The 55,883-nt window shown below is 73.2% G+C and carries 55 protein-coding genes and 1 pseudogene (1 of these 56 cut by a window edge); 28 read left to right on the top strand and 28 right to left on the bottom strand.

Features of this window, described 5'->3' with window-relative positions; all coding sequences use genetic code 11:
* From aceB to C593_RS0113095, 3 genes are all read left to right on the top strand, one after another.
* Window positions 1–746: the end of a malate synthase A gene (aceB, locus tag C593_RS0113085; RefSeq protein ID WP_018847740.1), read on the top strand. 877 nt of this gene lie to the left of the window's left edge; only the last 746 of its 1,623 coding nucleotides appear in the window; the start codon falls outside the window, past its left edge; it ends in the stop codon at window positions 744–746.
* Window positions 747–1,142: 396 nt separating this feature from the next.
* Complete coding sequence (locus C593_RS0113090; RefSeq protein ID WP_486591125.1) at window positions 1,143–1,691, top strand: zinc metalloprotease; 549 nt, start codon at window positions 1,143–1,145, stop codon at window positions 1,689–1,691.
* Window positions 1,688–2,347: a hypothetical protein gene (locus C593_RS0113095; protein ID WP_018847742.1), complete on the top strand. Its 660-nt coding sequence runs from the start codon at window positions 1,688–1,690 to the stop codon at window positions 2,345–2,347. Before C593_RS0113090 ends, C593_RS0113095 begins: the two co-directional genes overlap by 4 nt.
* Window positions 2,348–2,432: 85 nt before the next feature.
* On the opposite strand, the gene C593_RS33015 is transcribed toward C593_RS0113095, so the two are convergent.
* From C593_RS33015 to C593_RS0113110, 3 genes are all read right to left on the bottom strand, one after another.
* Complete coding sequence (locus C593_RS33015; protein WP_018847743.1) at window positions 2,433–3,140, bottom strand: hypothetical protein; 708 nt, start codon at window positions 3,138–3,140, stop codon at window positions 2,433–2,435.
* Between the two features lie 26 nt (window positions 3,141–3,166).
* Window positions 3,167–3,676 carry a sigma-70 family RNA polymerase sigma factor gene (locus tag C593_RS0113105; protein ID WP_018847744.1) on the bottom strand — a complete coding sequence of 170 codons (510 nt, stop codon included), beginning with the start codon at window positions 3,674–3,676 and terminating at the stop codon, window positions 3,167–3,169.
* A 371-nt stretch (window positions 3,677–4,047) separates the two neighbouring features.
* Window positions 4,048–4,641 (bottom strand): TetR/AcrR family transcriptional regulator, encoded by a 594-nt coding sequence (locus tag C593_RS0113110; RefSeq protein ID WP_018847745.1) that lies wholly within the window; start codon window positions 4,639–4,641, stop codon window positions 4,048–4,050.
* A 126-nt stretch (window positions 4,642–4,767) separates the two neighbouring features.
* Between C593_RS0113110 and C593_RS0113115 the strand changes: the two genes are divergently transcribed.
* Entirely contained in the window at window positions 4,768–5,178 is a 411-nt protein-coding gene (locus C593_RS0113115; RefSeq protein WP_018847746.1) for a VOC family protein, read from the top strand.
* A 130-nt stretch (window positions 5,179–5,308) separates the two neighbouring features.
* On the opposite strand, the gene metG is transcribed toward C593_RS0113115, so the two are convergent.
* Together metG and C593_RS29555 are read right to left on the bottom strand one after the other, a co-directional pair.
* Complete coding sequence (gene metG, locus C593_RS0113120) at window positions 5,309–6,853, bottom strand: methionine--tRNA ligase (protein WP_018847747.1); 1,545 nt, start codon at window positions 6,851–6,853, stop codon at window positions 5,309–5,311.
* A 310-nt stretch (window positions 6,854–7,163) separates the two neighbouring features.
* Entirely contained in the window at window positions 7,164–7,802 is a 639-nt protein-coding gene (locus C593_RS29555) for a hypothetical protein (RefSeq protein WP_018847748.1), read from the bottom strand.
* Window positions 7,803–8,228: 426 nt separating this feature from the next.
* Here C593_RS29555 and C593_RS0113130 point away from each other — a divergent pair, with 426 nt between their 5' ends.
* From C593_RS0113130 to C593_RS33020, 3 genes and pseudogenes are all read left to right on the top strand, one after another.
* Window positions 8,229–8,966: a dienelactone hydrolase family protein gene (locus C593_RS0113130; RefSeq protein ID WP_026277646.1), complete on the top strand. Its 738-nt coding sequence runs from the start codon at window positions 8,229–8,231 to the stop codon at window positions 8,964–8,966.
* A 70-nt stretch (window positions 8,967–9,036) separates the two neighbouring features.
* Window positions 9,037–9,239, top strand: a pseudogene (locus tag C593_RS33735) (IS5/IS1182 family transposase); the annotation flags it as partial.
* Between the two features lie 108 nt (window positions 9,240–9,347).
* Window positions 9,348–9,890, top strand: a complete 543-nt coding sequence (locus tag C593_RS33020) for a hypothetical protein (protein WP_018847750.1) — start codon at window positions 9,348–9,350, stop codon at window positions 9,888–9,890.
* A gap of 215 nt (window positions 9,891–10,105) precedes the next feature.
* Here C593_RS33020 and C593_RS0113140 read toward each other — a convergent pair whose 3' ends face one another.
* Both C593_RS0113140 and C593_RS0113145 read right to left on the bottom strand, forming a co-directional pair.
* On the bottom strand, window positions 10,106–10,633 hold the full coding sequence (locus C593_RS0113140; RefSeq protein ID WP_018847751.1) for a hypothetical protein: 528 nt from the start codon (window positions 10,631–10,633) through the stop codon (window positions 10,106–10,108).
* A gap of 170 nt (window positions 10,634–10,803) precedes the next feature.
* Entirely contained in the window at window positions 10,804–11,760 is a 957-nt protein-coding gene (locus C593_RS0113145) for a fibronectin type III domain-containing protein (RefSeq protein WP_026277647.1), read from the bottom strand.
* Between the two features lie 358 nt (window positions 11,761–12,118).
* Between C593_RS0113145 and C593_RS31000 the strand changes: the two genes are divergently transcribed.
* Together C593_RS31000 and C593_RS0113155 are read left to right on the top strand one after the other, a co-directional pair.
* Window positions 12,119–12,565, top strand: a complete 447-nt coding sequence (locus tag C593_RS31000) for a hypothetical protein (RefSeq protein ID WP_018847753.1) — start codon at window positions 12,119–12,121, stop codon at window positions 12,563–12,565.
* A 486-nt stretch (window positions 12,566–13,051) separates the two neighbouring features.
* A complete protein-coding gene (locus C593_RS0113155) occupies window positions 13,052–13,885 on the top strand; it encodes a CAP domain-containing protein (protein ID WP_018847754.1) in 834 nt (277 codons plus the stop codon).
* Window positions 13,886–14,431: 546 nt separating this feature from the next.
* Here C593_RS0113155 and C593_RS0113160 read toward each other — a convergent pair.
* The gene (locus tag C593_RS0113160; protein WP_018847755.1) at window positions 14,432–15,766 is read right to left on the bottom strand and encodes a sensor histidine kinase; all 1,335 of its coding nucleotides are present in this window, start codon (window positions 15,764–15,766) and stop codon (window positions 14,432–14,434) included.
* Window positions 15,763–16,452, bottom strand: coding sequence for a response regulator transcription factor (locus tag C593_RS0113165; RefSeq protein ID WP_018847756.1), 690 nt, complete (start codon window positions 16,450–16,452; stop codon window positions 15,763–15,765). Before C593_RS0113165 ends, C593_RS0113160 begins: the two co-directional genes overlap by 4 nt.
* A 36-nt stretch (window positions 16,453–16,488) precedes the next feature.
* Between C593_RS0113165 and C593_RS33740 the strand changes: the two genes are divergently transcribed.
* Window positions 16,489–17,073 carry a hypothetical protein gene (locus C593_RS33740; RefSeq protein ID WP_486591126.1) on the top strand — a complete coding sequence of 195 codons (585 nt, stop codon included), beginning with the start codon at window positions 16,489–16,491 and terminating at the stop codon, window positions 17,071–17,073.
* Between the two features lie 86 nt (window positions 17,074–17,159).
* Here C593_RS33740 and C593_RS0113175 read toward each other — a convergent pair whose 3' ends face one another.
* The 3 genes from C593_RS0113175 to C593_RS29570 all read right to left on the bottom strand — a co-directional run bounded on the left by C593_RS0113175 (window position 17,160) and on the right by C593_RS29570 (window position 21,722).
* Window positions 17,160–18,419: a cardiolipin synthase B gene (locus C593_RS0113175; RefSeq protein ID WP_018847758.1), complete on the bottom strand. Its 1,260-nt coding sequence runs from the start codon at window positions 18,417–18,419 to the stop codon at window positions 17,160–17,162.
* Window positions 18,420–18,504: 85 nt separating this feature from the next.
* Entirely contained in the window at window positions 18,505–19,044 is a 540-nt protein-coding gene (locus C593_RS0113180; RefSeq protein WP_018847759.1) for a hypothetical protein, read from the bottom strand.
* A gap of 197 nt (window positions 19,045–19,241) precedes the next feature.
* On the bottom strand, window positions 19,242–21,722 hold the full coding sequence (locus C593_RS29570) for a hypothetical protein (RefSeq protein ID WP_051093682.1): 2,481 nt from the start codon (window positions 21,720–21,722) through the stop codon (window positions 19,242–19,244).
* A 214-nt stretch (window positions 21,723–21,936) separates the two neighbouring features.
* On the opposite strand from C593_RS29570, the gene C593_RS0113190 reads away from it, so the two are divergent.
* The 4 genes from C593_RS0113190 (at window position 21,937) to C593_RS0113205 (ending at window position 24,767) form a co-directional block, all read left to right on the top strand.
* The gene (locus C593_RS0113190) at window positions 21,937–22,611 is read left to right on the top strand and encodes a TIGR03086 family metal-binding protein (RefSeq protein WP_018847760.1); all 675 of its coding nucleotides are present in this window, start codon (window positions 21,937–21,939) and stop codon (window positions 22,609–22,611) included.
* A 61-nt stretch (window positions 22,612–22,672) separates the two neighbouring features.
* Entirely contained in the window at window positions 22,673–23,296 is a 624-nt protein-coding gene (locus C593_RS29575) for a helix-turn-helix domain-containing protein (protein ID WP_018847761.1), read from the top strand.
* Between the two features lie 110 nt (window positions 23,297–23,406).
* Window positions 23,407–24,348 carry a class I SAM-dependent methyltransferase gene (locus C593_RS0113200; protein ID WP_018847762.1) on the top strand — a complete coding sequence of 314 codons (942 nt, stop codon included), beginning with the start codon at window positions 23,407–23,409 and terminating at the stop codon, window positions 24,346–24,348.
* A gap of 128 nt (window positions 24,349–24,476) precedes the next feature.
* On the top strand, window positions 24,477–24,767 hold the full coding sequence (locus C593_RS0113205) for a hypothetical protein (RefSeq protein WP_018847763.1): 291 nt from the start codon (window positions 24,477–24,479) through the stop codon (window positions 24,765–24,767).
* Here the strand turns inward: C593_RS0113205 and C593_RS0113210 are convergent.
* Window positions 24,728–25,213, bottom strand: a complete 486-nt coding sequence (locus C593_RS0113210) for a YunG family protein (protein ID WP_018847764.1) — start codon at window positions 25,211–25,213, stop codon at window positions 24,728–24,730. The genes C593_RS0113205 and C593_RS0113210 overlap by 40 nt on opposite strands.
* Window positions 25,214–25,312: 99 nt before the next feature.
* On the opposite strand from C593_RS0113210, the gene C593_RS0113215 reads away from it, so the two are divergent.
* The 7 genes from C593_RS0113215 (at window position 25,313) to C593_RS0113250 (ending at window position 30,851) form a co-directional block, all read left to right on the top strand.
* A complete protein-coding gene (locus C593_RS0113215; protein ID WP_026277651.1) occupies window positions 25,313–25,774 on the top strand; it encodes a nuclear transport factor 2 family protein in 462 nt (153 codons plus the stop codon).
* A 381-nt stretch (window positions 25,775–26,155) separates the two neighbouring features.
* Window positions 26,156–27,340 carry a helix-turn-helix domain-containing protein gene (locus C593_RS0113225; RefSeq protein WP_018847767.1) on the top strand — a complete coding sequence of 395 codons (1,185 nt, stop codon included), beginning with the start codon at window positions 26,156–26,158 and terminating at the stop codon, window positions 27,338–27,340.
* Between the two features lie 165 nt (window positions 27,341–27,505).
* Window positions 27,506–27,913 carry a DUF6415 family natural product biosynthesis protein gene (locus C593_RS29580; RefSeq protein ID WP_018847768.1) on the top strand — a complete coding sequence of 136 codons (408 nt, stop codon included), beginning with the start codon at window positions 27,506–27,508 and terminating at the stop codon, window positions 27,911–27,913.
* A complete protein-coding gene (locus tag C593_RS0113235) occupies window positions 27,910–28,158 on the top strand; it encodes a hypothetical protein (protein ID WP_018847769.1) in 249 nt (82 codons plus the stop codon). The genes C593_RS29580 and C593_RS0113235 overlap by 4 nt, the downstream gene beginning before the upstream one ends.
* Before the next feature lie 123 nt (window positions 28,159–28,281).
* On the top strand, window positions 28,282–28,422 hold the full coding sequence (locus C593_RS33025; RefSeq protein WP_018847770.1) for a hypothetical protein: 141 nt from the start codon (window positions 28,282–28,284) through the stop codon (window positions 28,420–28,422).
* A 16-nt stretch (window positions 28,423–28,438) separates the two neighbouring features.
* On the top strand, window positions 28,439–29,614 hold the full coding sequence (locus C593_RS0113245; protein ID WP_018847771.1) for a methyltransferase domain-containing protein: 1,176 nt from the start codon (window positions 28,439–28,441) through the stop codon (window positions 29,612–29,614).
* Between the two features lie 541 nt (window positions 29,615–30,155).
* Window positions 30,156–30,851: a class I SAM-dependent methyltransferase gene (locus C593_RS0113250; RefSeq protein WP_018847772.1), complete on the top strand. Its 696-nt coding sequence runs from the start codon at window positions 30,156–30,158 to the stop codon at window positions 30,849–30,851.
* A 31-nt stretch (window positions 30,852–30,882) separates the two neighbouring features.
* On the opposite strand, the gene C593_RS29585 is transcribed toward C593_RS0113250, so the two are convergent.
* From C593_RS29585 to C593_RS0113290, 8 genes are all read right to left on the bottom strand, one after another.
* Entirely contained in the window at window positions 30,883–31,539 is a 657-nt protein-coding gene (locus tag C593_RS29585; RefSeq protein WP_037745702.1) for a GNAT family N-acetyltransferase, read from the bottom strand.
* Window positions 31,540–31,835: 296 nt separating this feature from the next.
* Window positions 31,836–33,272, bottom strand: a complete 1,437-nt coding sequence (locus C593_RS0113260; protein WP_078521526.1) for a nucleobase:cation symporter-2 family protein — start codon at window positions 33,270–33,272, stop codon at window positions 31,836–31,838.
* A 553-nt stretch (window positions 33,273–33,825) separates the two neighbouring features.
* Window positions 33,826–35,247, bottom strand: coding sequence for an 8-oxoguanine deaminase (locus C593_RS0113265; protein WP_018847775.1), 1,422 nt, complete (start codon window positions 35,245–35,247; stop codon window positions 33,826–33,828).
* Between the two features lie 245 nt (window positions 35,248–35,492).
* Window positions 35,493–36,440 carry a factor-independent urate hydroxylase gene (pucL, locus tag C593_RS0113270; protein WP_026277653.1) on the bottom strand — a complete coding sequence of 316 codons (948 nt, stop codon included), beginning with the start codon at window positions 36,438–36,440 and terminating at the stop codon, window positions 35,493–35,495.
* Window positions 36,441–36,446: 6 nt separating this feature from the next.
* Entirely contained in the window at window positions 36,447–36,860 is a 414-nt protein-coding gene (gene uraH, locus C593_RS33745) for a hydroxyisourate hydrolase (protein WP_018847777.1), read from the bottom strand.
* A 117-nt stretch (window positions 36,861–36,977) separates the two neighbouring features.
* Window positions 36,978–37,484, bottom strand: coding sequence for a 2-oxo-4-hydroxy-4-carboxy-5-ureidoimidazoline decarboxylase (gene uraD, locus C593_RS33750; protein WP_018847778.1), 507 nt, complete (start codon window positions 37,482–37,484; stop codon window positions 36,978–36,980).
* Between the two features lie 141 nt (window positions 37,485–37,625).
* Complete coding sequence (locus tag C593_RS0113285; protein WP_051093694.1) at window positions 37,626–37,949, bottom strand: helix-turn-helix domain-containing protein; 324 nt, start codon at window positions 37,947–37,949, stop codon at window positions 37,626–37,628.
* Window positions 37,950–38,050: 101 nt separating this feature from the next.
* On the bottom strand, window positions 38,051–38,323 hold the full coding sequence (locus C593_RS0113290) for a YkoF family thiamine-binding protein (protein ID WP_037745796.1): 273 nt from the start codon (window positions 38,321–38,323) through the stop codon (window positions 38,051–38,053).
* Window positions 38,324–38,476: 153 nt separating this feature from the next.
* Between C593_RS0113290 and C593_RS0113295 the strand changes: the two genes are divergently transcribed.
* The 3 genes from C593_RS0113295 (at window position 38,477) to C593_RS0113305 (ending at window position 42,058) form a co-directional block, all read left to right on the top strand.
* Window positions 38,477–39,316: a TIM barrel protein gene (locus tag C593_RS0113295; RefSeq protein WP_018847781.1), complete on the top strand. Its 840-nt coding sequence runs from the start codon at window positions 38,477–38,479 to the stop codon at window positions 39,314–39,316.
* Window positions 39,317–39,350: 34 nt separating this feature from the next.
* Window positions 39,351–40,250: a 2-hydroxy-3-oxopropionate reductase gene (locus tag C593_RS0113300; RefSeq protein ID WP_018847782.1), complete on the top strand. Its 900-nt coding sequence runs from the start codon at window positions 39,351–39,353 to the stop codon at window positions 40,248–40,250.
* Between the two features lie 344 nt (window positions 40,251–40,594).
* Window positions 40,595–42,058 (top strand): catalase, encoded by a 1,464-nt coding sequence (locus C593_RS0113305; RefSeq protein WP_018847783.1) that lies wholly within the window; start codon window positions 40,595–40,597, stop codon window positions 42,056–42,058.
* Window positions 42,059–42,685: 627 nt separating this feature from the next.
* Here C593_RS0113305 and C593_RS0113310 read toward each other — a convergent pair.
* Both C593_RS0113310 and gcl read right to left on the bottom strand, forming a co-directional pair.
* The gene (locus tag C593_RS0113310; RefSeq protein ID WP_018847784.1) at window positions 42,686–43,237 is read right to left on the bottom strand and encodes a DinB family protein; all 552 of its coding nucleotides are present in this window, start codon (window positions 43,235–43,237) and stop codon (window positions 42,686–42,688) included.
* Between the two features lie 168 nt (window positions 43,238–43,405).
* A complete protein-coding gene (gene gcl / locus C593_RS0113315) occupies window positions 43,406–45,184 on the bottom strand; it encodes a glyoxylate carboligase (protein WP_018847785.1) in 1,779 nt (592 codons plus the stop codon).
* A 423-nt stretch (window positions 45,185–45,607) separates the two neighbouring features.
* On the opposite strand from gcl, the gene C593_RS0113325 reads away from it, so the two are divergent.
* Window positions 45,608–46,390 (top strand): hypothetical protein, encoded by a 783-nt coding sequence (locus C593_RS0113325; protein ID WP_026277655.1) that lies wholly within the window; start codon window positions 45,608–45,610, stop codon window positions 46,388–46,390.
* A gap of 134 nt (window positions 46,391–46,524) precedes the next feature.
* On the opposite strand, the gene C593_RS0113330 is transcribed toward C593_RS0113325, so the two are convergent.
* Together C593_RS0113330 and C593_RS0113335 are read right to left on the bottom strand one after the other, a co-directional pair.
* Window positions 46,525–48,159 (bottom strand): AMP-binding protein, encoded by a 1,635-nt coding sequence (locus tag C593_RS0113330; RefSeq protein WP_018847788.1) that lies wholly within the window; start codon window positions 48,157–48,159, stop codon window positions 46,525–46,527.
* On the bottom strand, window positions 48,156–49,832 hold the full coding sequence (locus C593_RS0113335) for an AMP-binding protein (RefSeq protein ID WP_018847789.1): 1,677 nt from the start codon (window positions 49,830–49,832) through the stop codon (window positions 48,156–48,158). The genes C593_RS0113330 and C593_RS0113335 overlap by 4 nt, the downstream gene beginning before the upstream one ends.
* Before the next feature lie 168 nt (window positions 49,833–50,000).
* Here C593_RS0113335 and C593_RS0113340 point away from each other — a divergent pair, with 168 nt between their 5' ends.
* The 3 genes from C593_RS0113340 (at window position 50,001) to C593_RS0113350 (ending at window position 52,137) form a co-directional block, all read left to right on the top strand.
* The gene (locus C593_RS0113340) at window positions 50,001–50,897 is read left to right on the top strand and encodes a helix-turn-helix domain-containing protein (RefSeq protein ID WP_018847790.1); all 897 of its coding nucleotides are present in this window, start codon (window positions 50,001–50,003) and stop codon (window positions 50,895–50,897) included.
* 11 nt (window positions 50,898–50,908) lie between these two features.
* Window positions 50,909–51,457 (top strand): GNAT family N-acetyltransferase, encoded by a 549-nt coding sequence (locus C593_RS0113345; RefSeq protein WP_018847791.1) that lies wholly within the window; start codon window positions 50,909–50,911, stop codon window positions 51,455–51,457.
* Window positions 51,458–51,582: 125 nt separating this feature from the next.
* Window positions 51,583–52,137 (top strand): Uma2 family endonuclease, encoded by a 555-nt coding sequence (locus tag C593_RS0113350; RefSeq protein ID WP_018847792.1) that lies wholly within the window; start codon window positions 51,583–51,585, stop codon window positions 52,135–52,137.
* A 20-nt stretch (window positions 52,138–52,157) separates the two neighbouring features.
* On the opposite strand, the gene C593_RS0113355 is transcribed toward C593_RS0113350, so the two are convergent.
* The 3 genes from C593_RS0113355 to C593_RS0113365 form a co-directional block, all read right to left on the bottom strand.
* Complete coding sequence (locus tag C593_RS0113355) at window positions 52,158–53,276, bottom strand: winged helix DNA-binding domain-containing protein (protein ID WP_018847793.1); 1,119 nt, start codon at window positions 53,274–53,276, stop codon at window positions 52,158–52,160.
* A 99-nt stretch (window positions 53,277–53,375) separates the two neighbouring features.
* A complete protein-coding gene (locus C593_RS0113360) occupies window positions 53,376–54,893 on the bottom strand; it encodes a pyridoxal phosphate-dependent aminotransferase (protein ID WP_018847794.1) in 1,518 nt (505 codons plus the stop codon).
* Window positions 54,894–55,081: 188 nt separating this feature from the next.
* On the bottom strand, window positions 55,082–55,768 hold the full coding sequence (locus C593_RS0113365) for a TOPRIM nucleotidyl transferase/hydrolase domain-containing protein (protein ID WP_018847795.1): 687 nt from the start codon (window positions 55,766–55,768) through the stop codon (window positions 55,082–55,084).
* Between the last annotated feature and the right edge of the window lie 115 nt (window positions 55,769–55,883).

Below are 55,883 nucleotides of genomic sequence, written 5' to 3' on the forward strand. Positions count from 1 at the left end.
GCGGCGAGAAGTTCGTCCTCCCGGACCGCAACGCGGTGACGATGACCGCGCCGTTCATGCGCGCGTACACCGAACTCCTCGTCCGCACCTGCCACAAGCGGGGCGCGCACGCGATCGGCGGGATGGCGGCGTTCATCCCGTCCCGCAAGGACGCCGAGGTCAACAAGGTCGCCTTCGAGAAGGTCAAGGCGGACAAGGACCGCGAGGCGGGCGACGGCTTCGACGGCTCCTGGGTCGCCCACCCGGACCTCGTCCCGATCGCGATGGCCTCCTTCGACGCGGTCCTCGGCGAGAAGCCCAACCAGAAGGACCGCCTGCGCGAGGACGTCTCGGTGGCCGCCGGGGACCTCATCGCCATCGACTCCCTGGACGCCAGGCCGACCTACGACGGCCTGCGCAACGCGGTCCAGGTCGGCATCCGCTACATCGAGGCGTGGCTGCGCGGCCTCGGAGCGGTCGCCATCTTCAACCTCATGGAGGACGCGGCGACGGCGGAGATCTCCCGCTCGCAGATCTGGCAGTGGATCAACGCGGGGGTCGTGTTCGAGAACGGCGAGCGCGCCACCCCGGAACTGGCCCGCACGGTCGCGGCGGAGGAACTGGCCGCGATCCGCGCCGAGACCGGTGAGGAGGCGTTCGCGGCGGGTCACTGGCAGCAGGCGCACGACCTGCTGCTGAAGGTGGCGCTGGACGAGACCTACGAGGACTTCCTCACCCTGCCCGCGTACGAGCAACTGGTCGGCTGACCAGCGCCCTTCCGCCCGCCGCCCCCGGTACCGCACAGCACCGGGGGCGGCGGCCCGCGTTCCGGGCCGACCGACCTCCGCCGTCAGCGGCTGCCGCGGCGACGAGGCCGTCCCGACATGCCGTCAACTCTGTTGTCCGGCAGCGCTGTTGGATTCGAATACGCGTTGCCCCTGTGCACCCGCACAGTTAGGCTCTGCTTGACCGAGGCCGATCCACGGGGGACACCAGGCCAACCGGTCCACTGCTGCGACACGGGGGAGTCGAGCACGCTCTGATTCGCCCTGCTGTTCTGGTGTTTCCGCAGTTCGGGTACCCCTGTCTCCCCCTCGGGATCCAGCCGACCGCAGCCTGTCGCAGGTCGACCGACCAGCGCGGGTACCACACGGGGAGCTTCATTGAGACGTTCTCGTCTGCGCACCACAACACAGGTCGCGACCGCCGTCATCGCGGCGATGGCAGTCGGACTGGGCGGGGCGACCACCGCTCGGGCCGACTACTACGACGGCGGCATGCCCAGCCGCTCCTTCAACGTGAAGGCAGTGGGCATCAACGACACCTGGGTCGGGTTCCTGGACACCGGCCGCAAGAACTGGAACAACGCCAAGGCCGGTGTCAGCATCGGCCGCAAGTCCAACGCCAAGGCCACCTTCACCGCCGCGCGCTACAAGGAGAGCTGGTACGGCCTCTACTCGCCGTCCGGCTGGCGGCCCATCAACCGCGTCTTCAAGATCAAGGTGAACGCGCGCACTCTCGACCGGGACTCGGGCTCCAGGATGACGGAATGGTCCCGGAGCACCGTCACGCACGAACTGGGGCACGCGCTGAGCCTCGACGACAACCCGGGGACCAAGAAGGCGTCGCTGATGAAGCACAGCCGCAACCGGGCCAAAGTGCAGAAGCCGCTGGCGTACGACGTCTCCGAGGTGAAGAGGATCTACCGATGACCAGACTGCGCCATCTCACTGCGGGCGGTGCCGCGGTTCTCGTCGCACTCGCCGCCGCCGGCTGCTCCGGCGACTCCGGCAACTCCGGCAGTGGTTCCACCGAGGCCGGGAGCACGTCCCAGAAGCCCGGCGTCATCGCCTATGAAGCGGACTACCCGGCCTTCGACTCGCTGGACGCGATCGTGAGGGAGGCGGACGCCATCGTGAAGGGCACCGTCATCGGCTCCACGGTGAAGGAGCTGATGCCGGAGGTGTCCACCGAGGGCGACCCGCTGACCAACCCTCAGGCAGGTCTCTCCGCGGAGGAGGCCGGCGAGGTCGAGCCGGTGGTGATCACCGTCTCCACGGTGAAGGTCTCCGAGGTGCTCGCCGGCGACGTGAAGGCGGGCGACACCGTCGAGGTGAGCCAGCTCGGAGGCACGCTCGGCGCGACGACCTACCGGGAGGAGCACACCACCACCCTGGCGAAGGACGGCACCCAGTACGTGCTGATGCTCGCCGACCACGGGGACGCATCGCCGTACGACCTGCTCAACCCCGAGCAGGCCCTGTACACCGTCGGCACGGGCGGCACGGTACAGCCCGCGGCGGAGGCCGGCTTCGAGGACGCGGGGACGGTCGCGGGTCTCAAGGACCGCGTGGCACGCGTCAAGTGAGCGACACCGCGAACGCGCCCGGTGTGGCGCGAGGCGTGGAGTGACACGAGGGGGTGCCGTCCACGGACGGCACCCCCTCCGCCGCTCACTCCCCCAGGCCGAGGGCCTTCAGCACGGCCGGGCTCAGCTCCACCTCGTTGCCCCCGGTGGGCACGGCTCCGGCGCCGGCGATGCCGTAGGCGCCCTGGACGGTGTTCACCAGGGTGAAGCGGCCGTCGTCCTGACGCTCCAGCAGCAGCACGTACTCATTCCCCGCCGCGAGATCGGCCGTCTCCGGCCCTCCGTCTCCGGGAGGTGCGTACCGGACGGTGACGGTCCGGCCCGGCGCGGTCCCCTTCGCCGTCGCAAGCACCTCGGCCGGGGCCTCGGTCGACGTCACGTCGTCGAGGGTCCGCTCCTCACCGCTGCCGAGCCTCGCCCGCACGATGAGGTCGGCGGCGTTCTCGAGTTCCGCGGCGGACGCGTAGTGCGGCTCGTCGGCCACAAGGCCGCCGCTCGATTCCCCGTGGCCGGAGAGGACGGCCACCGCCACCGCGACCACCGCGGCCACCCCCGCGAGGGCCCCGGCCAGCAGGCCGAGCCGCCGCCGCGGGCGCGGAGGCGCGGAGCGGACCGAGGGCGAGGGCGAGCGCGGGGGCAAGGGCGACGGCGAGACGACCGTCGGGGCGGAGGGGGACTCGTCCGTCAGCGCACTCAACTCCCGCAGCGCGCGCGGCGACAGGCCCGGCTCCGCCGGTGTGGCCGCGAGCGGATCGGCCTGCCTGATCATCTCGGCGGTGCGCTTCGCGGACATCCGCGGCCTCCTTGACTGCTTACGCTTCATACCGACTCCCGGGACGAGGTGTACATCTCGCGGAACGCCTTGCGCGCCCGGTGCAGACGGACCCACACGGCCGACGTGCCGCAGTCGAGCAGACCGCCGATCTCCGCCGCCGCGAGACCGTCCCAGTAACTGAGCAACAGGACTTCGCGGTGCCGATCGGGCAGCCGGTCGAGTGCTTCCAGGACCGCCGAGGTCTCGGCCGACGCGGGCGCACGGTCCAGTTCCGCACCGATCCGCCCGTGCAACTCCGTCAGCCGGGCATGGGACCGGTAGTGGTTGCCGAGGACGTTCCGCGCGGTGACGAACAGCCACCCGGGTGTCGCCTCTCCGCCACGGACCACGTGTTCCCAGGCGATCCGGAACACTTCCGCGGTGATGTCCTCGGCCGCGCCCGGGTCCCCCGTTCTGCGCCGCGCGAAAGCGTGTACACGCGGGTACTCGCGCACGTACACCTTCGTGAATCGCGCGCTGCGGCCCGGCTCGCTCACGGTCTGCTTGTTCTCCACACCCCGTATATGTCATGCGCGGGTCGCATCCTTACCGGCGTCCGGAAAATCTCTCCGGCGCGGGAGGGATCCGGCCGCCCACGGTCTCCGGCCGGTCCGGTGCCCGCAACGCGCTTGCCCCGCCCCCGCGCCCGCTGACAGGGTTCGGGGCCGTCGGCGACCCGGCCCCGCCGACGCGGACGGTCGTGACCCGCCGAGGCGCGCGGTGCCCGGTCCGGTCGCGGTCCGGCTCCGGGCCCGGTCACGGCTCCGGTCTGGGTCCGGTCACGGCTCCGGGTCCGGTCTGGGTCCGGGCCCGGCGGTCTGACCGGGCCAGGTCCCCCGGGCGACACCCGGGCCGGCCCCTTACGTGGGCCCGGCCCGGCCGCCCGTCACCCCGTGCGGAGCCCGGCCAGGAGGCGGGCCAGCGCGGCCCGGGTGTCCGCGAGGTCACCGGGACGGGCCGGGCCCGCAAGCCACAGGGCCGCCTCGTTCATCGCGCCGGACAGCAGGTGCGCCAGCGGGGCGACCGGCTGCCGCGCGATCACCCCGGCCTCGACCAGCGCCGTGAGCGCCTCGGCCAGGTGGCGGGCCGAGGACGCCTCGTCCATCGCCCGCCACTCGCTCCATCCGAGCACCGCGGGCCCGTCCACGAGCATCACCCGCTGCACCTCGGGGTCGGTGCTCGCGGCAAGGAACTCCTCACATCCGACGGTGAGTTGCTCCCAGGGATCGGCACGGGTCTCCGCCGCCGCGGCGACGCGTGCGCCCACCTCCCGCTGCACCTCCTCCAGCACGGCCCGGAACAGCTCCGCCTTGCCCGCGAAGTGGTGGTAGAGCGCGCCCTTGGTGACCCCGGCCTCGCGGACGATCTCGGCGAGGCCGACCTCCCCGTAGCCACGGGCCGAGAAGAGGCGCCGCCCCTCCCTCAGCAGCGCCTGCCGGGTCTGCTCCCGCTGCTGGGCCCGGACACCGTCCTGCCGCATCACGCTCTCCCCTTCCGTTCTTTCGTCCCGCCCCGCTCCCGGGGCGCGACTGACCACCGTTTGACATACCGACGGTACGCGAATAGCGTGTTTCGCATACCGATGGTACGCGAAAGGGGTCCCGTCATGAAGACCAACAGCTTCTACCCGGTGATCGGCACGGCCGCCCTGGCCGAGTCGCGCGACTTCTACACCCGGCTGTTCGGCTTCGAGGTCACCTTCGAGGCGGACTGGTACATCAGCCTGCGCCTCCCGGGCGACCCGGGCTACGAACTCGCCCTGCTCGACCACACCCACCCCACGATCCCCGAGGGCCACCGCCACCCGGTGCGGGGCCTCGTGCTCAACTTCGAGGTCGACGACGTGGACGCGGAGTACGAACGCCTCGTCGGGCGCGAGGGGCTGCGCCCGGCGCTGGAGCTGCGCAGCGAGGACTTCGGCCAGCGCCACTTCATCGTGGCCGACCCGAGCGGTGTGCTGATCGACGTGATCACCGTGATCGAGCCGGTGGGCGAGTACGCGGAGCAGTACGCCTGAGGGGGCCGGGCGGGCGGGGGCCGCCCGGTCGGGGACGGCGGGCCCCAAACCCGGGGCGCGTCCGGTCGGGACGGGCGGGCCGGAACCCGGGCCGGGGCCCGGGTTCCGGGCCCCGGGGCGCGCGTGGCTCCTACGCCGCCCCCGCCCCCAGCCGGGGGAACAGCGGCCCCGGCGGCGGCAGGACGCCGTCCACCGGTGAGCACTGCGCCGCGATCCGCGCCGCCGCCCCCGGCAGGAACGGCGACAGCCGGTCCGCGAGGACCCGGCACGCTGCGAGGAGCGCGGCGAGCGCGGCGTCCAGCCGTTCCCCCGCCGCCGGGTCCCCGGCCCGCTCCGCCCGGGCCGACTCCCAGGGCCGGGTGGCGTCCACGCAGCGGTTCGCCTCCTCCACGATCGTCCACACCGCGGCGGCCGCCCGCCGGAAGTCGTACGCCTCCAGGGCCGCCGCGATCCGGGCCGGGCTCTCGGCGCAGGCCCGTGCCAGCTCCGGCGAGACAGGGCCGATGCCGTGGCCGGCGGGCGGGCGTCCGTCCCGGTAGCGGTGGGCCATCGTCACCACCCGGTGGACCAGGTTCCCGATCCCGCCCGCGAGGTCGGCGTCCGCGCGGGCGACCAGGCGCTCGCGGGTGAAGTCGGCGTCCCCGGTGCGCGGCACGTCCCGCAGCAGCCACCAGCGGACCGCGTCCGCCCCGGTGTCGGCGGCCAGTTCCGCCGGGTCCACGCCGGTGCCCGCCGACTTGCTGATCTTCCGGCCACCGACGGTCAGATAGTCGTGGACCAGGATGTCCGTGGGCAGCGGCAGCCCCGCCGAGAGCAGCATGGCGGGCCAGTACACGGCGTGGAAGCGGATGACGCCCTTGCCTGCCAGGTGGATGCGCCGACCGGCGCCCGCCCACCACTCCTCGAAGGCGGGGTCGCCGGTCCCGTAGCCGAGGCTGGTGATGTAGTTGCCGAGCGCGTCCCACCACACGTAGACGACCTGGTCCGGGTCGCCGGGGACGGGGATGCCCCAGCCGCGGGCGCGGCGCTGGGAGCGGGAGACGGAGAAGTCGTGCAGTCCGCCGTCGATCAGGGCCAGGACCTCGTTGCGGCGCGAGGCGGGTTCGATGCGCAGGGTGCCGTCCGTGATCAGGGCGCGCAGGGGCTCGGCGTAGCGGGAGAGCCGGAAGAACCAGTTCTCCTCGGCGACCGCCTGCGGTTCGGTGCCGTGCTCGGGACAGCGTCCGCCGTCGAGGTCGCTCCCGGCCCAGAACTGTTCGCAGCCGACGCAGTACAGGCCCTCGTAGTGCTTGCGGTAGAGGTCGCCCGCGTCGGCGCAGCGCTGCCAGAGGCGTTCCACGCCGGCGCGGTGGCGGGGGTCGCTGCTGGTGCGGATGAAGTCGAACGACAGGTCCAGCGGGCCGCGCAGCCCGGCGAAGGCGGCCGCGTTGCGGTCGACGAACTCCTGCACGGGCACGCCTTCGGCCTCGGCGGCCAGCACGTTCTTCAGCGAGTTGTCGTCCGTGCCGGTCAGCAGCCGGACCTCGTCGCCCGCCTGCCGCCGGTGCCGGGCCAGCACGTCCGCCTGCACCAGTTCCAGGGCGAAGCCCAGATGGGGGCGGGCGTTGACGTACGGGACGGTGGTGGTGACGTAGGTGCGCGCGGCCGGCCGCGCGCCCGTGTTGATCGTGGTCATGGAAGCCCTCTCCTCTGCTCTCCCGGGGAGCGGGCTCCGGCTGCGCACACGCGGACGAGGCCCCTTCCCGGGGCCTCGGCACGTCACACGTCCGACTCAGCAGCCCCTGCGGCGGGGCATCATCGAGAACGGCGCGTGCGTGATCATGCGGGGAGGCTAGCAGCGGGCGGCCGGTCCGCCCCACCGGGTTTCCGCCCTCCCACACCAATGCGTCACCGGCACGGACGCGGCGCGTAGCCGGGCCGCCGCTCGGCCAGACGGCGGTCAGGACGGATTCGCGCCCGGGCGTCCACGACGCCTGGCGCCCGGGTCAGTCCCACCGCAGCACCCGCGGCGGCAACTCCACCCACAGGTCGGGCGGCCCGGTGACGGCACGCGCGTCCGTCGGCCGCAGCCCCGCGTAGGCACAGGCATGGGCCACCGCGTGCCGGTGGTACACGCAGGCGAAGAAGACCTCCTCGGCGGTGTCCCAGGCGGTCGGACCTCCGCCGGGGTGGAGGTCGGAATCCTCGACGACTCCGTCACGGACGATGCTGCCCTGGTTGCCGCTCTTGGGGTTGGCGTACAGCCCGTAGCAGACGGTACCGGCGGAGAGCCGCCTCATCACTCCGGTCATCTGCGGTACGTAGCCCCACGGTTGTGCGACGACGCAGCCTCCCGGGACGGTGGTCACACCGACTGTGCGCATCTCCGGGTCCACGTCCAGCCACCACCCCTCCCGCAGGGCCTCTGTCAGACCTTCAGGCTCGGTGGTCGTGCCCTCCAGACGACGGACCGCCTCCGCCGCGTCGATCCCCGCCACACAGGCCAGGCCCGTGCCGTCGAAGCAGAACTCGCCGAGAGCCGCGACGAGGCGTCGGCCCTCCCTGGCCGCCGCCTGCTGTGCCTCCGTCAGGCCGGGTGTCGCCGCGCCGGATATCCCTTCGCCGGTATCTCCCTCCGGCAGCACGAACAGGTCCGGCGTCGGCCCGGCGAGGGCGAGCCGGCTCCGCGCGTACGGGCCCCCGGGTCCAGGTGGCGGTTGGTTCCCGAATCAACCGAGCCCTCTCGTCCTGGCACGGCGACGTGGTCGTGGTGACCCGAGCACGTGGCCAAGGCTCGAACGATCGCCCCGGTTGTCTGCGTGCGGAAACCCTACGGCCTGGACTGGCGCCGCGCTGACGAGAGCGGGCTGGTGAACCTGTGCGGGGAGCAGGGCATCGCCTTCGTCCCGTTCCTCGCGGTCTCTGGCCTGCGGCGTGAGGTAGCCGCAGGCCAGGAGCAGGACGCGCAGCCCTGGGCCCGGCCCCGCCGTACTTCAGGGGCGCACGCGCGCTTTTCGCCAGTGGCAGAACACCGGCCGGACCGGGCTCGATGATCACTACAGTCCCGCCTCATGGCGACGACTACGACGCGCAAGGTCGAGTACCCTGCGGACGGTTTGACGATGACCGGGCACCTCGCTCTGCCGGCCGGTGTCGACCGCCGGCCCGCGGTGCTGATCGGACCAGAAGGCATGGGGCTCAGCGACGTCGAGCGCCGCAGGGCCGACGCTCTCGCCGAGCTGGGATACATAGCGCTGGCCTTCGACCTTCACGGCGGGCGCTACTTCGGCGAACCCGAGGAGATGCTGGCCCGTTGCATACCGCTGCTCGCTGATCCCGACCGGCTGCGGGGCATCGGTCACGCTGCGCTCGACGTACTGCGCGCCGAACCGCGAACCGACGCCGAGCGGATCGCCGCCGTCGGATACGGCACCGGAGGCGCCGTCGGGCTGGAACTCGGGCGCGGCGGCGCAAACCTGCGCGGGATCGGGACAGTCAACGCACTGACCACGGGCCGTCCGGGCGAGGCGGCGCGCATTCGCTGCCCGGTGTGGGCCGGGGTCGGGTCGGAAGACCCGATCATGCCGCCCGAGCAATGGAACGCGTTCACCGCCGAGATGCAGGCCGCGGGCGTCGACTGGCGCCTCACGGTCTACGGCGGCGCCCTGCACGCCTTCCACCACCCGCCGGTCGACCACCCCACGGTCCCCGGCGTCGGCTACCACCCACAGCACGCACAGCGAGCCTGGCGCGACGTCGTCGACCTGCTCGCCGAGTGCGTGCCAGTCACGGAAGCTCTGGTGGCATGACCCAGGCAGACAAGCTGGCGCCATGCCTGGTCCGCTGACCGGCCGGCACGGCACGGGCTGAGCCCCGGCCATCGTGGCCGACCTCACGCACCAGGACGCCGGTCCGTGGCTGACCACGGGCGTCAAACGCAAGCAGCTCCAGGAACTGGCCCCCACCGAGAAAGCCCGCGCCCGTGCCCTGGCCGCCACACGCGCACCCGTCGAACGCGGCGTCGCCCGCCCGAACTCCTGGGGATCTTCCGCAGGTCCCGCTGCAGCACCAACCGCATCACGTGGCAGCGCCGAAGCGTGGGAGGTTCCCGCTCTTCTCCGGGCACGGTGGGGCGCCGACCGCGAATACCCGGTGGCCGCACAGCTCGCGGACGTGGGAATCTGTCCCTCATGAGTGAGTCCACCCCCTATGACCAGGACCGAGCCGCATACTCCCTCGAAGGGCTGGCTCGACTCGTACTCGCCGACAACGCCACGGAGGTGGCTGACGCTGCTGCGGGCCTGGTGGGCACCCGCAACGATGCCGACACCGGATTCGGCGGTCGAGTCAGCCAAGCCCGACAGCTCGTTGACCTGGCCGAACGGACTCTGGAATCGGCCGTCATCTACGAAGTCGAACGCGGCAGCTCCTGGGCACAGATCGCGGCCTACCTGGAGATCAGCGCTGAGAAGGCCGAACAGCGGTATGCCACCGCTGTCCAGGCGTGGAAGAACGCGTTCGAGGAGCCATACCGACTGGATGAAACCGGTCGCAAACGCATCCCGCAGCTGCCTACCGCAGCGTATGACCCCAACTGGGCATGCACTCAGCTGGATCGCTGGGCCTACCTCCGGCACGTCGGAATCGACGACAAACAGGCCGTCAGTGCCAGCCTCGTCATGGCCGAGGCTGCGAGCGAGCAGGTCCCGCCCGAGGATGGAACGACGTGCTGATCGTCGCGCTCGATGCCGCCACCCACGCCTCGTGGCTCGGTTGGTGCTGGTCGGCACCGGTCCGGCCTCATCAAGAGCCACCAACCGCGGGTTGCCCGGGAGCTCGCTGAACGCCGGAACCGTGACGCACACGGGCCCGCCCGCTCCGCGGCCCGACTCCGGCGGTGGAGCCGATGCAGGCTCCACCGCCCGGCAGCGGCCGGTGCGGCCGGTGCTCAGATGCCCATGGAGGCCATCTCGATCGGCGAGCGGTAGTTCGCGGCTGTCGCGACGACACAGGCGCGGTACGTGCGGTTGTCCTTCACGACCAGGAAGTAGTCGCGGATCTGCTTCCAGTACTGGCGCAGATAGCTCGGCCCGGGGAAGAACGCCGGCGGGCGCGGGACCAGGGCGAACGCCTCCGAGCAGCGGAGGATCTCGCCGGTCGCGGTCGAGAGGATCGCCTCGACCTCGCTGTTCATGTTCCATCCGGCCGCGAGCTGGGGCGTCCAGATGGAGCCCGCGATCTCGCGCAGGCGCTGCTCGTCGGGCGTGGTGTCGTCGTCGGCGGCGGTGGCGGTGGCAGGCGCCGTGACGGCGGCGAGGGTGGCCGGGGCCCGGTCCGGTGCGGGCTGCGCGACCGCGACCCCGGCACCGAGGACCCCGGCCAGCAGCCCCGTGGCCGCGGTGGCCGCGACCGCGCCGAGTCCGGCCCGTACGGCGCCTCGGCGTGCGGGTCCGGTGCGGGTGAGCGTGGTGGTCATGGTGGGTCCCTCCCCTGGTCAGCCCGCCCCTGGCCGGAGGCGGAAGCGGCACGCTCGCACGCGTGCCGGGGACCGTCAACGGCGCCTCGGCGCAAGCGGCCGGAAACCGCCGCCCCGACCCGCCGATACCTCTGCCCCGACCCGGCGATGCCCCGTCCGCCGGCCCCGGGTCACCCGCCCGCCACCACCACCGTCCGCTGCGCGGAGAAGTCGCCCCACTTGCCGTCCGGGAGGCGGGCGCGGAGTTTGAGGCTGTAGCGGGTGCCGGGCGGGTCGGTGACCGTCATGGTGTAGGTGGCCCGCGGTCCGGTCGGCGGGGTGCCCCAGACGATGGTGGTGGCAAGTTTTCCGTTGAGGTGGAGCTGGTGCTCCGTGACCGGTTCCCCCGTGTCCGGCGGGGTCCAGGCCAGGTCGACGGCGCCCTTGCGGGCGGTCGCCGTCAGCCCGGTCGGTGCGGTGCTCGGCTCCTCGTCGCCGGGGGCGCGGTCGGTCGTGAGGTCCACGGGCGGGCTGTCGGGAGAGGAGTTCTCGGCGGCGTCCCGGGCCCGGACGGTGAAGGTGTAGACCGTCCCGGGGCGCAGGCCGGTGACGCGGGTCCGCGTCCGGTCGCCGGCCACGCTGTGGATACGGGCGTCCTCCTGGTAGATGTCGTACGCCGTGACGCCGGTCGCGTCCTCGGCCGGTGACCAGGTCAGGGTGACGGCCCGGGGCCCGTCGACCGTGCCGCGCAGTCCGGTCGGGCGGGTCGGCGGGGTGCGGTCGTCGGGGGTCTGCTCGGGGGTGGTGACGGACGCCGGGGTGCTGGGCCCGGAGAGGTTGCCCGCCGCGTCGCGGGCGCGGACGGTGAAGCGGTAGGCGGTCTCCGGGGCGAGGCCGTCCACGTCGACCATGTGCTTGGTGGCGGGAAGGGACGTGACCCTGCGGCCGTTCTCGTACACCTCGTACGCGGTGACGCCGGTGTCGTCCTCGGCGTGGTCCCACATCACATGGACGGATGTGGCGCTGCCGGCCTGGGCGGTGATTCCCGCGGGTACGGACGGCGGCTCGGTGTCCTTCTCCTTCCCGCACGCGGTGAGGAGCAGGGCTGCTGCACAGGCCAACACGGCTGGAGTGGGGGGACGTTGCACGATCGGGCCTCCGCGGGCGGCGAGCGGGCTGACGGGGAGCCATGCTGACAGCCGGGCGGGGCATTGGTCCAGACCTGTACGGCGAAAGGTGCGGTCCCGCGGCGGGCCACCCCGGGACCGCGCGGGAGGTGCGCCGCGCCCGTCCACGGCCGCCCCCACTTCCTCGCCTCAACTCGCCACATCCGTCGAAGCTTTGATCCACCGGTGAACACCTCCTAGCGTGCTGACCGTTGCTGGGGAACGGGGGAACCGGCGTACCGGCGCCTGCTCTGGTGCGGTCGCCGGTGTACCCCCGCGGCCTCGGTGAATGCACGTCCTGAACCGATCCGGACGAACGATTCACCAGGAGGAACGCACCATGAAGCTCCGCATCGCAGCACTCGCGGCCACCGCCGCGACGACGGCCGTCCTCGCCGTGGCGGCGGGACCGGCCCACGCCGTGGACCGGGACGTCACCGTCGCGAGCGCCGGCACCGAAGTCCGCCCGCTCGCCGGGGACGACGCCTGCATCGGCCTCTACGTCGGCGGCATCCTGACCGGGACCGGGTGTTTCGTGTCGTACGGGGACAAGATCTGGGCCGAGGACAACCGCAGCGACGGCCTGCGCGTCGTCGTGGAAACGAAGTTCGACTACAACCGCCCCAACGGCGAGTGCCACCAGGCCGGCGGCGCGGGCGTGGGCGGCTACTGCAACTACAACATGCGGGAGGACGGGAAGGTCAGCTTCCGTGTCCTGACGCGGAACGGGGCCGACGGCCCGAACAGGAGCGTCGGTGCCTGGTCGCCGTGGCTCCGGATCGGCTGACGCGCAGACGGGCGGGCGGACAGACCAGCGGACGGTCGGGCGGGCGGTCGGGCGCAGGTCTGCCGGGTGGTCTGCCCTCGGGGCGCCGAGGCGGCCCGTCCGGCGGGCCGGGGCACGCCGACCACGCCCGCCGGGCGCACACCCGCCCCGGCCCGGCCTGTGCGAACGCCCGGATCGGGCCCCGGACCGCAGGCCGGGGCCGGCCGCCGCGAGATCGGGCCAAGATCGTTTCACGGGATCTTGGCGTGACTCTTATGGCTTCTTGAAGAAACCGGCGGGCAGCCCCTGACCCGCCGCACCCCGTCATACGATCTCCGCCAACCCCCCACGAATCCCGGTGGGCGCGGTCAGCGCCTGCCGGGATTGTGCTTGACGTCGATCATCGAGGTGCTTTCGCATATGGGTTCCCACCGGGCCGACAGCCGAGCCGACAGACGACAGCCCCGCGCCCACGCGCGCCCCAAGACCGGGGGGCGGGCACGCGGGGTGGCCCTCGCACTCGGAGCGTTCACGGTGGCCGCCGGCGTCGGTGTCACCCTCACCGGCGGCGGCAAGGGCGGCGAGGCCGCCAGCGTCGCGGCCCACCTGCCCGATCCGAACGCCGGTGCGATATCCGGCACGGACGCGGCGGGCGGGGCCACTCCCCTGGTGACGCCCTCCGCCTCCACCAGCCCCAGCGCCTCGCCGCTCCCTGGCATGTCCGCGGCCGAGGCGAAGGAGAAGGCCCAGGCCCAGGCGAAGGCCGAGGCAGAGGCCAAGGAGCGGGCCGAGAAGTCGGCCGCGGAGGCCAAGGAGCGGGCGGAAGCCAAGGACCGGGCCGAGCGGAAGGCGACGCGTACGCCGGTCGCCGCCCCCTCGACGCAGCAGGCCCCCGCCGTCCCCGGTACGGGCCTCGGCACCAGTGGCGGCACGGACCAGGGCTCGGGCGACAGCCCGAACGGGCCCGAGGCCCAGGTCCTGGCCCTGGTCAACAAGGAGCGGGCCGCGGCGGGCTGCGGCCCGGTCACGGCGAACCCGCAGCTCACGCAGGCGGCCGACGACTACAGCGACGTGATGGCCGCGTCCGGAGTCATGTCGCACACCGGCCCGGACGGCTCCACGATGACGAGCCGCGTCGAGGCGGCGGGCTACGCGTGGTCCAACCTCGGCGAGAACATCGCCCGTGGCCAGGCCGACGCCGAGTCGGTCATGGAGTCCTGGATGAACAGCCCGGGCCACCGCGCGAACATCCTGAACTGCTCCTTCGACGAGCTGGGCGTAGGTGTCCACGAGGGCGACGGCGGCCCATGGTGGACTCAGAACTTCGGCTCGCGCCGCTGACCGGCCACCGCCAACGCCCCCACCACCGCCCCTGCTCCTGACGGCGGCCCCGAGCGGGTCCGCCGACGGCAGACGCCCGTCCGGCCGGTCGGATCCCTGCCCCGGCCGGGCGGAGCAGCGCCGCCGCCGGTCCCGTGCACCCGGTGGCGGCGCGCCGTCGTTTCCGTGCCGCTCGTCGTTTCCGTGCCGCTCGTCGTTTCCGTGCCGCTCGTCGTTTCCGTGCCGCTCGTCGTTTCCGGGTCGGGGCCGCTTCGATTCCAGGTCCGGCCCACTCGTCGATTCCAGCGCCGACGCCGCTCGTCGCACGCATGGCCCGGCCCACCACCCCGCCCCAACCACCGTGCCCCGGACCAGCCCAGTCCAGCCCCGACTGTCGTGCCCCGGCCCCCCGCTCGCCCCGGACCGCCGCTCGCCTCGGACCAGGAGACGGCCACGGGTCACGGGGAGACCGGTCACAGCGCTTCGCCGCGCCCGGTCCGCGGCCCTCCTGCTCATGCCCGCCCGGTGGCAGCCCGCCGGAACGCAGCCGCACCGGGCGGGCAGCGCCTACCCCTGCGCCCTCTCCCCCGCCCCCGGCTCCCCTTCCGCCAGGGAGAACGAGACCGTCACCCGCGCCCCGCCCAGGGGGCCCCGGGTGATCGTCAGTTCGCCGTCGGCCTCGCGGGCCGCGCGGGCCACGATGTCGAGGCCGAGGCCCGTGCCGCCCCCGCCACCCGCGCTGACGCCCCGGGTCAGCGCGGCCTCCGGATCCGCGACGCCGGGTCCCGCGTCGTCCACGATCAGGACCGCGTGCCGGTCCGTGCGTTCCACCCGGACGGCGAAGGCGGTGCCCTGCGGGGTGTGCCGGAAGACGTTGCCGATCAGGGCGTCGACGACCGCCGCCAGATCGTCCTCCGGGAAGCGGACGGGCACCGCGCGCGGGGTCAGCGAGCGCTCGCAGACACGTTCCTGCTGCGCCGCGAGCACCGACCAGAAGTCCAGCCGCAGGGCGACGACGTCCGCGAGCTCCACGGGCCGCGCCGACGCTCCCCCGCCGCTCTGGCCGGCGGCCAGCGGAGTACGGGCGGCCGCGATGATCGAGTCCAGTTCGCGTTCGAGCTGTGCGACGGCTTCCCCGATGCGCCGGGCGCCCGGGGTGCCGCTCATCAGGTCCGCCTCCAGATAGAGGGCGGTGAGCGGGGTGCGCAGCCGGTGGGACAGGTCGGCGACCATCTCCCTTTCGACGGCGAGGAGTTCCACCACCCGGTCCGCCATGGTGTTGAACGCCTGCCCGGCCTCCTGGAGTTCCGGCGGACCGTCCGGCCGCACCCGGACGTCCAGGTCACCCGAACCGAGGGCCAGCGAGGCGCTCTTGAGACCGCGCGAGGAGCGCACCACCCGGGCGCCGAGCCGGTCCGCGACGAGGACCGAGCCGCCGACCAGCCCGAGTGCGAGCAGCGCCATGACGCCCCAGGACACGGCGACGCCCCGGGTGAGGTCCGCGCCGGGGACGTACGCCTCGACCACCGCGACCCGGTCCTCCGGCAGGACCACCGGCTGGAGGTGGACCCAGCCGTCCGCGGTCTCGACCGAGAGGGTCTCGCGGTTCCCGACCGCCCGCTCCAGTGCCTCGGGCGGGGCGTGCGAGGTGCCGACGAAGCCGCCGTCGGGCAGCCGCACGGCGAGTTGGTCTCGGGAGCCCAGCTCGGTGACGGCCTGCTGCACGTCGGCCCGCTCCGTGGTGAGGGCGAGGACGGGCGAGAGGGCGGCGGCGCGCTGCTCGGCTGCTGTGGTGACACGGTCGCGCGCCTGCTCGCGGACGAGGAGGGCGAGCGGGATGAGGAAGGAGAGCGCGACCATGGACGTGACGGCCAGGGCGATCCCGGCGAGGGCCCGCCTCATGGCGTGCTGACCAGTTTGATGCCGATTCCGCGCACGGTGTGCAGATAGCGGGGATCGGACGCCTTTTCGCCCAGTTTGCGGCGGAGTGCGGAGAGGTGGACGTCCACGGTCGGTTCCTCCAGGTAGGGCTGCTGCCATACCTCGACGAGGATGCGCTTGCGGGAGATCACCTGGTCCGCGTTGGCGGCGAGATAGGCGAGAAGATCGAACTCACGCCGCGTGAGGGAGAGTTCACGCCCGGCGAGATGGGCGGTCCGGGCGGCGGGGTCGATCCGCAGGTCGGCGACCTGGACGACGGGCTGCCGGTCGCGCTCCTCACCCAACGGCGCGGAGCGCCGCAGCACGGCGGCGAGACGGGCGGCGAGCTGGCCGCCGGAGAACGGTTTGACCATGTAGTCGTCGGCGCCCGCGTTGAGGAGCCGGATGGTCTCGGTGTCGTCGTCACGGGCGGTGGCGACGAGGACCGGGACCCGGGATATGCCGCGAATCATCCGCAAGACGTCCAGGCCGTCCAGATCGGGCAGACCGAGGTCGAGCACCACGATGTCGGGCGGGTCCTGGGTGACCTCGCGCAGCGCTTCGAAGCCCTGGTGCGCGGTCTTGACCGCGTAACCGTGGCCGGTGAGCACCTCGATCAGGGCGGCTCGGATCACCGGGTCGTCCTCGACGACAAGTACGGAGGCCATGAGCAGGCACGTTAGCCGGTCCGTCACTATGGTGTCGTGTCCCGTCTCCTGCGCTACGTGATCATCTGGCTGTCCTGCACGGCGGCGAGCGTCACGGCCGTGATGATCACCGTCCACTTCGTGGTCGGTTCGACCCGGCCCACCGCTCCGGTCGCGCAGTCGGCACCGGACGGCTTCTCCCCCGCCCCGACCGCCACGGTCACCGCCTCCCCGTCGCCGTCCCCGAAGCCCGAACCCAAGCCGAGCAGCGCCAAGCCCTCGCCGAAGCCGACGCGGACGGCGGAGCGTCCGGCCACCACACCGAGCCGGCCGGCACCCTCGACGCCCCCGGCCCCGCCCGCCGGGTCCGGGTCCGGGTCCAAGCAGGGGGCGGGCTGCCAGCAGGAGGGCGGCTCGGGCGTGCACACGATCTCGTCCCAGGGCGGGAAGGCGACGGTCCGCTTCGGCGGGGGCGGGGTGTGCCTGATCTCCGCGGTGCCGAACCAGGGGTTCACGGCGAGCACGACACAGGGCGAGCAGCGGACCCTGACGGTGACCTTCGCCGCGGACCGGCACCGCTCGGAGATCACGGCCTCGACCGAGCCGTCGGACCGGGCGAGCGTGCGCGAGACCTCGTTCTGAGCGGGCCGGGCCCGACGGGCCGCCACCTCTCAGAGATACCGCCACCCCTCAGAGATGCCGCCACCCCTCAGAGATACCAGCGTCGCTCAGAGATACCGGCGGATGGGCAGGACCGCGCTCTCGCGCACCCGCTGCACCATTGACCGGCGCTTCCAGCGGCCGGGGCGGATGCGGTCGCTGACGGCGAGGTCCTCGTCGAAGTGGGCGTCGAGGGTGGCGGTGACCTCGCGGTCGAGGACGGCAAGCATCACCTCCTCGTCGTGGTCGAGGGAGCGGCGGTTGAAGTTGGTCGAGCCGATCAGGGAGGCGACCCCGTCCACGGTCATGATCTTGGCGTGCATCATGGTCGGCCGGTAGTGGTGGATCTCGACGCCGCAGGCGGTGAGGGCCTCGTAGTGGTGCTGCCCGGCGAGCTGGCAGACCCGCTTGTCGGTGTACGGGCCGGGGAGCAGGATCTGCACCTCGACCCCGCGCGCCGCCGTGTCGCAGAGCAGCTCGACGAAGTACGCGTCGGGCGAGAAGTACGCGGTCGCCAGGCGCAGCCGCCGCTGCGCGGACTCGGCCATCACCCGGATCAGGGTCTGCATGTCCTGCCAGCCGAAGCTGGCCGAGCCGCGGACCACCTGGACGATCGAGTCGCCCGCGGCCTCGTGGTCCACGAACCGGTCGCGGTCGTCGAAGAGTTCGGCATGACACTCGGCCCAGTTCTGCGCGAACGCGGCGGCGACCCCGTCCACGGCCGGGCCGCGCACCTCGACATGGGTGTCCCGCCACTCACCGGGGCCCCGCGCGTCGCCGCACCACTCCTCCGCGATGCCCACGCCGCCGGTGAACGCCCGCTCCTCGTCGACGACCAGCACCTTGCGGTGACAGCGGTGGTTCTGCTTGAACGGCGACAGGTACAGGGGCTTGCGGAACCAGGCGACGTGCACACCCGCGTCGCTCATGTCGTCCAGCAGGTCCTTCTCGATGAGCCTGCTGCCGAACCCGTCCAGCAGCAACCGCACCCGCACCCCGGCCCGGGCCCGCCCGGCGAGGGCCTGCGCGAACCGCCGCGCGATGTCGCCGCGCCAGTAGACGAAGGTCATCATGTCGACGGTGTGCCGGGCGCCCTCGATCGCGGCCAGCATCGCGGGGAAGATCTCGTCCCCGTTGCGCAGCGGGAGCACGGTGTTGCCCTCGGTGGCGGCGATGCCGATGAGGCGCTCCAGTCGTCTGCGGATACGGACCATCTCTTCGTCCGGATCGGCGGTGACGGCCGCGAGGTCGACGGCGGTGCCGTCGGTGCCGACGGCTCCCGGGTGGGTGTCGTCGCCGGGCTGCGGGGCCTGCTGGACGGACGTCATAGGGACTCCTCTCGGTCGGGCCCTGCGTGCGGGCCTCTGCCCGTCTACCCCCGCACGCGCGATCAGCACAGACAGGTGTTCGACGTCACCGGGCGGCGGAGGCGAGGCTGCGCCAGTGGCCTCCCGGGGCGCCGGGCGCGAGTTCCATGTCGGCGCGCACGGCCTGGTAGTAGCGCTCCCGGGCCTCGCGCTGCCCGGTGAGCATCGCCGACCACTCCTCGGGCGCGCGCCGGGCCTCGCGCAGGAACGCCTCCAACTCCAGGACCACGGTCAGCCACGCCCGCGCGGCGGCGACCACCTCGGGCGAGCCGAGCATCAGCAGGGCCTCGCCGGACGGGTCGCGGGCGTCGCTCGCGTCGGCGAGCAGCGGGGCCGCCTCCTCGGGCGTGAGGGGGTGCGGATGCGGGTCGTTGCCGAGAAAGGCGGCGACACGGTAGGAGAGCGTCACGGTCTTCTTCAGCGACCGGGAGTAGCCCGCGTAGACGGTGAGACGGCGCTCCTCCCACCGCGCCGCCTGCTCCCGCCCGAACCGGGCCCGGTCGGTACGGGTCAGGGCCAGATAGGAGCCGAACGCGCCGATCACGACGCCGAGCAGGGCGGGGAGCTGCTGTATGAAGGCGGACATGCGCGTCACGGTAGCGGGCGCGGTACGCCAACGGAGGCGCGAGACCGAGCTGTAGGCCCGCCCCGTCGGCGCGCGCCCGGGGCGGGTCCGGTGAGGCGCCCGGGGCGGGTCCGGGGCGGTGCCTGAGGCAGGTCCGGTGAGGTGCCCGGGGCGGGTCCGGTGAGGCGCCCGGGGCGGGTCCGGTGAGGCGTCCGGCCTCAGCCGTGGCCGGTGGCGGCGGCCTTGACCTCGTGCGCGGCCGCGTCCGCCGTACCCCGGTCGGGGTGGTGGTCGCGCAGGGCGGGCAGGACACGGGCGAGGACGTCCGGTTCGGCGCGGGCGAGTGCGGCGACCAGGGCCCGGCTGCCGCCCGGCCAGGTCGCGGCCGCCGCGTCGAAGGCCGGCAGCAGGGACGTGGGCGGGATGTCCGCGAGCAGGGCCCGGGCGCGGTCCGGGTCCTCGTCCGCCTCGGCCGCCCGGGCCGGACGCATGGCGTCGCGCAGGTCCCGCGACCAGCGGTGCTCCAGCTCCTCGGCGAGCAGCACGGCACGGGCGGACAGGGGCACGACACTCTCGTCGGGGACGGTGTCGGCAGCGGCGGATCCGGCCGGCGCTTCGGTCCCGGTCCCGGCTCCGGCTCCGGCTTCGGTCCCGGCTTCGGTCCCGGCCGGCGTTTCGGTCCCGGCCCGGGTCCTTGTCCCGGTTCCGGTCCCCGCCGGCGTTCCGGTCCCGCGGGAGCGGAGCAGCCGCAGCGCGTGGGCGCCGAGGACCGGGTGGGTGAGCGCCGACCGCAGCACCGTGTCCGGGACCCCGGCGCGCTCCAGCAGGGCGAAGCAGCCGAGAAGCCTGCCCCCATGGCCCCCGGTCGACCGCTGCGCGGCGATCGCGTCGAGAAGCGCCGTCCACGCCTCGTCGGTGCCGCCGTCGCGGGCGACCCAGTCGGCGAGGGTGGCCGCGCCCACGGCCGGGGGCCAGTTGACGACGGCGGCGACCGTGGTGCGGGCGTCCCAGGCGGCGATCTCCCCGGGGTCCGGGGCGAACAGTTCGCCGGTGGCGAGGACATGCCGCATCACGGTCGCGCCGAGGGGCGTGAGCCCGTACGCGTCGCCGCGCCGGAAGACGCAGCCGGTGGCGGCCAGGCCGTCGACGAGCTCCGCGAGCGCGCGGGCGGGCGCGTCCAGACGGGCCCGGTCCTCCTCGGTCGGCGTCCCGGTCCCGAGGAGGACGCCGAGCTGCCCGGTGGACGGCGTCTCGTACCGGGACGGCTGGACGGCGGGCAGCGCCACCGGCTCCTCCTCCTGTTCGGGGGCGACGTCCGCGCCCCCGGCGTCGGGGCCGGACGCGTCGGCGACCCTGCGGACGACGGAGTCGGGGGTGCTGCCGCGTTCGTAGAGGGAGTAGAGGAGGTGGGCGGCGTCCAGGGACCAGTCCCCGTAGGGTTCGACGCTCACGGCCGGGAGGCTCTCGGCGCGGGCGGCGAGAATGTCCGCGGCGAGTTCGACCAGCTCCTGCGGGGTGCCGGAGTCCCAGACGGCGCGGGCGTCCGGGAAACCGCAGCGCTCGGCGAGGGCGCGGGTCCCGTCGTCGGCGCGGGTCCCGTCGTCGGCGCGGGTCCCGTCGTCGGCGCGGGTCCCGTCGTCGGCGCGGGTCCCGTCGTCGGCGCGGGACCCGGCCGCGCTCCCGGCCGGGGCACCGGACGCGGCCGAGGCGCCGGACGCGGTCTCCGCGAGGGACTTCGGCAGGGGCGCGGCGTGCAGCAGGGCGCGGACCTCCTCGGGTGCGGCGGCGCGGGCGGGCGGCGGCAGCGGGATACCGGAGTGACCGTAGTAGTCGAGGTGTTCGCCGAGCATGCGGTCGGCGAGCTCCCGGTGGGGCAGGGTCTCCGGCGACGGCGCGAGCCGGGCGTGCGGTCCGGCGAACGCCTCCGTCAGCCCGCACGCGGTCCACCGGTCGGTCAACGCGTCGGCCAGGGAGCCCAGTTCGGCGCCGAGCGCGTCCTCGGGGTGGTCGTCGTCCAGCGGCGGGGCGGGCAGCAGCGGACCCGTCGGCCCGGGCTCCCGCGTGTCCCGGGCGAAGGCCGCGAGCAGCAGCTCGTCGAGCGCGGCTCGCACCGCGAAGGTCCGGTCGGCGACCTGGGCGCGGCGAACGCCGTCGGGGAGCGCGGTCCGGTCGCTGTGCGGGGCGCGGGTGTACGCGTCGAGCCATGCGGCGACGGCCTCGGGGTCGCCGGGGTCGGTGCCGTCGGCGCGCAGCAGGGAGGCGTACCAGCGGTGCCAGGTCAGCCGCGTGGGGTCGGTCAGGGCGCGGCGGAACGCGGGTTCCGCCTCGTCGACGGCCGCGAGGAGGCGGGCGTGGCGCTTGGCGTTGAGCCGTCCGGCCTCCCGGACCCGGTCCGCGAGGGCGCGGAGCACCTCGGGCACGGCGTCGGTCTCGGCCTCGTCCGCCCCGAGGAGGCCGGGCAGGTCGCCGGTGAGCACCTCGGCGACGAGCGCCGGCGTCGGTTCGGGCACGCCCGCCCGGCGGCCGGCCCCGCGCAGGGCGAGCAGGGCCAGCACGGCGTCGGCGGGCCGGGCGGGCAGCGCCCTCCCGCTGCCCCGCGCGGCGGCCCAGGCGAGGAAGTCGTCGAGTCCGGTGTTCAGCGGGGAGGCGTGCGGGGCTGCGGCGGCGGCCGCGTCGGCGGCAGGCGTGGTACGGGTCACGCGGGGAGCGTAGGGAACGCGGGCGTCCGCGCGCGCCGTTGCGGAGCCGCTGTACGCCGAACGGGGGACGCGTTGGCCCGGAAGGCGCCCGGTGGGGCGTGCTCGGGGGCCTGACCTGCGGGGCTGCCGCGCATCCGGGAGAGCGCCCGCGCGAGCCCGGCCGGTCGCCCGGTTCCCGCCGATGAGTTCGCGGGGAGGGCGCGGTCACCCCTGTATGAACGACTCAGCGAGGAACACCTCGGCACAGGCCCCCGCCCCCGCGACCGGTTCCGCCTCGGCCTCCGCTCCCCCGGACCGGCCCGACCTCGGCCCCGTCGCGGAGGGCGTCGCCCGGCTGCTGCCCGGCGTCCCCGACGACCGGCTCGACGGACCGACGCCCTGCCCCGAGTACGCGGTCCGGGACTTGCTGGGCCATCTGCACGGCCTCTCCGCCGCCTTCCGGGACGCGGCCCGCAAGGACCTCGGCCCGAGCACCTCCACCGACCCCGCCTCGCAGCGCCCGGCCCTGCCCGCGGACTGGCGCACCTCGCTCCCGGCCCTCCTCACGGACCTGGCCGCCGCCTGGCGCGTCCCGGACGCCTGGGACGGGATGACGCAGGCGGGCGGCGTCACCTTCCCCGCGTCGGACGCGGGCATGGTCGCCCTCAACGAGCTGCTGGTCCACGGCTGGGACCTGGCCCACGCCACGGACCAGCCGTACGACCCGGACCCGGCGAGTCTCGCCGTCTCGCGCGCGCTGCTCACTCCGCAACCGGGCGCGGCGGTGGAAGCCGACGGGGAGGGCGACGGGCTCTTCGGGCCGGTGGTCCCGGTCCCGGACGACGCGCCGGAGCTGGACCGTGTGGTGGGTCTCAGCGGCCGCCGCCCGGACTGGACCCCGCGCCCCTGAGCCCGGGCCTGGAGAGCCCGGGCCGGGAGCTCCCTTGCCCGCACGGCATACGCTGCTGCCCATGACGCAAAGCGGCGGCCCGCAGGGCGACGGCGAGCTGGACAGCCTGGTGCGCAAGCGGATCCGGGCCCTGCGGGTGGCGCAGGGCTGGTCCCTGGAGGAGCTGGCCGGCCGCGCCAACCTCAGCCAGTCGACGCTCTCCCGGATCGAGAACGGCCGGCGCCGCCTCGCCCTGGACCAGCTCGTCACCCTCGCCCGCGCCCTGGACACGTCCCTGGACCAGCTCGTGGAGACCGCCTCCGACGACGTCGTCACCAGCCCGGTCGTCGACGGCGCGCACGGGCAGCTGCGGTGGCCGGTCAAGGGCGACCCGGGCCTGACCGTCGTACGCCAGCGGATGACCGGGCCGCCCCCGGACAGTCCGGCGCGGATGCGCGCCCACCCCGGCCGGGAGTGGCTCGTCGTCCTCTCCGGCACCGCCGTCCTGCTGCTGGGCAACCGCCGGCTGCGCATCGAGACCAACCAGGCCGCCGAGTTCCCGACGATGCTGCCGCACGCCATCGGGGCGGAGGGCGGGCCCTGCGAGATCCTGGGCATCTTCGACCGCGACGCGCGGCGCGGTCATCAGCGCGACGGGGTCGGCGGCGGCGCCTTCGACGAGTCCGGCACCCCGCGCAGCCCGTGACGACCCGCGGAGCCCGGCCCCTTTGCGTCCACGGCACCCCTGACGGCCATCCTCTTGCGAATTCGGCAAGTACCCGTGCTCCAGGCGCATAGCGGTCGTAGCGTGGATGCATGACCCACACCCACCCGCATACGCACGGCGGCTCGCACCACACCCCGGGCCCCGAGGTCCACGGCGGCCACCGCGACACCCACCCCGCGCCCTCCTCCGCGCCCTACTCCGCCGACGAGCTCGCCGACCAGGCCGAGATCCTCGACCTGGACGCGGAGGTCCTCGCCGGGCACATCGCGGCCATCACCGCCTGGCTGCCCGTCGAGTCCGCGCCACGCCGGATCGTCGACCTGGGCTGCGGCACGGGAGCGGGCACGTTCGCCCTGCTCGACCGCTTCCCCGAGGCGCAGGTCACCGCCGTCGACTCCTCTGCCGAGCACCTGCGGCGTCTGCGGGAGAAGGCGTGTGCGGCGGGGGTGCTGGAGCGTGTGCGCACCGTGCAGGCCGATCTCGACGCCGCCGACTGGCCCGAACTCGGCACACCGGATCTGGTGTGGGCCTCGGCCTCGATGCACCATATGGCCGACCCGGACCGGGCCCTGCGCCGCGTCCGTGAACTCCTGACCCCCGGCGGGCTGTTCGCCGTCGTGGAGCTGGCCGGCTTCCCCCGGTTCCTGCCCGCGGACGCCCCGGCGGACCGGCCCGGGCTGGAGGAGCGCTGCCACGCGGCGAGCGAGCCCCGCCACGCCGAGCACATGCCCCACCGCGGCGCGGACTGGGGCCCGATGCTGACCGCCGCCGGGTTCACCGTGGAGGGCGAACGCACCGTCGCCGTGGACATCGAGGGCGCCGGTGACCCGGCGGTGGGCCGCTACGCGCTCACTGCCCTGGGGCGGCTGAGGCACAGCGTGGCGGACGCCCTGCCGCCCGAGGACCTGGCCGCGCTGGACCGGCTGCTCGACACCGACGGCCCGCACAGCGTCCTGCGCCGCGACGACCTCGCGGTCCGCACCGAACGCGCCGTCTGGGCCGCGCGCCGCCCCCGCCCCCACCCCTGCTGAACCACCGCGAACCTGCCGGCGCCGCCTCCCATTACCTCGTACGGCCCAGCCTGACCGGCCCGCGAAGGGGAAGTGAGTGTGCGTCACCCACCGGTGATCACCACCCCCACTTCTCCCACGGAGTCGCCATGAAGCCCTGGAAGCACGCGCACCCGAACCCGTCCCACCGCACCGCCGCGGCCGCCGCCACGGCGATCGCCGCGAGCGCGGTCCTCACCCTCGGCGGCGCCACCACCGCTGTGGCCGGCGACCTCGACGGCGTCGCGGCGCCCATGGGACCGGTCAGCGTCGCACTGTACGACGTCGAGAACGAGGTGACGGTCGGCGGCACGGAGTACGAGAACGAGACGCTGGTCGAGGTCCGCGACGGCGTGCTGATCTACGAGGTCGACAACGAGGTCGAGCCGGCGGACGACTGACCGGACGGTTCCCGGCCGCCGGGGCTCAGCGCCCCGGCGGCCGGGGCCCCCTCCCGGACACCCAGCCGCTCCAGCACCCGCGCCCGCAGGAGCAGGTACTCGTCCCGCAACCGGCGCAGCTCGGCCAAGGGCGGCCGGGGCACGACGACTCCCTCCGTCACGACCTCGTGCGGCGCGAACTGCTCACGCGTCAGGTCGATCTCGACGCCCTCCCCCAGACGGTTCCACCAGTGGAAGTCCACCCGACGGCCGTCCACGTGCACCTCGCCCCGCAACAGCTCCCCGCCGAGCAGATCGTTGACCACCAGTGCCGTGACCCCGCACTGATCCCGCGCGGGATTCGCGGCCGTCCACCGCGCCCGGGACTCGGGCGTACAGGTGCCGGCGTCCCAACTGCTGCGAACGGCCTGCTCGATGTCGGCGAGGAGAAGCGGTGTCGTGGTCATGGGCGGAGCATGGCACGGGGTGCTGACAACGGGCCGTTCTGCCCGGCCTCACCGGCGGGCGCTTGACCTCAACCAAGGTTGAGGTCGCACGCTGTGGTCATGACTTCCTACACCGCAACGGACCACACCGAGATCGCCCAGCTCGTCACCGCCTTCTTCCGGGCCCTGGACGAACGCCCCGTCGCAGGCGACCCGACCCGCCCCTTCTTCACCGAGGACGCCCGGACGGTGACGCCCCTGGGCGCGTCGGAGGGCGCGGACGCGATCGGCGCGGACACCCGGGTCGCGCTGGAGCGGTACGCCCGCACCCGGCACATCGCCACGGACGTGCGCGTCGCGGCCGCCGACGGGCCGGACCGGGCGACGGCCCGCTGGAACGCGCTGATGACGCACATCCACCACGAGTCCACCCTGCGGGAACGCGGGGAGGGCGCCGATCCGGAGTTCGTGGTCGCCGGTTCGTACGAGGCCGAGTTGCTGCGCACCGCGGCGGGCTGGCGGATCAGCCGGATGACCATCGAGGTGGAGTGGACCACCGGGCAGCCCCCGGCGCTGGTCTGACTGTCTCGCCCCGGCCACCCCGACGACCCACCGGAACCCCGGCGGCCGGCCGTGGGTGCGCTTCGGCCCCGGCGGCCGCCGCAACGCCGGGGCCGACCTTGATGTCGGCGGCGCCGTCGACCGCGATCCTGGCCAGGCCGTCGAGCTGGCGCGCGCTGAGGAAGACGAGGTACTCGGCCTCGAGTGAGGGCGCCGGTCGGCCTCTCCCAACCGTCTGCTCCGCCGGTCCCCATCTGCGAGGGCCGGGGCTCCCGGTACGCCCTGGGTACCCTGGTCCGGTAGTTTTCTGCTCCCCGCCCACGCGGGGATGCTCCGCACGAGTCCCGTCCCGGTTCGCCTGCCACCCGCTCCCCGCCCGTGCGGGGAGAGACGGAGCCCCGCATGCATGCTCTCCCGCACGACCGCACCGGTGCACGGATCAAGAGGCTTCGGCTTGAGCGCCATCTCACGCAACGCGCGCTCGCCGACCTGTCCGGCGTGTCGTACAGCACCCTCACCAAGACCGAGCAGGGTGTCATCGCGGCCTCCCCCTACCTGATCGCCTGCGTCGCACGTGCCCTGCGCGTGGACGTCTCCACCGTCACCGGGCAGCCGTACGTCACGGAACTGCGCGCGGATGAACTCGACGTGCTGATACAGCCCATCCGCGAATCCCTCGACGTGTACGACCTCGGCGCCGATCCCGAAATCCAGCCCCGTGCCGTCCCTCTGCTCAAGGCAGACGCGGATGCGCTCCTCAAGGCGGTACGCGCCGGTGAGATCAAGCAGGCCGCAGGGCGGCTCCCCGGCCTCGTTCTGGAGACCACGACCGCTGCCCACATCGCCGACTCCACCGAGGGCTGGCTTCTGCTCGCCAGTAACTACCGGACCGCCTACGACATCGCCGTGAAGCTCGGCTTCCCGGATCTCGCCACGATCGCGCTCTCCCGGATGGAGTGGGCGGCGCAGCGTGCGTCGGACGCCGTGGTGGGCGGCACGTACCGCTACATGCGGGCGCTGACCTACCTGCGAAGCGGCCAGTTCCGTACCGGTGAACGCCTCGTCTCCCTCGGCCTCGGCACGCTCGACCAGGCGGACGAGGGGCGTGTCCGGGACGTCGTCACCGGACAACTCCACCTGGGTGCCGCCGTGATGGCCGGCCGAGCAAAGGATCACGCACGGGCGGAGGGGCACCTCGCCGAGGCGGAGCGCATCGCGGAGTCGACGGGCGAGGCGGTCGACGTCCACTGTCTGTCGTTCGGCCCGACCAACGTTCGCGTCCACCGCGTAAGCGTTCTCGCCGAACTGGACCGGTACGACGACGCTGCCCGCGCGAACGACGGCCTGCGGATTCCCGGTGACTGGCCTGCCTCTCGGCGATCGCACCACTACGCGGAGGTGGCACGCGCCCAGATGTGGACCGGAGACCTCGACAACGCGTTCGCGAACCTTCTGCGCTCGCGCAAGGCGGCCCCACAACAGGCCCGTTACCACCAGACCGTACGGGAGACATACGCCGGGCTGGAGGCTGCGAAGCGCCGACTGCCCGACAGTTTTCTGTCGTTCGGCAACTGGCTCGGAGCCTGACGCCCGAGCGAACCGTTGGCCCTGACTATCAACAGCTGCTGATAGTCAGGGCCTTTGCGCGGGGTCACGATGGCGTCTCCGCCGGTGAGGAACCGGCAGGTGTACGGCCCCGGCGACCGCTGCAACGGCCCCGGGGCATGGCCCACGCTTACAAGGAGCGTCGACATGCAGAACGATACGGCGGGCCCCCCGCCGTCCGACCCGGCGGCCCCTGAACCGGAGCCGCCGCCCGTCGCGGTCGCCCGCATGCGGGACACGGCGCGGCGAGTGCTCGCGCTGGGCGGGGCGCCGCCGTTGCGGGAGGAGCTGGAGCCGCTGACGGACGGCCTGCACCAGTACGTACGCCTGCTCGTCCCCGAGGTGCGCGCGCTGATCCGGGCGCGCCCCGCGGACGACCCGCCCTCGCGCGTCGCACAGGTCGGCGTGGAGGAGGCGTGGCGTCGGCTGCACACCGCACCTGGTTTCGGCCCGGACGCGGCGTACCGGCACGCGTGCCGGTTGGCCCGCTCGGTCCTGGCGCTCTGCGACCACTACGAGACGCTGAACCCGCCGATCGCGTCGGAGATTCGGTGACCGTGCCGGCCGGAGGCGTCGAGGACGGCAACGGGGTGGCCGCCCGGGCGGTCACGCGCCGGTTCGGGGTGTGCCTGTTCTGTCCGGAGCCGGCCCCGGACGTCCTGCTGGACGTGGAGGACGCCGCTTCCGGCCCCGGCTTCCCCGTCACCGCACACCGCGCGTGCGCGGCCCGGCACCACGAGCCCGTGATCGGCGGCTACGACCCTGAGCGGTGGGGGCGCGCCTGGGGCGTACGTCGGTGAGGGGCCGAGGCCCCACAACCCCATGGCGACCGTATCGGGGCAAGGGTCGCACGGGCGGGCCGAGGTGACCGGCCCGGACCTCCGCCCACGTCAGGACACATCGAACACTTCCAAGGAGACAACATGACCAAGCACCACATGGATGATCCCCACATGATGGCCGCCGACGGGGGCGGCGGGGACGGTGGTGACAGCCTGCCCGGCCAGCCCTGGCCGGGGCCGCCCGTTCCGCCGTCGCCCGACGGTGGGCCGAGGGCGGTCTGAGGTGTGTGCCGCGCACATGGGTGGGGAGCGGCCCGGCCTGGGCTGCTCCCCCGCCGGGCTCGACCCGGTCTCGGTGCCAGAGTGGGCCGACACGTACCGGGCCGTTCCGCGCGGACCGTTCCTGCCGGACGTCATATGGCCGTACGACATGGAGTCCGGCACCACTGTTGCGGTCGACCGTGTGGTGGAGCCCGCTATGTGGCAGGCATATATGGATGCCAACTGCCCGATCGTGACCCAGTGGGACGACGGCAACCACGACGCGCGGGAGCCCGGGACCGTGCCGACATCCTCCGCGTCCATGCCGTCCGTGGTCCTGCGCATGCTGGACGAGTTGGACGCCCGCCCCGGGCACCGCGTCCTGGAGATCGGCAGCGGTACCGGCTGGAACGCCGCACTGCTCGCGCACCGGCTGGGCGCCGACCGCGTCGTCACCGTCGAGGTCGACGCGCGGGTGGCCGAGCGGGCGCGGGCGTCCCTGGCGGCATTCGGGCTGCCGGTCCGGGTCGTCACCGGTGACGGCGCCCTGGGGTGGGCGGACGGCGCGCCGTACGACCGGATCATCGCAACGGCCGGCATCCGGGACATCCCGACGGCATGGCTGAGGCAGGCCCGGCCGGGCGCAGTGGTCCTGGCCCCGTGGGGCACACACTTCGGCCACCAGGACGCGCTGGTGCGGCTGGTAGTGGCGGACGACGGTCTGAGCGCGACGGGCCGCTTCACGGGCCCGGTCGAGTTCATGAAGCTGCGTGCCCAGCGCACCGCGTTCGCGGGCCACGAGGCGTACGTCCCGGACAGGGTCGGCGGCGCCGAGCACTCGAAGCCCGAGGTCTCGGAGCAACGTCTGCTGGGCGAAGGCCCGTTCGCGCCTGTCCTGTTCGCAATCGGGCTCCGCGTGCGGAAGGTGTGCCACCAGCCGGCGGCGAAACGGGAGGGCGCGCGGCCGGTGTGGTTCTACGGCCTGGACGAGGACGAGCGCCGCCGTTCATGGGCCTGCGTGATGCTCCGCGACAACCACGACCACGCGGACGCCTGGCAGTCGGGCCCTCGCCGCCTGTGGGACGAGGTGCGCGAGGCGCTGGAGTGGTGGGAGGCGCAGGGGCGCCCTGGCTATGACCGCTTCGGTCTGACGGTGTCGGGCGGAGGCCAACGGGCCTGGCTGGACGACCCGTCGGCGTCGTGGGAGCGCTGAGGAGCACCGGGCGGGGGTACCGCGCTGATACAGAGCAGTGCGGGCGGGCGAAGCTTCGCGGAGCGTAGGCTGCGGGGCCGGGAAGGTCGGGGCGCGGGGGAAGGGAGGGGCGCGATGGGGCTATTGCCGGATTCTGCGAAAGTGCACGGAATCGCGGTACCGGCGCGGTAAAGCCGCAGCTCGCGGAGCCTGCTCCCCGCGCGTGCGAGGGTGTTCCCGACATCCTCAGGCCCGGCTACATCGACGTCGTCTGCTCCCCGCGGGCCACGGCACTTACCGGTGCAGTCGGGTCGGCGGGGGTCCAGGTCCGGCCCGTACGGGGATGGACGGGGACGAGGAGGATGTCGACGTCCGGGCCCGGGGAGGGCCGTCCGGGTCCGGCGAGGACGGCGCGCCGCTTCCGGGAGCCTGCAGGAGCAGGGCGTCGAGCGTGCGTGGGAACACGTCTGCGGCCAGACCGCACAGGTGCGGGCGTTCCAGCGGGCGCGGACGCGGTAGACCCACCGCAGCAGGCACCTCCGCAGGACTACAGTCCCCGACCATGAACGAACCGACCTACCTGCAGACGACTCGCGTGGCCTATGACACCGTCGCCGCCGACTACGCCGAGCTCGTGCCTCCGGCGTTCGAGAGGGACCTCTACGGCCGAGCGATGATAGGCACGTTCGCCGAGCTCACCCGGGCGCTCGCCGCCGGGCCGGTCGCCGACCTCGGCTGCGGGCCCGGCCATGTGACGGCACACCTGCAGTCCCTCGGGGTGCCCGCCTTCGGCATCGACCTGTCGCCGAAGACGGTCGCGGTGGCCCGCCGCAGGCATCCCGACCTGCGGTTCGACGAAGGGTCGATGGCTGACCTGGACCTCGCCGACGCCAGTCTCGGAGGCATCATCGCCTGGTACTCCATCGTGCACACTCCTCCGGAGCTGCTGCCAGGGGTGTTCGCGGAGTTCCACCGCGTGCTGGCTCCGGGGGGCCATGTTCTGCTGGCCTTCAAGGCCGGTGACATGCTCCGGCACCTGGAGCACGCGTACGGGCACGAACTCTCCCTCGACGTCTACTGGGTGTCTCCCGACCGCGTCGCCGAGATGCTGAGCCGGACCGGGCTCGTGGTGGACGCGCGGCTGATCCGCGAGCCCGACGAGCAGGAGAAGCCCCGGCAGGGGCAGCAGGCATACCTCGTGGCCCGGAAGCCGGTGAAGTCGGCTGGAGACCAGGGAACCCGGGCAGCCGAATCGTGAACAGAGCCGCCCACCCGGCCCGTGGCGGCTGCTACTCCTCGATCATCGTCCGGTCAGCCGCCGCGTCCGGGAGCCCGTCGAGTCCCGTGCTCTCTAGGCGCGGCTCGCGCCACATGGACCACAGCACCGGCCCCTCTCCCGGCAGGCGCAGTTCCTCGCGGACCGTGAAGCCGAAGTGCTCGTAGACGGGGATGTTGGACGGCTTGGAGGACTCCAGGTAGACGGGCTGCCGTGCCGCGTCCGCCCTGGCGAGGCCCGAGCGGAGCAGCGCCGCGCCGTGGCCCTGACCCTGGGCCGCCGGGTCCGCACCGATGACCGCGAGGGACCAGTGCGGCTCGCGGGGTGCGTGAGTGGCCGCCAACTGGACAAGTCCACCGAAGAGTTCGGCGCGGTCGCCGAGGATGTTCCGCAGCTCCTCGATGGTCTCCGCGTCGGGTACGGCCTTGGCTTGCGCCTCCGGCGCCACCCAGAACGCGGCCGCCGCGTCGGTGCGTTCGCACAGGCCGTGGTGGACGTACTGCCGGGTGAGGATGGTGGCGAAGTAGCGTTCCATCGCGGGCCGGTGTGATGCGTGGTCGGGAAAGAGCCACCGCATCATCGGGTCGTCCTCGAAGGCGCGGGCCAGGACGCGGCTGACCAGCGGGGCGTCGTCGATCGTCACCGTTCTGGGCGCATTTGCTATCGGCATACGGGCCATTCTGCCCGTGATGATCTTGGGCGGTGCGGCGGGGTACGGCGGGGGGTGCGGCGGGGTGCGCCCGGCAGGCGGGGCGGGGTCCTGCTGCTCCTGGAGACCGGCCTACTCGACGAGGTCGCCGTCGCCGCCCAGGTTGGCGACGATCCGGTGCCCTCATGGGTGCGTTCGTGCACGCGCAGGTTGCGTTCCCACCCCCGCCGCAACCACACACCAGCGGGCCCGGTCCCCCACAGGACCGGGCCCGCTCGGCGTCGTCCGGGGCGCGCCCCCGGGTCGGTGCGGCCGGGTCAGTGCACCCGGGCCGGGTCGTCGGCGGGCGCCGGGGTCGGGCGGCGCTGCGCGCCCACCGCGCCTGCCCCGCCCGGGCCGGCGCCGTCCGCCCCGTCCCCGCCCCCCGGCCGCTTCTCCGAGAGGTCGTCGCCCGGTTCCATCGGCGCCGTCACCTCGTCGGCCGTGTCGCGGCGGCGGCCGGTGTGGTTGAAGAGGAGGTTGAGGACGACGGCGGCGACGCAGCCCGTGGAGATGCCCGAGTCCAGGATGATCTTCGCGGTCTCCGGGAAGGCGTGGTAGAACTCCGGGGCGCTGATCGGGATGATGCCGACCGCCAGCGAGACGGCCAGGATCAGGACGTTGTTGTCCTTCTCCAGGCCCGCCCGGACCAGGGTCTGGATGCCGCTCGCCGCGACCGAGCCGAAGAGGACGACGCCCGCGCCGCCGAGGACCGGGCGGGGGACGACCGCGATGAGGGAAGCGGCGACGGGCATCAGGCCCATCAGGACGAGGACACCGCCGCCGCAGGCGACCACGAAGCGGCTGCGGATGCGGGTCATGGCGACCAGGCCGATGTTCTGGGCGAAGGCGCTGCACATGAAGCCGTTGAACAGGGGGCTGATCGCCGAGCCGAGGGTGTCCGCGCGCAGGCCGGCCGCGATGGTCTTCTCGTCCGCCTTGCGGTCGACGATCTCCCCGAGGGCGAGCATGTCGGCCGTGGACTCGGTCATGGAGACGACCATGACCACGCACATCGAGATGATCGCGGCGAGCGCGAACTGCGGTGCGCCGAAGTGGAACGGGGTCGGGAAGCCGACCAGGTCCGCCTCGGTGACCGGCGAGAAGTCGGTGATGCCGAAGGGGATCGCGATGAGCGTGCCGAGCACCATGCCGATGAGGACGGCGATCTGCTTGAGGAACCCGCGGGTGAAGCGGCGCAGCGCGAGGACGATCACCAGGGTGATGGCCGCGAGGGCGAGGTAGGTGGACGAACCGTAGTCGTCCGCCGCCGGGTTGGGGCCCTGGGCCCAGCCGAAGGCGACCGGCAGCAGGGATATGCCGATCAGGGTGATGACGGTGCCGGTGACGACCGGCGGGAAGAAGCGCACCAGTTTGCTGAAGAAGGGGGCGGCGACGAAGCCCAGCAGACCGGCCACGATGATGGCGCCGAAGATGATCGGGAGGGCGTCGTCCTTGCTGGGCGCGGTGTCGACGATGGCGAGCATCGGGGCGACGCCGGCGAAGGTGACGCCGTTGACGAACGGGAGCCGGGCGCCGATCTTCCAGACGCCGAGGGTCTGGAGGAAGGTGGCGAGGCCCGCGGTGAAGAGGCTGGCTCCGGTGAGGAAGGTGAGTTCCTTGGCGGAGAGGCCGACGGCCGCTCCGACGATGAGGGGCGGGGCCACGACTCCCGCGTACATGGCGGCCACGTGCTGGAGGCCGCTGGTGAACATCCGCAGGGGTGGCAGGGTCTCGTCGACCGGGTGTTTGCGGTCGGGGGTGCCGGAAGTGTCGGGGGTGTCGGGGGTGCCGGAGCCCGGCGGGACGGGCGCGTCGGCGGTGTCGGAGCCCGGCGGAGCGGGCGCGTCGGGTATGTGGGGGGTGTCGGCCCCCCGGGGGCCAGGGGTGTCGGCGGGGTTTTCGGAGTGCTGGTTGTGCGCGGCCACGGCGGTGCCTCCGGTCGGAGAACATGTCGTCGGCGACATGTGTTTTCAGGGAGGTGGTGCGGGTGGTGCAGGGGAGGTGCACTTACCGGTCGCCCGAGCCGGTGGTGCGTGAAGGTGATGTGTGAAGGTGATGTGTGACGCGTGACGCGTCCTGCTCTGTGCGTGACGCGTGATGCGTGACGCACAACGCGGAAACGCGCGTGCGCGGTTGACACGAGTCACCGTCCCCGGGGGCGCGTACGACGGGCGTACCCGCCCCCGGTTCCGGCTGCCGCGGGCCCCGCTCGGGTCCGCGGCACGCCGGCCGGGGGCCGTCCCCCCCGACCGGAGCCTTTCGGGGTCAGCCCTGCGCGGCGATCCGCGCGAGGCGCTGTGCCTCGTCCCGCGTGCTGCGGGCGATGGCGTCCTCGTCGACCGTCGTCAGACGGCCGTCCTCGACGACCGGCTTGCCGTCGACGAGGGAGAGCGTCACGGGGGCCGCCGCGCCGAAGACGAGGGCGACGACCGGGTCGGCGATGGAGGAGTGCGCGAGGGTGTCGAGCTTCCAGAGGACCACATCGGCGACCTTGCCCGGCTCCAGGGAGCCGATCGCGTCGGCGCGGCCGAGGACCTGGGCGCCGCCGTAGGTGCCGAGCCGCAGCGCCTGGCGGGCGTTGAGCGCGGCCTCGCGGTGGGCGCCGAGGCGGTTGATGAGGAGGGCGTTGCGCAGTTCGGTGTGGAGTTCGCCGGACTCGTTGGAGGCGGTTCCGTCGACGCCGAGGCCGACGGGGACGCCCGCGGCGAGCATGTCGGGGACGCGCGCGATGCCCGCGGCGAGACGCGCGTTGGAGGAGGGGCAGTGGGCGACGCCGGTGCCGGTGCGGGCGAACGCCTCGATGTCGGAGTCGTTCATGTGGACGCAGTGCGCCATCCACACGTCGTCGCCGAGCCAGCCGGTGGACTCGAAGTAGTCGGTGGGGCCCATCCCGAACAGCTCGTGGCACCACTTCTCCTCCTCCACGGTCTCCGAGCCGTGGGTGTGGAGGCGTACGCCGAGGCGGCGGGCCAGTTCGGCGCCCTGCTTGAGGAGTTCGGTGGAAATGGAGAACGGGGAGCAGGGGGCGACGGCGACCTGGGTCATGGCGTCGAAGGAGGCGTCGTGGTGGGTGCGGACGGTCTCCTCGGTGGCGGCGAGGGCGCCTTCGAGGGTCTCGACGGCGAAGTCCGGGGGCAGGCCGCCGTCCTTCTCGCTGCGGTCCATGGAGCCGCGGGCGAGGGTGAAGCGGACGCCCATCTCGCGGGCGGCGCCGATGATCGCGCCGGAGAGGTCGCCGGAGCCCCGCGGGTAGACGTAGTGGTGGTCCATGGCGGTGGTGACGCCGCCGCGGGCCATCATCGCGAGGGAGCCCTGCGCGGCGGAGCGGGCCATGGACTCGTCGATGCGGGCCCAGGTCGGGTAGAGGGCGACGAGCCAGTTGAAGAGGTTGTGGTCGGTGGCCAGGCCCCGGGTGATCCACTGGTAGAAGTGGTGGTGGGTGTTGACCAAACCCGGGGTGGCGAGGTGGCCGGTGGCGTCGACGCGGCGGACGACGTTCGCCAGGCCTGCCGGGGCGGGTCCGGCGCCGATCGACTCGATGCGGTTGCCGGCGACCACGATGTGGCCGGAGGCGTACTCGGTGTCCTGCGCGTCGACGGTGGCGATCGCGCAGTTCTCGATCACGACGCGCTCGGCGTGCGCGGAGGCGGCGTCGGCGGTGGCGTCGGGGGCTGCCGAAGGTGCCATGGTGCTTCCTTCTTCTGTCTCGGTGTCTGGCGGGACGGGCACGGCAGGACCCTGGGAGACTTTGAGTGCCGCGGCCGGGTGGCCGCGGGTGCCGCGATGGTGGGGAGCGGGGACGGGGACGGGTCGGGGACGGCTTCGGACTCGGGTGAGCGGGGCGGCCGCTCCGGCGCGCCCCCGGGGGACCGCCGGCCGGACGGCCCGCCCCGGGTCGGGGGCGGGGCCGTCCGGCAACGGCCCGCCGGAGGTCAGAGGTTGGTCATGTCGACCGGTATCCGCGGTTCGGTGCCGTCGCGCAGCACGGTGGCCTCGATGAGGCCGTACGGGCGGTCGGCGGCGAAGTAGACCTCGTTGTCGTTCTTGAGGCCGAACGGCTCCAGGTCCACCAGGAAGTGGTGCTTGTTGGGGAGGGAGAAGCGGATCTCGTCGATCTCGCTGCGGCTGTTGATGATCCGCGCGCCCATCTGGTACAGCGTCTGCTGGAGGGAGAGGGAGTAGGTCTCGGCGAAGGCTTCGAGCATGTGCTTCCTGGCCTGCGCGTAGGACTTCTCCCAGTGGGGCATGCGGTCCTCGTCCGAGGTCCAGTTGTAGCGCCACTGGGCGGCGACCTGGGTGGCGAGGATCCGGTCGTACGCCTCCTTGAGGGTGGTGTACTTGTCCTTGACGTAACCCCAGAACTCGGAGTTGGTCGAGTTCATCACGACCAGGTCCTTGAGGCCGGAGATGACCTGCCAGCTCTCGCCGTCGTAGGTGATCTCGGTGGTACGGGTCTCCTGGCCCTTGCGGACGAAGGAGTGCTTGACCTCGTCGGCGCCGATGAACTTCGAGTTGCCGTCGGAGGTCTCGATCCGCTCCCAGGCGTACTCCTCGATGCGGATGCGCGCCCGATGGATCGGCTCCTGGCTGGTGACGAAGTGGCGGGCGAGGTGGATGCCGAACTGCTCGGCGGACTCGATGCCGTACTCCTTGGCGAACGCGTACACCGTGTTCTTGGTGGTGTCGGTCGGCAGGACGTTGGCGTTGGAGCCGGAGTAGTGGACCTCCTCCATGTCGCCGGAGAGGGCGACGGAGACGTTGAGGTCCTTGATGTGGTGGGTGTCGCCGTCGCGGGTGATCTTGACGACGCGGTTCTCGGCCTTGCCGTACTGGTTCTGGCCCAGGACCACAGGACGGGCGAGACGGGGATTGGCTGTCATTGTCTGCTAGCTCCCTCGGTAAACGGAGTAGCCGAACGGGTTGAGCAGCAGCGGTACGTGGTAGTGCTCGCCCGGCACGACGGCGAAGGTGATCGCCACTTCCGGGAAGAACGCTCCGTGCGCACCGCTGTCCCGATTCGCGGGGGCGTCCTGCTGCACATCGGCTTGCGTGGTGGCGGCTTCGCGACCGGTGAAGTACTCCTCGGTCGCGAAGTCCAGACGTACATGGGTGGTGCCCTCCGGCAGTGCCGGCAGGTCCTTGCAGCGCCCGTCCGCGTCGGTCGCCGATCCTCCGAGCGCCTGCCACTCCGCGCCGGGGCCCGGTCGGGCCGACAGGGAGACGGCGACGCCCTCGGCGGGGCGGCCGATGCTGGTGTCCAGGATGTGTGTGGACACCGATGCGGTGGTGTGGGTGCTCATGCGCTTCTTCCTCGAAGGGTCCGAAGGGTCCGAAGGGCCCTCAGGGGCTGCTCGAAGGGCTCTCCGGCGGGCACGGACGGGACGCGGTGGCGCCGCCCGCGGGCGGCGCGTCCAGGTTCAGCCGGACTCGGCCAGCCGGGCCAGCCGGATGCGGTTGATCTTGCCGAGTTCGGTGCGCACGATCGCGCGCTCCTGCTCGGGCGTGTTCCCGATCCGCTCCCGCAGGGCGTCCCGCATCTGCTCGCCGGTGCGTCCGGTGGCGCAGATCAGGAAGACATGGCCGAACCGGTCCTGGTAGGCCAGGTTGAGTTCGAGCAGCTCGGCCTTGAGGTCCTCGGACGCCCCGGCCATTCCGCTCTGCTCGCGGGCGGAGGTCGGGTCGCCGGGCTTGGGCCGGCCGATGGGCGGGTGGCCGGCCATCGCCTCGGCGAGGTCGTCGGCACTCAGTTCGGCCGTGGCGGTGTCACTCGCCCGGTAGAGCGCCTCGGCGTCGGCGTAGGGGCGCTGGGCGAGCAGCTTGCCGCCCCAGGCCGAGGAGGCGCACACCTCGTGCAGTGCGGCCAGGGCCGCACGGTCCTCGGAGGCGTTGAACCGGGCAAGGCCCGGATGCTGGAGTTCAGTCACGGGAGCCTCCGTGGCGTGATCTTCTCGGTACGTCGGACGGGCTGCGGATAGCTAACGCCCTGCCGAAGTCGACGTCAACACTTTGTTGAAAAATCGCGGTAACAAACCGCCACTCCCCTCGCACCGGCTCCCGGGCGGCGGTCAGGTGCCGCCCTGGGAGGCGTTCGCCCTGTTCAGGTAGTTGTAGACGGTGAAACGGCTGACGCCGAGGGCGCTCGCTACCGTCTCCACACCGTGGCGGACGGAGAAGGCACCGCGTGCCTCCAGGGTGCGGACGACGGACTGCTTGGTCCGGCGGTCCAGTTCGGCGAGGGGCATGCCGTGCCGGCGTTCCAGCGCGGCGAGGATGTGGTCGAGGGAGTCGGCGAGCTGCGGCAGGCGGACGGCCACGACCTCCTCGCCCTCCCAGCTCAGCACCACGTCGTCGTCCCGCGCCTCGCCGGGGGTGATCAGGACGCCGCCCATGGCGTCGACGAGCGGTTTGACCGCGTGGGCGAGGGCGTGTTCCCCGAACGCCGCCTCTCCCCGGGCGCCGCCGGGGGCGTCCACCTGCTCACCGGTGCCGCTCATCCCCGACCCTCCGCCACGTCCTGCGCGGGGCCGCCCACCACGTTGACCTGGAGGGACACCCGGGTCGCCCCGTTCTTCAGGGCCTCGCGCAGCAGGGTGTCGACCGCGCCCAGTACCGCGTCGGCGCCGCCCTCGGCGGTGTTGCCGAAGGGGCCGACGTCCACATGGTCCAGCCCCGCGCCCTGGACCACGTCGCGGGCCGCCAGCGCGTGGGCCGGCGGTTCGTCGAGGTCGAACGGCTCGGTCGTGAACTCCACTCTCAGTCGCACCATGCCCCCACGGTAGCGGCGCTCCGGACGGGTTCCGCGGGGCCCGGGGGCGGTCTTTTTCTCGGGGGCGTCTTGACAGGCTCGCTCACCGCCGCACAGAATTCCGTTAAGCAGAAAGAAACTTCCGCAATACGGAAGGAGCGCACGGCCCTCATGGGATACGCAGACCAGCGCTTCGATGTGAACCTCTCGATCCTCTTCACGGAACTCCCGCTCCTGGAGCGCCCCGCGGCAGCCGCCGCGGCGGGCTTCACGGCGGTCGAGCTGTGGTGGCCCTGGATCGACACCCCCACCCCGCCGCAGGCCGAACTCGACGCCCTGAAGAAGGCGCTCGACGACGCCGGCACACAGCTGGTGGGCCTGAACTTCTACGCCGGCGAACTGCCCGGCCCGGACCGCGGCGCCCTCTCCCTCCCGGGCGAGGAGTCCGACCGCTTCCGCGCCAACATCGAGGTCGCCGCGGACTTCGCCGCCTCGGTCGGCTGCACGGCGCTCAACGCCCTCTACGGCAACCGCGTCGACGGCGCGGACCCGCAGGTGCAGGACGCCCTGGCGCTGGAGAACCTGGTCCTAGCGGCCCGGGCCGCCGACCGCGTCGGCGCGATCCTGCTCGTGGAGACCCTCAACAAGCCGGAGTCCCCGCTCTACCCGCTGGTGAGCGCCCCGGCCGCGATCGAGGTCGTGGACAAGGTGAACGCGGCGACCGGCCTCGGCAACGCCAAGTTCCTGCTGGACGTCTACCACCTGTCCATGAACGGCGAGGACGTCTCCCAGGTCATCAAGGCGTACGCCGACAAGACCGGCCACGTCCAGATCGCCGACAACCCCGGCCGGGGCGCCCCCGGCACCGGCTCCCTCCCGCTGGAGCAGCTCCTCGACGAGCTGGCGGCGGCGGGCTACACGGGCTGGATCGGCCTGGAGTACAAGGCGGGCGACCGCCCGGGCGCCGCGGCGTTCGACTGGCTCCCGGCCGGCGCCCGCGCGGCCAACTGACCCACCCCGAAGCGTTTTTCAGAGAGGTACCCTCATGAGCACTTCCTCCTCCAACCCGAAGGTCGCCTGGATCGGCCTCGGCATCATGGGCTCCCCCATGTCCGAGAACCTGCTGAAGGCGGGCTACGCCGTCACCGGCTACACGCTGGAGCAGGACAAGCTGGACCGCCTGGCGGCCGCCGGCGGCACCGCCGCCTCCTCGATCGCCGAGGCGGTCCGGGACGCGGACGTCGTGATCACGATGGTGCCCGCCTCCCCGCAGGTCGAGGCCATCGCCTACGGCCCGGACGGCATCCTGGAGAACGCGAAGGCCGGCGCGCTGCTGATCGACATGTCCTCGATCACCCCGCAGACCTCGATCGACCTCGCGAAGGCCGCCGCGGAGAAGGGCGTCCGGGTGCTCGACGCCCCGGTGTCCGGCGGTGAGGCCGGCGCGATCGAGGCCGTGCTCTCCATCATGGTCGGTGGCGAGCAGGCGGACTTCGACACCGCGAAGCCGCTGCTGGAGGCGCTGGGCAAGACGATCGTGCTGTGCGGTCCGCACGGCTCCGGCCAGACGGTGAAGGCGGCCAACCAGCTGATCGTGGCCGTCAACATCCAGGCCTGCGCCGAGGCCGTGGTCTTCCTGGAGAAGTCCGGTGTGGACCTGACGGCCGCGCTGGACGTGCTCAACGGCGGTCTGGCCGGTTCCACGGTGCTGACCCGCAAGAAGGACAACTTCCTCAACCGGGACTTCAAGCCGGGCTTCCGGATCGACCTGCACCACAAGGACATGGGCATCGTGACGGACGCGGCCCGCACGGTCGGCGCCGCTCTCCCCGTCGGCTCGGTCGTCGCCCAGCTCGTCGCCTCGCTGCGCGCCCAGGGCGACGGCGGGCTCGACCACTCCGCCCTGCTGCGCTCCGTCGAGCGCCTCTCCGGCGCGCAGCTCTGATCCGCCGCCCGGTCCGGGACCGCACAGGTCCGGGCCCGGGCGCCCAACCCCGGGCCGCGCACACCCCGGCCCACCCCCGGGCCGCGCACACCCCGGCCCACCCCCGGGCCGCGCACACCCCGGCCCACTCCCGGGCCGCGCGCACCGCGGCCCGCCCCTGGACCCCGGCCGGCGTCGGCGCCGACACCTGTCCTGTCGCGCCCAGGCGTCGGCGCCGGCCGGAACACCCTCCTTCACTTTCAACAAACTGTTGACGTTTTCTTCGCGGGAAACCTACTCTCCTCGAACCGTCAGCCCTCGAAGCCGTCATCAGTGCAGCCCGTACGGAAGGTCGACCGAACCCCATGACGAAGCGCGTCCTTACGACCGAGTCCGGCGCCCCCGTCGCCGACAACCAGAACTCCGCCACCGCCGGCGTCGGTGGCCCGCTCCTCCTCCAGGACCAGCACCTGCTGGAGAAGCTGGCGCGCTTCAACCGCGAGCGCATCCCGGAGCGCGTGGTGCACGCCCGCGGCTCCGGCGCGTACGGGTACTTCGAGGTCACCGACGACGTCACCGCCTACACCCGGGCGGACTTCCTCTCCGAGGTCGGCCGGCGCACCGAGACCTTCCTGCGCTTCTCCACCGTGGCCGACTCCCTCGGCGGCGCGGACGCGGTCCGCGACCCGCGCGGCTTCGCGCTGAAGTTCTACACCGAGGAGGGCAACTACGACCTCGTCGGCAACAACACCCCGGTCTTCTTCATCAAGGACCCCATCAAGTTCCCCGACTTCATCCACTCCCAGAAGCGCGACCCCTTCACGGGCAAGCAGGAGCCGGACAACGTCTGGGACTTCTGGGCGCACGCCCCCGAGGCCACCCACCAGGTGACCTGGCTGATGGGCGACCGCGGCATCCCGGCCTCCTACCGGCACATGAACGGCTACGGTTCGCACACCTACCAGTGGACCAACGAGGCCGGCGACGCCTTCTTCGTCAAGTACCACTTCAAGACGAACCAGGGCATCCGCTGCCTCTCCTCCGAGCAGGCCGCCGAACTGGCCGGCAAGGACGCCAACTCGCACCAGACCGACCTGCTCCAGGCGATCGAGCGCGGGGTGAACCCGTCCTGGACGCTGTACGTGCAGATCATGCCGGCGGCCGAGGCGGCGGAGTACCGCTTCAACCCCTTCGACCTCACCAAGGTGTGGCCGCACGCGGACTACCCGCTCCAGCGGGTGGGCCGGCTGGTCCTCGACCGCAACCCGGACAACGTCTTCGCCGAGGTCGAGCAGGCCGCGTTCTCGCCGAACAACTTCGTGCCAGGCATCGGCCCGTCCCCGGACAAGATGCTCCAGGGCCGCCTGTTCGCCTACGCGGACGCCCACCGCTACCGGCTCGGCGTCAACCACACCCAGCTGCCGGTGAACGCCCCGAAGGCGGTCGACGGCGGCGCGGACAACTACGGGCGGGACGGCTTCATGGCGACCCGCAACGGCTCCCGCCACGACAAGAACTACGAGCCCAACTCGTACGCGGGCCCGGCCCAGACCGACGCCGCGCTCTCCGCGCCGCTCGCGATCCACGGCTGGACCGGCACCCACGCGGCGCCCGAGCACGCCAAGGACGACCACTTCTTCCAGGCGGGCGAGCTGTACCGGCTCATGTCCGAGGAGGAGAAGCAGCGTCTCGTCGCGAACATCGCGGGCGGCCTCTCCCAGGTCACCCGCGAGGACGTGATCGAGAAGAACCTGGCCCACTTCCACGCCGCCGACACCGACTACGGCAAGCGCGTGGCGGAAGCGGTCCGCGCCCTGCGCGAGGACTGAGGGCCCGTCAGCCGGCGCGCGGAGCATCCGTGGGAGGTCCGCTCCGCGCGCCGGGACGCGTCCCCGACACCGTGAACCCGCCGTCCGGGCGGACAGCACGCTGTCGCGGACGCGACCCGAACCCGCGCCGCGCGACCCGATGAGGGGTGGTCGCGCGGCGTGGCCCCACCCTGTCCCCACGGCCCACGCGCCCGGCATGAACCGGCGCGGGCCGCGGGGGTGTCCGGACACCCATCCGCCGGACGCTCCCCGGGGGCAGGCCGTGGCGAGGACCGCGGCGGAAGAGCGATGCCAGTGCGGTGGTGAAGGCCGCCGGACCCTCTCCGACGTGACGTGAGGTGCGCCGGCGCAGCCGATCGCCCCGCCGCGGTCCCAGCCCGTCACTCCCGGAGCCCGCTCCGGGAACCACAGACTCCGCCCGGCGGTGCGAACGTCCTGTCGCGCCAGCCTCGCACCGTCGGGCGGCACCACGTCCCCCTCCCCCGGTTTCCCGGCCCGGGCAGGTGTCGGTTTACGGTCCCGTACATCCTGCTCGTCGATCAGGGCTCGGCCTTCGCACAGAGGCCGGGCCCTGATCCATGTCCGGCACCCGCACAGCGGGCCCCCGGGCGTGCGGGCGCCCTGGGCTCACCGCGGCGGGTCCTCCCCCGTGAGCCCGTCCACGGACTCGCGGACGAGGTCGGCGTGGCCCGCGTGGCGGGCGTACTCCTCGACCAGGTCCAGGAGGATACGGCGCAGATTGGGGCGCTCACCGCTGGGGGTGGTGAAGGCGCCGAGCTTCTCCAGTCCGCCCGTGCGCAGTGCCTCGTCGACGACGGCACGGGAGCGGGCGACGGACTCCCGCCAGAGGGCGCGCAGTTGCTCCGGGGTGTCCTCGGCGGCGGAACGGTAGTCCCAGTCGGGTGTGGCGTCCCAGTCGACCGTGGCCCAGGGAGGACCGACGGGGGTGCCGAGCCAGAGGCGTGCGAAGTGGCTGTCCTCCACATGCGCCAGGTGCTTGAGGAGGCCGCCCAGGGTGACGGCGGACGCGCCGAGGGTGGCGCGCAGGCCCTCGGCGTCCAGGCCGGAGCACTTCCAGGCCAGGGTCGCCCGCCGGCGCTCCAGGGCACCGAGGACGGCCGCCGCCTCGGTGCCGGCGAGCGGGGGTTCGGGCCAGGTCTCGCCCGGTGGTTCGGTCATGGCCGCAGACCTTAGCGGCCGGCCTCGGGCGGCCCGTGGCCGGCCCGTGAGCCCGGCGGGGTGGCGCGGCGCGGGGGCTTCCCGGGGCCGGGCAGGGGGATCGCGGCGGAACGCCCGAGGGCCCGTTCCACGGGTGCGGAACGGGCCCTCGGGGGAACAGGCGCGGGGTCAGACCTTCAGGGGCTTGATCGCCGTCGGGGCGTGGCCCGGCTCGGTGGCCAGCTCCTCGAACTCGGAGATGTCGCTGATGTCCATGGTGCGGCTCATCGAGATATTGGTGATCCGCTCCAGGATCGCCTCGACCACGACCGGGACCCGGTACTCCGCCGCGAGCTTCTTCGCCTGCTCCAGGGCGGGCAGCAGCTCGTCCGGCTCGGTGACGCGGATCGCCTTGCAGCCGAGTCCCTCGACGACCTTGACGTGGTCCACGCCGTAGACGCCGAGTTCGGGCGCGTTGATGTTCTCGAACTCCAGGTTGACCTGGAAGTTGATGTCCAGTCCGATCTGCGCCTGGCGGATCAGGCCCAGGTAGCTGTTGTTGACCAGGACGTGGACGTAGGGGATGCGGTGCTGGGCGCCGACCGCCAGCTCCTCGATCATGAACTGGAAGTCGTAGTCGCCGGAGAGGGCGACGACCTGCGCCTCGGGGTCGGCCTTGGCGACGCCGAGCGCGGCCGGGACGGTCCAGCCGAGGGGGCCGGCCTGGCCGCAGTTGATCCAGTGGCGCGGCTTGTAGACGTGCAGCATCTGCGCGCCGGCGATCTGGGAGAGGCCGATGGTGGTGACGTAGCGGGTCTCCGGGCCGAAGGCCCGGTTCATCTCCTCGTAGACGCGCTGCGGCTTCAGCGGCACGTTGTCGAAGTGGGTGCGCCGCTGGAGGGTGGCCTTGCGCTCCTGCGCGGAGGCGATCCAGGCGGAGCGGTCGGGCAGTTTCCCGGCCGCCTTCAGCTCGCGCGCGACCTCGACGAACAGCTCCAGGGCGGCCTTCGCGTCGGAGGCGATGCCGTAGTCCGGGGCGAAGATCTTGCCGATCTGGGTGGGCTCGATGTCGACGTGGACGAACTTTCGCTCGCCGCGGTAGACGTCCAGCTTGTAGCCGGTGTGGCGGTTGGCCCAGCGGTTGCCGATACCGAGGACGAAGTCCGACTCCAGGAAGGTCGCGTTGCCGTAGCGGTGCGAGGTCTGGACGCCGACCATGCCCGCGTTCAGCTCGTGGTCGTCGGGCAGCGAGCCCCAGCCCATCAGGGTCGGGATGACGGGGGTGCCGGTGATCTCGGCGAACTCGACCAGCAGGCCGGTGGCGTCGGCGGTGATGACCCCGCCGCCGGCGACGATCAGCGGGCGCCGAGACTCCAGCAGGAAGCCGATCGCCTTCTCGATCTGGGCGCGGGTCGCGGCGGGCTTGTAGACCGGCAGCGGCTCGTAGGTCTCCGGGTCGAACTCGATCTCGGTGAGCTGGACGTCGATGGGCAGGTCGATGAGGACCGGGCCGGGGCGGCCGGAGCGCATCAGGTGGAACGCCTGCTGGAAGACGCCCGGGACCTGCGCGGCCTCCAGGACGGTGGTGGCCGCCTTGGTGACCGGGGCGGCGATCGAGGCGATGTCGACGGCCTGGAAGTCCTCTTTGTGGATCACGTGGGTGGGCGCCTGGCCGGTGATGCAGAGGATCGGGATGGAGTCGCCGATGGCCGAGTACAGGCCGGTGATCATGTCGGTGCCGGCCGGGCCCGAGGTGCCGATGCAGACGCCGATGTTCCCCGGGTGGGTGCGGGTGTAGCCCTCCGCCATGTGGGACGCGCCCTCGACATGGCGGGCGAGGGTGTGGTCGACACCGCCCCCCTCCTGGAGCGCCTTGTAGAAGGGGTTGATCGCGGCGCCCGGCACTCCGAACGCGTGGGTGACGCCTTCACGCTTGAGGATCTCAACGGCCGCTCGGGCGGCGGTCATACGAGGCATGGGGTGCTCCTGCTCCGGCCTTCGGGATCGGGCTCTGTCGCGCCACCTGAGAGCGGCGGTCCCGCGTCGGCGTTCTGTCAGTTTTCCGTATTACGGAAGTACAGTTCTGCTATACGGAAGCAATTTAGAACGTTGCCGATGCGCCGTCAAGGGACCGCCCGCCGGACGGACACCCGGGGAACGCGCACGCGGACGAGCACAGCGGCGAACACCCCGGCGAACACCCCGGCGAACGCCCCGGCGAACGCACCGCGCACCAGGGCGCCGCCGGGGCGCACGAGGGGGCGCAGTCCGGGAAGTGCCTCGCCAACCGCGCGCCGGTGGTGGACGATGGACCGGTACCGCCCCCGGGGAGGGCGGACGAAGGACCCGGGTTCCCGGCCGCAGCCGGCCCCGGAGGAAGGTGCCACGATGATCGAGAGCGTGCCGGTCCGCTGCCCGTCCTGCCGGCGCGACCATCTGTACGCGCCGCCGGTCTATCCGTGCGCCTGCGGAGCCCCGCTCGTCCCGCCGCTGCTCCCGGGCGCGCCGCCGGTGCCGATCGTCCACCGCACCTGGACGGACGACTGGGTGACGGTCCACTGCCCCGACTGCGACCGCCAGGACGCGTGGCCGCAGCCTGAACTGGGCTGCCCCTGCGGGACGGTGCTGCGGATCGCGGTCCGCCCGGTGGGCGCGTCCGTGCCGCCCGCCCCGGCGGAGACCGGCTCGGCGCCCCACCTCCTCACGCCGGACGGGGAGCCCTCCGACGAACACCGCGCGGCGGCCGTACCCGGCCCCGCGCACATCCCCCTGCCCCGCACCTCCGCCCGCCCCCGCCCCACCTTCCGCCCGGTCACCATCCGCACCGCGCGCGACGCGGTCACGGCGGCGGCGATGTATCTGCGCTGGCTCGGCTTCACCGACGTCCTCCAGCCCGACCAGCGCCCCCTCTCCGGCATCGATCTGCGCGGTTCCGGGGTCGTCGCCCAGGTCGACGCCTCGACCCGGCCCGCCACCCTGCGCGATGTCGAGTGCCTCTGGCTGAACGGCCTCAACGCGTCGGCGCAGAGCGTCTTCTTCTCCCTCGCGGGCTACGCGGACGCGGCCCGCGCCCGTGCGGACGCCCTGGGCGTCCCCCTGTTCGTCATGGACCTCACGGGCTCCCCGCAGCCGGTGAACGCCCCCGCCGACGAACTGATCGCCCGCGCGGTCTGAGCGGCGAGGCGTCCGCCACCCGCCGCGCCGCGCGACTGGCAGGGACGCGCTGACGCGCCCGGGCCGGACACCTCCCAGGGGTCCGCGTCGCCGCCGGGCGGCTGGTGCCGCGGACCGACGACGGCCGGCACGGTTCAGCCCCCGTAGCGGCCGCGCAGTTCGACCTTGCGGACCTTGCCGCTCACCGTCATCGGGAAGGTGTCCAGGACCTCCAGGCGGCGGGGCACCTTGTAGTGGGCCAGGCGCTCGCGGCAGAAGGCGGTGATCTCCTCCAGGGTGGGCGCGTCGGCCGGGTCGCGCGGGATCACGCACGCGAGGATCTCCTCGCCGTACCGCTCGTCGGGGACCCCGACCACCTGCACATCGGCGATCTTCGGGTGGGCGTAGAGGAACTCCTCGATCTCGCGCGGGTACACGTTCTCCCCGCCCCGGATGATCATGTCCTTGATGCGGCCGACGATCTGGACGCAGTCGTCCTCGCGCATCACCGCGAGGTCGCCGGTGTGCATCCAGCGGCCCGCGTCGATCGCCTCGGCGGTCTTCTCCGGCTCCTCCCAGTAGCCGAGCATCACGCTGTAGCCGCGGGTGCACAGTTCGCCGGCCTCGCCGCGCGGCACGGTGGTGCCGGTGACCGGGTCGACGATCTTGACCTCGACGTGCGGCAGCACCCGGCCGACGGTGGCGGTGCGCCGCTCCAGGTCGTCGTCGCGCCGGGTCTGGGTGGAGACGGGCGAGGTCTCGGTCATGCCGTAGCAGATCGACACCTCGGCCATGTGCATCTCCCCCACGACCCGCTTCATCACCTCGACGGGGCAGGGCGATCCGGCCATGATCCCGGTGCGCAGGCTGCTGAGGTCGTAGGCGGCGAAGTCGGGGAGGTTCAGCTCGGCGATGAACATGGTCGGCACGCCGTAGAGGGAGGTGCAGCGCTCCTGCTGCACGGCGCGCAGGGTGGCCGCCGGGTCGAAGGAGGGGGCGGGGATCACCATGCAGGCGCCGTGTGACGTGGCGGCGAGATTGCCCATGACCATGCCGAAGCAGTGATAGAAGGGTACCGGCAGGCAGACGCGGTCCTGCTCGGTGTAGCCGAGGGTCTCCCCCACGAAGTAGCCGTTGTTGAGGATGTTGTGGTGGGAGAGGGTGGCGCCCTTGGGGAAGCCGGTGGTCCCGGAGGTGTACTGGATGTTCACCGGGTCGTCGCACGACAACTCGGCTTCGCGCGCCGCCAGTTGGGCGTCGGTGACGTCCCGGGCCGCGTCGAGCAGCTGGTCCCGGGACCCGTCGCCGATGAAGTGCGCGGACCGCAGGCCGGGGACGGAGCCGCGCACCGATGCCACCATGGCGCGGTAGTCGCTGGTCCTGTGGGTCTGTGAGGCGATCAGGACCGAGACCCCGGCCTGGTTGAGGACGTACTCCAGCTCATGGGCCCGGTAGGCGGGGTTGATGTTGACCAGGACGGCGCCGACGCGGGCGGTGGCGTACTGGACCATCACCCAGTCCGAGCAGTTGACGGCCCAGATGCCGACCCGGTCCCCCTTGGCGACGCCGAGTCCGAGGAAGCCGCGGGCGAGCTGCCGCACGGCCCCTGCGAACTCGGCGTAGGTCCACCGGGTGCCCTCGGCGACGTCGACCAGGGCCTCCCGGTCCGGCCAGCGGGCCGCCGTGCGGTCCAGGTTCGCCCCGATGGTCTCGCCGAGGAGGGGCGTGGCGGAGGTGCCGTGGGCGTAGGAGGGCGGCGGGCCGGTGGGAGCGCTGGTGGTGTCGCTCAACGGAGGTCTCCTTCGGTGTACTCGGCGGTCGAGCCCTCGGCCGTCAGCCGGCGCAGCTCGACCCTGCGGATCTTCCCGGACACGGTCTTGGGCAGGTCGGCGAACTCGATCCGCCGGACGCGCTTGTAGGGCGCGAGGACGGCCCGCGCGTGGGCGAACAGCACCTTCGCGGTGTCGGGGCCGGGCTCCCAGCCGTCCGCCAGGACGATGTACGCCTTCGGGACGGCGAGCCGCACCGGGTCGGGCGCGGGGACCACGGCCGCCTCGGCGACGGCCTCGTGCTCCAGGAGGGCGCTCTCCAGCTCGAAGGGGCTGATCTTGTAGTCGCTGGCCTTGAACACGTCGTCGGAGCGGCCCACATAGGTGAGGTAGCCGTCCGCGTCCCGGGAGCCGATGTCGCCGGTGCGGTAGTAGCCCCCGGCCATCGCCTCGGCCGTGCGCTCGGGGTCGCCGTGGTAGCCGGTCATCACGCCGACCGGGTCGTCCGACAGGTCGACGGCGATCTCGCCCTCCTCGGCGCCGGGTTCGCCGGTGACCGGGTCGAGGAGGGTGATGGTGTACCCGGGGCCGGGGCGTCCCATGGAGCCCGTCTTCAGCGGCTGGCCGGGGCTGTTGGAGACCTGGACGGCGGTCTCGGTCTGGCCGAAGCCGTCCCGGATCGTGACGCCCCAGGCCCGCCGGACGGTCTCGATGACCTCGGGGTTCAGCGGCTCGCCCGCCGCGACGACCTCGCGCGGCGGGACGGCCAGGGCGCTCAGGTCGGCCTGGATGAGCATGCGCCACACCGTCGGCGGGGCGCAGAAGCTGGTGACACCGTGCCGGTCCATCTCGGCCATCAGGCGGGCCGCGTCGAAGCGGGTGTAGTGGTGCACGAAGACGGTCGCCTCGGCGTTCCAGGGGGCGAAGAGGTTGGACCAGGCGTGCTTGGCCCAGCCGGGCGAGGAGATGTTCAGGTGCACGTCGCCGGGGCGCAGGCCGATCCAGTACATGGTGGCGAGGTGGCCCACGGGGTAGGAGACGTGGGAGTGCTCGACGAGTTTGGGCCGGGCGGTGGTGCCGGAGGTGAAGTAGAGCATCAGCGGGTCGCCGGCCCGGGTCGGCCCGTCCGGTGCGAACGCTTCGGGGGCGGTGGCGTTCTCCGCGTACGGCAGCCAGCCGGCCACGGGCGGGCCGACGGCGATCCGGGTGTAGGCGCCGGGGACCTCGTCGAACTTGGCGGCGTCGGCGGAGCGCGCCAGGACGTGCCGGACCCGGCCGCGGTCGACGCGGTCGCGCAGATCGGCGGGGCCGAGCAGCGGGGTCGCGGGGATCACGACGGCCCGCAGCTTCATCGCGGCGAGGGCGGTCTCCCACAGTTCGGCCTGGTTGCCGAGCATCACGAGGATCCGGTCGCCGGCGGCGACGCCCCGCGCGCGGAGCCAGTTCGCGGTGCGGTTCGACCGGGCCGCGAGCTCCGCGAAGCCCACCCGGGTCTCGGTGCCGTCCTCCTCGACGAGGTGCAGGGCGGTGCGGTCGTTGCCCTCGGCGATGGCGTCGAACCAGTCCAGCGCCCAGTTGAAGTGCTCGAACCGGGGCCAGGCGAAGTGCTCCCGGGCCGCCGCCCAGTCCTCCCGGTGCCGCAGCAGCAGGTCCCGTGCGGCCCGGAACCTCTCCGTCGCACTGCCAGACGTCATGGTCGCTCTCCTCGGTGGCGGTGGTGCGCGTGCGGGAGGCCCCGCGCGCGCACGCTCGTTGCGGAACCCGACGCCGCCATCGTGTAATCGGTGACGCGGGTCTCACCACCCCCGGACGGGGGTGTCGTCCGGAAGGCGGCCGACGGTGGCCGGCAGGAGGTACAACGCGTGACCGGATCCGTCGAAGCGGTCGAGCTGGGGGCGGCGCTGCTGCGGCTGCGGCGGGCGACCGGCCTGCCCGTCGCCTTCGGCGGGCTGCTGCCCGCCGGTGCCCGGCCGGGCGGGCCGCTGCGGCTGTCCGCGCTGACGGGTGCGGAGACGGGCGCACTGCGCGGGCTGGCGATCCGGGGCGGCAACGGGCTCGGCGGCCGGGCGATGGCCCTGGCCCGGCCGTGCGCGGTGACCGACTACCCCGAGGCGCGCACCATCACCCACGACTACGACGGGCCGGTGGCGGCGGAGGGCCTGCGCTCGGTGGTGGCCGTGCCGGTGGTGGTGCGGCGCACGGTCCGGGGTGTGCTCTACGGGGCGCTGCGCAGCCCGCACGTCCTCGGCGACCGGGTGCTGGACGCGGTGGCGGCGGCGGCGCGGGACGTGGAGCAGGCGCTCGCCGTCGCGGACGAGGCGCGGGCCGTCCGTGCGGCGGCCGGGGACGAGGCGCGGGCCCTTCTCGCGGCGGCCGGGGCGGCGGCCCCTGCCGAGGGCGTTCCGCCGGGCGCGTGGGAGACCGTCCGCGAGGCCCACGGCGCCCTCCGCGCCCTGGCCCCGCGCATCACGGACCCGGCCCTGCGGGACGAACTCCTCGCGGTCTGCGGCCGCCTGGCCACGGCCTCCGCACCCCGCGGCCCCGCGGGCCCGGGCCTCGGCGGGGTGGCCCTGACACCGCGCGAGCTGGACGTCCTCGCCTGCGTCGCCACCGGCACGACCAACGCGAGGGCGGCGGCCCGGCTGGGCCTGCGCCCCGAGACCGTCAAGAGCTACCTCCGCTCCGCGATGCGCAAACTCGGCGCCCGCACCCGCCTGGAGGCGGTGACGGCGGCCCGGCGGGCGGGGGCCCTGCCGTAGGGTTGCCCACCGTGACCGGACCCGGATTCGTCGCCTGGCCCCCCGCCCCGATCAGGACCGAGCGGCTCCTCCTCCGCGAGTCCGAGGCCCGGGACCGCCCGCGGTTCATCGAGCTGTTCGCCTCCCCGGAGGTGGGCACGTACCTCGGCGGCCCCCGCCCCCGGGCCGACCTCGAACGGGCGGTACCCGCGATACCCGGGCGGCGCCCCGGCCTCTTCGTGGTCGACCTCGACGGCACGATGACCGGCACGGTCACCCTCGACCGACGCACCCCGGACCGCCCGGGCCACCTCGGTCCGTCCGCCGGGGCGGCCGAACTCGGCTGTCTGTTCCTGCCGGAGGCGTGGGGACACGGCTGCGCCGCCGAGGCGTGCGCGGCGGCCCTCGCCTGGTTCGCGACCGCCCTTCCCCACGGGTCCGTCGTCTTCCGCACCCGGACCGCCAACTCCCGCGCGCTGCGCCTCGCGCTGAAGCTGGGCTTCACCGAGCGGGAGCGCTTCGAGGAGTTCGGGGCGGAGCAGTGGTCCGGCGTCCGGCCGCCGGCCGCGCCGGCCGGTTGAACCCGGCTCGTCGCGGGTCCGGATACGCTGGACTCCGCTTCCCGAACGAGGACGGTCCGGCGGCGCGCCGGCCCGTCACGGTATGCACGAACAGGCCGGGGCCGGCCTCGACCACAGGACTGCCGATGAGCACAGCCGCCGACTACGGCAATGTGGATCCCGAAAGGGCTCTCAAGTACGCCGTCCAGCACATCAAGGGCGACCGCGCCCAGATCATCGAGGGAATCATCGAACCCGTGACACCCACCTGGGACCACGAAGCGGCGGCGGAGTCGATCCGGGACCAGATCCGCCCGCGTGCCCGGGAGCTGGGATGCGTGACCGGGTCGGGGAACCTCGACCTCCCCGGGTCGTCCAACTGGTACGTGCCCGACATCGCGGTCGTCCCCGCGGCCCAGGCGAAGGGCGCGACCGCCCTGCTGCCCGAGGACACCCTGCTCGTGGTGGAGGTGACCTCGGAGTCCAACCGGGACACCGACCTCGTCGTCAAGCGACGGCGCTACGCCGAGTACCACGCCCCGCTCTACCTCCTGGTCGACCGCCAGGAGCAGAGCGTCACCCTGTTCGGGGAGCCCGGGCGGCTGGGCTACACCAAGGTCGACGGTCCTCACCCGTTCGGAGCGGTGATCCGGCTGCCCGAGCCGTTCGGCATCGACCTGGACACGGCCGAACTGGGCTGACGCGCCCCCGGCCTGCCCGTTCAGTCGCGCACCGCGCCCTCCCTCACGTCCCCCGGCAGGTCCGGGTGGAGGAGGGTCAGGGTGCGGTGGGCCTCTTGCTCCAGGGCCGTGCGCTGGGGGCGGGTGAGGGGGATGAAGGGCTCCAGGGTGAGGACCGCCGTGGACATGGTGGTGTCGGTGCGCCAGAGGCCCGCGACGAAGCCGTCCAGCAGGAAGGTGCGGAAAGCCTGGTTGCCCTTCCAGGTACGGGGCTTGTGCTCGGCGGAGACGACGCGGGTGCGGTCCGCGTGGGAGAGGAGGAGGTTGTCGAACTCGGGCAGCAGGCGCGGCGGGGCAGGGGTGGCCGGGTCGGGGCGGGGAGCGTCGGGGAGGTCGAAGAGTTCGGTGCCCCGGGCGTCGTGGAAGACGAGGAGATCGGGGCGGAGCCGCTCGAAGACCTCCCGCGTCCGGGTCAGGCCGGCCCACGTCTGGAAGTCCTTCACCGAGGCGGGGCCGAAGGCGGCGAGGTAACGCAGGACGGTGCCGTCCGCGTCCGGAGTCTCCTCGGCCCGGCGGCCGAACCAGTGCTCGGCGGTGGTCAGCGCGACCTGGCCGCTCCTCCCCCACAGGCCGCGCGGGGTGACCTGGACCAGCGGCAGGAGGCAGCGTGCGGCGACGGAGAGGGCGGGCGGGTCGGCGTCGGGCCAGTGGACGGTCAGGGCGTCCCGCAACTGGGCCATGGTGCGCGGGTGTTCCTCGACGAGTTCACGGGACAGCCGGGCCAGGCGCGGCAGGTCGACCCCGGACAGCCGCCCCCGGAACTGGTGCAGTTCGCGGTCGCGGGCGGGCTGGACGAGGGGGCGCAGGCCCAGGCAGTCGTCGGCGGTGTGGGTGTGGATGGTGGACCGCAGGGTGACCATCCGGGCCACGGTCCGGTCGGCCATGGCGGTGGAGAGCGTCTCGGGGTCGAAGCCGTCGAGGCGGGCGGCGAGGGCGAGATAGGGCGGCTTGACGTTCTGCGCCTGGAGTCCGACGAGGTGCGTCACGGCTGCCACCGGGTCCATGTCCGCGCGTTCCAGCAGGAGTTGGCGGGCCAGCGTGGCGCGGTTGAGCGCGCGCGTGCCGAGCACGGGGTGCGGGTGCGAGGTCTTCGTCGCCATGGCCGTACGCTACCGAGCCCTGCGGACAGGGGCCGGCGGACAGGGGCTGTCCGCTACGAGGTCCCGGTCCCGCCCGGCCCCCGCCCTGGTCGGTCCGGCTCAGGTGCCGTTGATCAGGCGGTCGACGGCCGCCGTGCCGGAGGACTTGTAGCCCGCGGTCATGGCCCGCGCCAGGCCGGGCCGGGCGACGCCGGGCTCGGGGGACGACGGCGGCGGCCCGGGCCGCGCCGGGGCCTGGGGTTCCGCGCCCGGAGTGGGCAGGGGGAGGGGTGGGGGCAGGGGGACGAGGCCGGCGGGGGCGGCGGCCTCGGCGGCCGGCGGGACCGGCCCGGCAACGACGGACTCGGGGGCGACGGACTCGGGGGCGACCGCGCGCGGCACGGCCACGGCCCCGGCCACGCCCCTGGGGGCGACGGCAGCCACCGGCCCCGCCGGCACCCCCGCCAGCATCGGCGCCGCCGCCTCCGGCACCGGCGGCGGCGACGGGGCCGTCACCCGCTGCCCGTAGAGGACCTGCTCCATCGCCCCGACGAGCAGCCGCACATCCGGCTCCGGACGCACCACCAGCCGGACGAACCGGCTGGAGCTGCCGATCTTGTTGCCGCACTCGCGGATCAGGACACCGTGCTCGGCGAGCAGCCGGTCACGCAGGATGGTTCCGTCGGCGCCCTCGGGCAGGCGCACATAGACGAAGTTGCCCTGGGAGGGGTAGACGGTGAGGCCCGGCAGCTGGGCGAGCGTCCTGGTCATGTCGTGGCGGTCCCGGCAGACCTGCCGCAGGCTTCGCAGGTACTCCCGGCCGTGCTCGGCGAGCATGAACACCACGGTCTCCGCGAAGGAGTTGAGGTTCCACTTGGGCAGCGCGGCCCGCACCCGGCCGGCGAGGGCCGGGTTGGCAACGAGGTAGCCGAAACGGACGCCGTGCAGGCCGAAGTTCTTGCCCAGGCTCCGCAGCACGATCACATTGGGCCTCAGGACCGCCTCGGCGACCACGCTCACCTCGGGCCCCTCGTCGGCGAACTCCAGGAAGGACTCGTCCACGACCACCAGATCGAGGTCGTGGAGCTGGTCGAGGAGGGAGAGGACCTGGTGTCTGGTGAGCAGCCCGCCGTCGGGGTTGTTCGGGTTGCAGACGACGGCGACGCGCGAGCCCCGGCTGCGGATGAAGCGGACGAACGCGTCCACGTCGAGGGCGAAACCGCGCGCCTCGGGCAGCAGGAGCATGTCGACGCGCTTGCCGGTCTCCATCGGCTGGTCGGTCCACCGTCCGAAGGTCGGCACCGGCACGGCCAGGGACTCGCGGACGAGGAGGTGGTCGATCCAGGTGATCAGCTCGGTGGAGCCGTTGCCCATCGCGACGGTCTGCGGGTTGAGCCCGAGGACCCGGCACAGCTCGGCGGTGACGGTCTCGGCGCTGCTCGGGTAGTACGTGAGGATGTCCCGCAGCCGGGCGCCGAGTTCGTCGAACATGGCGGGTGTGGGGAAGTACGGATTGCAGGGGATGCAGAAGTCGGTGATCTCCCCGCCGCCCGCCCCGCCCGCCCGGCTGAGGGTGAAGTACGAGGGACTGTGCGCGGTACTCGCGCGGAACAGTGCGGTGACGTTGCTGCCGGCCACGACATGCCTCCCGGGGACTGCCTGCTGCTGCCCGTTCCTCGCACCGGCGGCGGGCCCGCCCCGGCCGACGGGTGGTACGGGCGGGGGCGCCCGGGCGTTCAGCGGAGGCGGAAGTGTCCCGGGGGCGGGTCCGGAAGCCCGGCGTCCGGCGGGCGGCGGTGACCGTGGCGGTTGCGGCGGTGGCGGTTTCAGGAGCGGAGCGTCCGGAGGCCGGGCGCCGGGAGGTCCGCGAAGAGGGCGTCCAGCGGGGCCGGGACGTGGTCCGGGGCGAGGGCCTCGACGAGGACCCGGCCGTAGTGGATCTTGCGGCCCTTCTTGGTGCCCAGGAAGCGGCGCAGCTGCTGCTCCGGGGCGCGGCCCTGCTGGGCGGGCTGGCGCAGGAAGGTCTCCAGCGCGCGCACCTCGCCCTCGTCCCGGATCAGTCCGGTCACCCGGGCGGCGCCGAGGACGCGGATGAGTTCGTCCTCCAGGTCCGCCGCGCAGACGTGGAAGGAGGCGCCGGTCCCGTCCAGGGCGCGGGCGTAGTAGGGGCGTTCGCGTTCGTCGCAGAGTCCGGTGAGGCGCAGGCCGAGACCGGCCGGGCCGAGGAGGCGGGCGAAGCGGCCGACGCTCATCGCGCCGCCCATCGGCAGGACGCAGACGCCCTCGGCGGCCAGGTCCCGGCCGCGGGCCCCGGCCAGGGCGTCGACCGCGGCGGCGTCGCTCGGGCCTTCGAGGAGGACGACGGTACGGACGGGCAGCCGGGCGGCCAGCTCACGTGCGCCTCCGTCCGGGCCGCCGGGACCGTCGGGACCGCCGGGACCGCCGGCCGCCCAGGCGGTGACCGCGTCCCGGAACGCGTCCATGTCCGTGCCGGTGCTCACGATGTGCGTCATACGACGAGTCTGGTCCGCGTACGGCCGTGGCGGTAGCGGATTACGCGGCGGGGACGCCCACAGCCCCGGGGCGGGCCCGGCGCGGGGCGCGGGCCGAGCCGCCGTGCGGACCCGG

The sequence above is a fragment of the Streptomyces sp. CNT372 genome, assembly GCF_000377145.1.

Coding starts and splice junctions, on each gene's coding strand:
- C593_RS0113095 (WP_018847742.1), top strand. CDS start 1,688: ATGACCAGACTGCGCCATCTCACTGCGGGCGGTGCCGCGGTTCTCGTC.
- C593_RS33015 (WP_018847743.1), bottom strand. CDS start 3,140: ATGTCCGCGAAGCGCACCGCCGAGATGATCAGGCAGGCCGATCCGCTC.
- C593_RS0113110 (WP_018847745.1), bottom strand. CDS start 4,641: ATGCGGCAGGACGGTGTCCGGGCCCAGCAGCGGGAGCAGACCCGGCAG.
- C593_RS0113115 (WP_018847746.1), top strand. CDS start 4,768: ATGAAGACCAACAGCTTCTACCCGGTGATCGGCACGGCCGCCCTGGCC.
- metG (WP_018847747.1), bottom strand. CDS start 6,853: ATGACCACGATCAACACGGGCGCGCGGCCGGCCGCGCGCACCTACGTC.
- C593_RS0113130 (WP_026277646.1), top strand. CDS start 8,229: ATGGCGACGACTACGACGCGCAAGGTCGAGTACCCTGCGGACGGTTTG.
- C593_RS33020 (WP_018847750.1), top strand. CDS start 9,348: ATGAGTGAGTCCACCCCCTATGACCAGGACCGAGCCGCATACTCCCTC.
- C593_RS0113140 (WP_018847751.1), bottom strand. CDS start 10,633: ATGACCACCACGCTCACCCGCACCGGACCCGCACGCCGAGGCGCCGTA.
- C593_RS31000 (WP_018847753.1), top strand. CDS start 12,119: ATGAAGCTCCGCATCGCAGCACTCGCGGCCACCGCCGCGACGACGGCC.
- C593_RS0113160 (WP_018847755.1), bottom strand. CDS start 15,766: ATGAGGCGGGCCCTCGCCGGGATCGCCCTGGCCGTCACGTCCATGGTC.
- C593_RS0113165 (WP_018847756.1), bottom strand. CDS start 16,452: ATGGCCTCCGTACTTGTCGTCGAGGACGACCCGGTGATCCGAGCCGCC.
- C593_RS0113175 (WP_018847758.1), bottom strand. CDS start 18,419: ATGACGTCCGTCCAGCAGGCCCCGCAGCCCGGCGACGACACCCACCCG.
- C593_RS0113180 (WP_018847759.1), bottom strand. CDS start 19,044: ATGTCCGCCTTCATACAGCAGCTCCCCGCCCTGCTCGGCGTCGTGATC.
- C593_RS0113190 (WP_018847760.1), top strand. CDS start 21,937: ATGAACGACTCAGCGAGGAACACCTCGGCACAGGCCCCCGCCCCCGCG.
- C593_RS29575 (WP_018847761.1), top strand. CDS start 22,673: ATGACGCAAAGCGGCGGCCCGCAGGGCGACGGCGAGCTGGACAGCCTG.
- C593_RS0113200 (WP_018847762.1), top strand. CDS start 23,407: ATGACCCACACCCACCCGCATACGCACGGCGGCTCGCACCACACCCCG.
- C593_RS0113205 (WP_018847763.1), top strand. CDS start 24,477: ATGAAGCCCTGGAAGCACGCGCACCCGAACCCGTCCCACCGCACCGCC.
- C593_RS0113210 (WP_018847764.1), bottom strand. CDS start 25,213: ATGACCACGACACCGCTTCTCCTCGCCGACATCGAGCAGGCCGTTCGC.
- C593_RS0113215 (WP_026277651.1), top strand. CDS start 25,313: ATGACTTCCTACACCGCAACGGACCACACCGAGATCGCCCAGCTCGTC.
- C593_RS0113225 (WP_018847767.1), top strand. CDS start 26,156: ATGCATGCTCTCCCGCACGACCGCACCGGTGCACGGATCAAGAGGCTT.
- C593_RS29580 (WP_018847768.1), top strand. CDS start 27,506: ATGCAGAACGATACGGCGGGCCCCCCGCCGTCCGACCCGGCGGCCCCT.
- C593_RS33025 (WP_018847770.1), top strand. CDS start 28,282: ATGACCAAGCACCACATGGATGATCCCCACATGATGGCCGCCGACGGG.
- C593_RS0113245 (WP_018847771.1), top strand. CDS start 28,439: ATGGGTGGGGAGCGGCCCGGCCTGGGCTGCTCCCCCGCCGGGCTCGAC.
- C593_RS0113250 (WP_018847772.1), top strand. CDS start 30,156: ATGAACGAACCGACCTACCTGCAGACGACTCGCGTGGCCTATGACACC.
- C593_RS29585 (WP_037745702.1), bottom strand. CDS start 31,539: ATGCCGATAGCAAATGCGCCCAGAACGGTGACGATCGACGACGCCCCG.
- C593_RS0113260 (WP_078521526.1), bottom strand. CDS start 33,272: ATGTTCACCAGCGGCCTCCAGCACGTGGCCGCCATGTACGCGGGAGTC.
- C593_RS0113265 (WP_018847775.1), bottom strand. CDS start 35,247: ATGGCACCTTCGGCAGCCCCCGACGCCACCGCCGACGCCGCCTCCGCG.
- pucL (WP_026277653.1), bottom strand. CDS start 36,440: ATGACAGCCAATCCCCGTCTCGCCCGTCCTGTGGTCCTGGGCCAGAAC.
- uraH (WP_018847777.1), bottom strand. CDS start 36,860: ATGAGCACCCACACCACCGCATCGGTGTCCACACACATCCTGGACACC.
- C593_RS0113285 (WP_051093694.1), bottom strand. CDS start 37,949: ATGGGCGGCGTCCTGATCACCCCCGGCGAGGCGCGGGACGACGACGTG.
- C593_RS0113295 (WP_018847781.1), top strand. CDS start 38,477: ATGGGATACGCAGACCAGCGCTTCGATGTGAACCTCTCGATCCTCTTC.
- C593_RS0113300 (WP_018847782.1), top strand. CDS start 39,351: ATGAGCACTTCCTCCTCCAACCCGAAGGTCGCCTGGATCGGCCTCGGC.
- C593_RS0113305 (WP_018847783.1), top strand. CDS start 40,595: ATGACGAAGCGCGTCCTTACGACCGAGTCCGGCGCCCCCGTCGCCGAC.
- C593_RS0113310 (WP_018847784.1), bottom strand. CDS start 43,237: ATGACCGAACCACCGGGCGAGACCTGGCCCGAACCCCCGCTCGCCGGC.
- gcl (WP_018847785.1), bottom strand. CDS start 45,184: ATGACCGCCGCCCGAGCGGCCGTTGAGATCCTCAAGCGTGAAGGCGTC.
- C593_RS0113335 (WP_018847789.1), bottom strand. CDS start 49,832: ATGACGTCTGGCAGTGCGACGGAGAGGTTCCGGGCCGCACGGGACCTG.
- C593_RS0113350 (WP_018847792.1), top strand. CDS start 51,583: ATGAGCACAGCCGCCGACTACGGCAATGTGGATCCCGAAAGGGCTCTC.
- C593_RS0113355 (WP_018847793.1), bottom strand. CDS start 53,276: ATGGCGACGAAGACCTCGCACCCGCACCCCGTGCTCGGCACGCGCGCG.
- C593_RS0113365 (WP_018847795.1), bottom strand. CDS start 55,768: ATGACGCACATCGTGAGCACCGGCACGGACATGGACGCGTTCCGGGAC.